This is a genomic window from Myxococcus sp. AB036A, assembly GCF_006547355.1.
Taxonomy (GTDB): domain Bacteria; phylum Myxococcota; class Myxococcia; order Myxococcales; family Myxococcaceae; genus Myxococcus; species Myxococcus virescens.
The window spans coordinates 1-40738 of record NZ_VHLC01000083.1; the positions used below are offsets into that span (position 1 = coordinate 1).

Below are 40738 nucleotides of genomic sequence, written 5' to 3' on the forward strand. Positions count from 1 at the left end.
CTCCGCTCCACCAAGGCCACGTGGAGCGGCGCCCGCGCGCTCCTCAGGAGGTGCACGGCCAGCAGCGTGCCGCTGGCGCCTCCCCCCACGATGGCCACATCCCACCACCCCAGTGCTCGCACGCACCCATCGTAGGTCCTGACCTGCTCGCTGGCATCCTCTGGTGGCAGCCGGGTGTCCAAGCGCCGGGACCGGATGCCCGGCCCTCCTCCCTGGGCACGGGCTTGTTCCGTGCTCACACTCCGTCGCACACGCGGGGGAAACACCATGCGCGAGCCCATCATCGACCAGCGTGAGCACGGCGCGGTGGCCCAGGCGCTGCTCGGCTGGCCATTGCCGGAACGGACAGAAGACATCGTCTCCATGGCATGGCTGGTGGAGCGGCTGCGCTCCAGCAGGGTCGACTGGGGACTGCTGGACAAACTGGTGCGCTTCGAGCCCTCGGGCTACACGCGGCAGACGATTGCCCGGACGGCAGCGTGTGAGCTGCTGCTCGTCTCCTGGCTCCCCGGGCAGGCGTCCCGCGTCCATGACCATGGCGGCTCCGGGGGCGCCTCCTGGTTGGTGCGGGGCAGGCTGCGAGAGACGCGCTTCGCGTGGGCGGGGGACCGGCTGGTGCCCGAGGTCATCGCGGGCGCGAGCGAGGGCGACCTCCTGGTGGAGTTCCCGGACACCATCCACCGCATCGACAATGCGTCCCGCCACGGGGCGGTGTCCCTGCACCTCTACGCGCCGCCGATGCAGGGGATGACGCCGTACGACGCGAGCCTGGCGCCGGAGTCGCTCAGGCCACCGCGTCCGCTTGCTGCGGAGCGCGAGGCGCCTGGGCGAAGGCGCCGGCCACGGGCAACGTGACGCGGAAGATGCTGCCCCGCTCCGGGGCGCTCTCCACCGTCAGGGTGCCGCCCAGCGACGTCACGATGCCATGGCACACCGCCAGCCCCAGGCCCGTGCCCACGCCCAGGGGCTTGGTGGTGAAGAACGGGTCGAAGATGCGCTCGCGATGCTCCGGGGAGATGCCGCAGCCAGTGTCGCGTACCTCCACCGCCACCCGTCCGGCCTTCGACTCGCAGGCGACGATGTGGACCTCGTTCTTCTCCACCTCGCCGGGGACGATGGACTGCGCCGCGTTGAGCAGCAGGTTGAGGAACACCTGACCCAGCCGCGCGCCGTTGCCCTGGACCGGCGGCAGGCCCTCACACTCCACCACCAGTCGCGCGCGGTGCCGCAGCTCGTGCATGGCCATCTTCGCCGCCGTGCGCACCACCGAGCCCAGGTCCGACGGACCCGTGCCCACATCCTCCGCGCGTGACAGCGTCTGCAGGTCCCGGACGATGAGGCGGATGCGCTCCGCGCCGTCGCGCGTCTCCGCCAGCGCCTCCAGCACCTCCTGCCGGTCCCGCTCGGACAGGTGCTCCTTCTGCTGCAGCTCCTGGTGGATGTATTCCAGGTTGCTGAGGATGAAGGCCAGCGGGTTGTTGATTTCGTGTCCCACGCCCGCGGCGATGCGGCCCAGCGCAATCAGCCGATCCGCGAACAGCAGCTGCGCCTGGGTGGCGCGCAGCTGCTCCAGGCTGCGGGACAGCTTGACGTTGGCCGCCTCCAGCGCCGCGGTCCGTTCGCGGACCGTCTCCTCCAGCAGCGCCGCCTCCCGTGTGGAGGACCGCGGCGCGCGAAGCCGCACGCCATTCACGGTGGGGCCCTGGAGCGTGTCGAAGGCGCGCCGCAGTGTTCCGCGCCGCTGTGCCACCGCCGACATCAGCATCACCCTCGCTCGCAGCGTCATCACGTCCGGCTCCAGCGGTGTGGTGTCTGTTCGTGGAAAATCCCCGAGTCGCGACAGACCCGCGTAGTCAACACTGTCATGGCGGTCAGGGGCAAGGGACGGAAGGATGGTGACAGCGTGCGCCGCAGGACGGAGGCAGTGTGTTCCATCCGAGCACCCGCTGCATCAGTAGGGGCACGTGCCGCAGTCCGCCTGGCAGCTTCCCGCCACGACGCCGTCACCGCAACGTTCCGTGAGCTGACAGACGCCGTCTCCACAGCGGTGGATGTCGCGTGGCTGCAGACGCGTCGTGAGCGGCTGGAAGGTCCGTCCGTTATACGTGCAGGTTTCGTAATAGGGCGGCTCGCCGGAGGGGGGCGGGTTCTTCCTGTCCGCGTCCTGGTCGACGGGGAGGGCCGCCGTGGCGGCGCGTTGGCAGAGCGACTCGCAGGTGCCCGCGTGGATGATGGGCAGGCAGTCCGCGTGGGTGGGGCTCGAGGGCAGGCCGCAGGCGCGCACGGTGCTTTCGTCCTCGCGCAGGTAGCCGCGGTCCGTGGCGGCGAAGACGCCGGTGCCGTCGAAGAGGTTGCCGAAGAAGCACGCCTCCCGCTCGCTGAACGTCGACAGCTCCTGCTCCGTGTACGGCAGGGCACCGCCCCGCGCGTTGCGGCCCAGCACGGAGATGGCGACGGGAAGCCCGAACTTGTTCACATGGGCCGCCAGGCAGGCTGAGACGATTTCTTCTTCCTGGGCAGTCGCCGGTGCGCCCGTGGCCCAGTTGAGCGCGAGGCCCAGGCCTCCTTCCCAGGTGTACCTCACCCCCGTCACCGGGTTGGTGTACTTGTGCTGCTGATTCTCCTTCGCCGCGCACCGGATGATGTAACGCATGAGTTCATTGGCGCGTGCGGGGTCCTGGTTGAACCAGTTGGAGAATCCAATCGTGGAGAGCCCATTGGTTGATAAGCCATTGGTGGACAGTCCGTTGGTCGAAAGACCATTGGTTGACAAGCCATTGGTCGACAATCCGTTGCCTGATTCGGCCGACCCGTGGGCTTCGCACAGCGTCCACGTATCACCCGCAAGCTCCGCTGGACCACATGCCCCGCCTCCGAATCCCAGCGCCAGCCCCAGCAGCCCTCCGGCGATACGCGGCCGGCGCAGGTATTTCAGGCCGTGATTGATTCGGAATCCAGACAGAAACGCTGGCATGAGACGCATGGCTTTCCCCCGTTTCGGGGAGCGAGCAATTCCTGCTCCCCGGATGCCATCAGTTCCAGCTCCCACGAACTGAAACACTGTCGCTGATGGGTGAAGCCAGTGTGACGGTGTTCAAGCCGTGAGAAAATATGGCCCGGCGGGAATATTCGGGTGGGGGTCTGCCCGGAGACACCTGGTCTGTGTCATGGGCGACGACGTCACGCTCACCTGCTCGCAAGCTGATAACAGATACGTGTTTTCCGTCAGCTAGTCGCTCTCGTCGAACTCCAGTGCGAGCGACGCCGCTGGTGTGAGCGCGAAGCCATCCGCGGTGCGCAGGCGCCAGGTGCCCACGTCGGTGACGGGGCCTCCCACGACTTCCGACTCCGAGGAGTCCCCGCGCGTCTCCGCCTGGCCCAGGTGGACACAGAGGTGGACGCGGGCGTTCACCGGGTCCGCCAGCTTCTGCGCCATGTCCTGGAGCACCCGCAGCGTGCGCTCCGCCTCGCGCAGGTACTCGGTGCGCTCGGCGCTGGGGGCGCCGTGGTCCAGCGGGTGCACGGCCAGCAGGGAGGTGCCGGACTGGAGCGCTAGCAGGAAGCCGCCGCCGCGCAGGCCCTGCTCGAGCCCATCCAGCACGTCCGCGAGCACCGCGTACACGGCGTCGTCATCCTGGGCGGAGGCGGCGAGGACGACCTCGGCGTGGACGGCCAGCGCCAGCCGCGTGCGGCGCGTGGGCTGGACGGGCTCCTCGGCCGCTTCGCTGAGCGCGGCAAGGAAGGCCGTCACGCTGCCGAAGCGGCGGCTGCCGTCCTTCTCCAGGCAGCGCAGCACCACCGCGTCCACCGCCGGGGACACCGCGGCGATGGCGCTGGGCCGGGGCGCGGGCGCCTCCAGGTGCAGCCGCTCCAGCTCCATCCGGTCCTCGCACTGGAAGGGATAGCGGCCGGTGATGAGCTGATGCAGCAGCACGCCCAGCGCGTAGATGTCCGTGTGCGGGCCAATGGGGCCGCCGCGGAACTGTTCGGGCGCCATGGCGTGCGCGGTGCCCAGCCGCTGGCCGGCGATGGTGAGCCCTTCCTGCGAAGGCTCGGCGTGCAGCAGCTTGGCGATGCCGAAGTCCAGCAGCTTCACCCGGGGGCGCTCACCTTCCTCCACGACGAGGATGTTGCTGGCCTTCAAGTCGCGGTGGACGACGCCCGCACGGTGCGCGGCCTCCAGCGCGCCGCAGACGGGCTCCAGGTACGCGAGCGCGCGCGTCGACGACAGCCGCCCGCGCTCCTGCACCACCTGGCTGAGCGTGCGGCCGGTGAGCAGCTCCATGACGTAGTAGGGGCTGCCGTCCGGCATCAGCCCGAAGTCGTATACGTCCACGATGTTGGGGTGGCGAATCTGGTTCACCACGCGCGCCTCGCGCACGAAGCGCTTGAGCATCTCCCCCTGGTCCGCAAGGTGCGGGTGGAGGACCTTCACCGCGGCCCGCCGGCCCAGGATGCGGTGCTCCGCCTCGTACACGCTGCCGTGCCCGCCCGAGGCGAGCAGCGCCTTGAGGACGTACTCCCCGGCCAGCGTGCCCGGGCCTCGCTGCGCACGGGAAGGTTCGCTCTGGGCCCGCTCGGATGCATGCAGGTCCGCTCGGGCCTGGATGCGAAAGGTGCTCTCGGAGTCCGCCGCCATGGGGTGCCTCATCCTTACACCTTTCCCCCAGGAGTCTGCTCTGACGCCGGATTGAATTCCCGCCGCGCCGCGGCATCGGCGTGTGGGCGTTGGCCACCCATCGGGGAGGACGTGGGCGCGTCCCGCGGGGTGTTCGCTGGCGGAAGGTCTGCTGCCCTGGAGTCGGGGGGGATTGGACGGAGGGGCCCTGGCACTGATGGGATTCAGGGGGCGTGACACTTCGCACGGAGAGAGAGCGCGGGGATGGCGGGAGAGCAGGGGCTTCGGGCGAGCGTCGGGGGGCTGCGACATGACGACGTTGGATGAACTCACGACGTGCGCGGGCCTTGCCTTGGCGCCACCGTCCTCCACGGGAGCCTGCCTCATCCTCATCAGCACCACCACGCCGGCAGCCATCGGCAAGGCCTACCGCCTGGACCAGGGCGAGCACATCATCGGCCGCGGTTCCGACGTCACCGTGCGCATCGACGACCACGGGGTGTCGCGCAAGCACGCGCGCGTCGTTCGTGCGGGCGACGGTGCCTGCCACGTCACCGACCTGGACTCCACCAACGGGACGCTGCTCAACGGCGTGCCCGTCAGCACCGCCGAGTTGATGGAGGGGGACCGGCTGCAGATCGGCACCGTCACCGTGTTCCGCTTCTCCAAGCGCGAGGTCCTGGAGCAGCGGGAGGAACAGCTTCGCCAGGCGCTGACCGCCGCGCGTGTGGGTATCTGGGACTGGAACGCGCAGAGCGGCCGGGTGACGTGGAGCGAGCAGGTGGACCGGCTGCTGGGGCTTCCCGTGGGGAAGCTGTCCGGCCGCGCCATGGAGCTGTCGGAGGTGGTGCACCCAGCGGACCTGCCGCGCGTGAGCGAGGTGCTGGGCGCCGCGCTGGAGAAGAAGACGCAGGTGGACGTGGAGTACCGCATCGAGCCGCAGGGGAGCGGCTGGCGGTGGATTTCCTGCAAGGGTGACGTGCTGTGTGATGCCTCGGGCGCGCCGGCGCGGGTGACGGGCACGGTGATGGACATCACCGCGCGCAAGCTGGCCGAGCAGGAGCTGCACCGCCAGTCGCTCATCTTCGAGAGCATCTACGACGGCGTGGTGATTACCGACCTGGGTGGCGGCATCATCGACTGGAACTCCAGTGCCGAGCGCATGTTCGGGCGGCAGAAGTCGGAAGCGCTGGGCCAGACGCTCTTCAGCGTGCTGCACCCGGATGAGCCCGACCGGCTCACCGGCCTGATTCTCACCGCGCTGGACAAGCAGGGGCGCTGGTCCGGAGAGCTGGAGTTCAAGCGCCACGACGGCACCACCTGCTGGTGCGAGTCCGTCGTCGTACCGCTGCGCGACAGCGAGGGGCGCGCCATCGCCAACATCATGGTCCACCGCGACACGACGGAGCGGAAGCAGCTCCAGGCGCACCTGGTGGTGGCGGATCGGCTGGCGTCGGTGGGCACGCTGGGCGCGGGCGTGGCGCACGAAATCAACAACCCGCTGGCCTACATGCTCGTCAACCTGCACCTCATCCGCGAAGGGCTGGAGCGGCTGGAGAGTCAGGCACCCGCGGCGCCCGTGGCGTCGTTGCAGCAGTTGGTGCGTGAGACAGCGGAAGGCGCGGAGCGCATCGCCACCATCGTCCGCGACCTGAAGGTCTTCGCGCGCGGTGAGCAGGAGACGCGGCTGATGCCGGTGGACGTGCGCCGGGCGGTGGAGCTGGCGTGCAAGATGGCGGACAACGTCATCCGCCACCGGGCGCGGCTGGTGACGGAGTTCGAGCCGGTGGCGCCGGTGGAGGCCAGTGAGTCGCGGCTGTGCCAGGTGTTCCTCAACCTGCTGCTCAACGCGGCGCAGGCGATTCCGGAGGAGGGCACGCCGGGCGTGGAGCACGAGATTCGCGTGGTCATCCGCGCCGGAGAGAAGGACCGGGTGGTGGTGGAGGTCCGCGACACGGGCATGGGCATGGGGCAGGAGGTGCTGGGCCGCATCTTCGACCCGTTCTTCACCACCAAGCCGGTGGGCGTGGGCACGGGGCTGGGGCTGTCCATCTGCCACGGCATCATCGAATCCATGGGCGGCGCCATCCAGGCGGAGAGCGAGCCGGGCCGGGGCAGCACCTTCCGCGTGGTGCTGTGCGCCGCCACGCGCGAGCTGGAGGTGTTGCCGCGCCTGTCCGCCACCATGCAGGCCAACGCGCGTGCGCGCATCCTGGTGGTGGATGACGAGCCCAACGTGACGCTGGCGCTCCAGCGCTCGCTGGCCGCGGACCACGAGGTGTCCACCGCGAACAGCGCCCAGGCCGCGCTGCGGCTGGTGAGCGACGGCGGCCGTTTCGACCTCATCCTCTGTGATGTGATGATGCCCGGGATGACGGGCATGGACCTGTACCACGAGCTGGGCCGCTGCGCCCCGGAGCAGGCTGGACGCATGGTGTTCATGACGGGCGGCGCCTTCACGCCGCGCACGGTGTCGTTCCTGCGTGACGTGCCCAACGCCAAGATTGCCAAGCCGCTGGACCTGATGCAGTTGCGCGAGCTCGTGGGCCGCTCCGCCGAGGCGGGGCGATGAGCCACCCGGTGAGTGGCCTCTCTGGAAAGGACCCTTCGGAGGTCGCGCCCGCGCCCTCCCTGTCCCTGGTGACGGAGCGCCCCGCGGCGCTGGAGTTGACGACGCGCGCGCTGGGCATGGGCCTGCTCATTGGTGGGCTGCTGGCCATCACCAATGTGTACATGGGGCTGAAGACGGGCTGGTGGGAGAGCGGCTCCGTCACCGCCGCGGTGCTGGGCTTCAGCGCCCTGGCCTCGGTGTCCCGCAGGCGCGGCGTGCCCTATACGCCGTTGGAGAACAACCTCACGCAGACGGCGGCGGCGGCCGTGGGTGCCATGCCGGCGGCGGCGGGCCTCTTGGGCGCGTTGCCAGCGCTGACGCTGCTGGGCACCTCCGTCCCGGGCTGGGGTGTGGCGGTGTGGAGCGTGGCGCTGGGGGTGTTGGGCGTGCTCGCCGCGCACCTGTTGCGGCGTCGGCTGGTGGCCCAGGAGGCCCTGCCGTTTCCCACCGGCATCGCCACCGCGGAGCTGATTACCGCGATGCACGCGTCCACGGGCGACACGGTCCGCGCGGGCCGTGGACGGCTGCTGGCGGGCGCGGGCGTGGCGGCGGTGGCGGTCACCGCCGCGCGGGATGCGTTCAAATGGCTGCCTGGGATGACGGCGCTGCCCGGCACGCTGGCGGGCCTTCCCGCCGCGTCGCTGACGTGGGGCGTGGGGTGGAGCCCCATGCTGCTGGCCATTGGCATGATGACGGGGCCGCGCCTGGGCCTGAGCATGCTGGCGGGCGCGGTGGTGGCGTGGGGCGTGCTGGCGCCGGGGCTCGCGGGCGCGGGTGTGCTGGCGGACACGCGCTACGAGACGCTCTCCGCCTGGCTCACGTGGCCGGGCGTGGGGCTGATGGTGGGCTCGGCCCTGGCGGCGCTGTTGGCGCAGGCGCGCGACTTCCTGAGCGCGGCGCGTGACGTGAGCAGCTTGGGGCGGGGCGCGGCGGTGCCGTCCTGGGCGCTGGGCGCGGGCCTGGCGGCGTGCGTGCTGGCGGTGGTGGTGGGCTCGGCGCTGTTCGGCCTCAGCGTGCCGTACATGCTGCTGGCGCTGGTGCTGGTGCTGCCCCTGTGCGCGGTGTGCGCGCGCGGCGCCGGCCAGGTGGACGTGTCCCCCGTGACGCAGATGGGGCAGGTGACGCAGGTCATCTTCGGCGCGCTGCTGCCGGGGGCCATGGCGCCCAACGTCGCCGCGGGCGCCGTGGTGTCAGGCGCGGCCGCGCAGACGGGCGTCAGCATGTGGTCGCTCAAGGCGGGGCACCTGCTGGGGGCCTCCGCGCGCCACCAGCTCGCCGCGCAGCTCGTGGGCGTGCTGGCGGGCTCGGTGGTGGGCGTGCCGGTGTACCTGCTGCTGTCCAGGACGCACGGCCTGGGCTCGGAGGCACTGCCCGCGCCCTTCGCCCACCAGTTCCGCGCGGTGGCGGAGGTGGCGGTGCGAGGGCTGGACGGGCTGCCGCCTCACGCGGCGCTGGCGGCCTGCGTGGCCGTGGGCGTGGGCGCGCTGCTCACTTTTGTGTCCCGTGGCCGGGCGGCGCGTTGGCTGCCGCTGCCGGTGGCGTTGGGCATCGGCTTCATCCTGCCGGCCTACTACGCGGTGACGCTGTGCCTGGGCGCGCTGGGACTGGCGGCGGCGCGTTGGCGCTGGCCCCAGGCGGCGGACCGGGACACGTCCACGCTGGCGGCGGGCGCCATCGCGGGCGAGTCGCTGGCGGGCGTGCTCATCGCCGCGCTGATGGCCTTCGGCCTCACGTAGCCGACGAAGACTCGAGCACTTTCTCCAGGGAGCGGCGGATGCGGCCCTCCATGAGGTTGGGCACGTGTCGTGCGCGCTCCAGGGCCTCGCGCAGCACGCGCGCGGCCTCTTCCCGGTCGCCCCGGCGCAGCGCCGCCAGCCCCATCATCTCCAGGACCTCCAGCGGCTCCTGCTCCACGGACACCTGCGCGGAGCGCTCGCGCAGGGACCACCACGCCTCGGGGGCGGCGTCGCGGGTGGCCAGCTCCACCATGGAGAAGAGGACCTCCTCGGACGGGCTCAGCTCCACGCCCGGCGGGCCTTCCGCCATCACGTGCCGTACCTGGGCCAGCACCTCGCGGGCACGGGTGTGCCGGCCCATCCAGGCCAGGGCTCGCGCCTGGAGCAGCAGGGCCCACGGGCGTGACGCCACCTCCGGGTGCCGTCGCTCCAACGCAATGGCGCGAGCGATGTGGGGCGCCGCGGCGTCGGCGTCGCCGGCCTGGTAGTGCAGCTCACCGAGGTTGTGCTCGGCGAAGTACTCCCAGCCCACCATGCCCAGCTCGCGGCCCAGGTGCATGAAGCGCTCCTGGTCCTTCAGCGCCCGCGTCAGCTCCTTGCGCGCCACCCACAAGTTGCGCCGGTTGTTGATGGCGCTGCCCAGGTGGAAGTGGTCACCGCGCTCGGTGCAGGCGGTGATGACCTCGGTGAGCACGTGCTCCGTCTCGTCGATGTCGCCCAGGTTGGGAAGGATGACGGCCAGCAGCAGCTGCGCCACCACCTGCGTCTCATAGCCCGCGTCGCCCAGGCGGCGCGCGCGCTCGGCGGCGGCCTCCAGGGGCATGCGCGCCTCCTGCCACTCACCCTTGCGGAACTGGGCGCGTCCCAGCGCCAGCAGCAGCCGCGCCTGCACGTAGGGTGAGGCCACGGTGGCCGCCAGTTGCTGGGCCTCCAACGCGCGGGCCTCGCTGCGCGTGTAGTCGTTCACCCAGTCCAGCGCCATGGCCTCGTCCAGCAGCAGCTCCACTTCCGTGCGCGTGTGGCCCAGCCGGCGGGCACGCTCGCGGGCCGCGGCGAAGTCCGCCAGCGAGTCGTCATACCGGCCTATGCGGATGCGCATCAGGCCCCGGCCGCGCAGCGCGGTGAGGCAGCGCAGCTCGTCGGTGGGCTCCAGCAGCTCCAGCGCCCGCGTGTACATGGCCTCGGCGTCGAGGAACGCGTGGCGGCCCCGGGCGGACTCGGCCAGGTCGATGGAGAGCGCGGCGGCCTCGTCGCGGCGCCCGGCGGCGGCCGCGTGCAGGGCCAGGCGAGGCAGGCGCTGGCGCTCACCGGCGCCGGCCGCGCTGAGGAAGTAGCGGTAGGCGGCGTGGTGGACGTGCTCGCGCTCGGCGGCGGGCAGGGTGGAGGCCACCGCCTCGCGCAGCAGCTCGTTGCGGAAGCTCAACCCATCGTTGCGGTGGGACACCAGCAGGCCGGAGTCCAGGAGCCGCTTGGTGGCGTGGCCCGCGTCCAGGGGGAAGCCGCCCGCGGCGCCTTCGCGCTCCAGCTCGCGCACCACGCCTTCGGCGGTGGCCGCGGTGAAGTCCGTGCCCAGCATCGCGCACAGGCGCGCGTGTGCGGCCAGTGATGGCGGCAGCGCGCCCAGCTCGCGGTCCGCCAGCCACTCCACCAGCCGCAGCTCGGGCACCTTCTCCAGCCCGTCTGTGACGAGGTACCAGCTCCCTCCCGGCGCGCGCTGGCGCACCAGGCCCTGGCGCTTGAGGCCGCGCACCAGCTCCACCAGGTAGAGGGGGACGTACTGCGCGCGCTCGACGATGCGCTCCACCGCTTGCGCCGGCACGTTCTCCACTGGCTTGAGCAGCAGGCGGCACAGCGACTGCGCCTGGTCGGCCGCCAGCACCGGCAGGGACAACGTGGCCTGCTTCGCGGCGCGAGTGCCCCAGGTGGGACGGCTCTTCTCGAAGCCCGGGCGCGCCAGCACGCACACCCACAACGGGACACTGGCCTCGGCGAGGCAGGCGTACTCCAGCGCGTCCAGCGCCGTCTCCTCCGCGAAGTGCGCGTCGTCCAGGACGAGGCACAGCGGACGCTCGCGGGCATTGGCGGCCAGCAGCTCACCGGCGGCGCGCATGGCCAGCGAGCGAAGCGCACCGGGCGCGGCGGCCCAGCTCTGGAGCTCCGGACCACCGGGCGTGTACCAACCCAGCGTGGCGGCCACGCCGGGCCACAGCTCGGTGCCCAGCGTGGGGCCCAGGCGCTGGAGGATGGCGGCGCGTGTCTGCTGCTCGGTGTCCGTGTCGTCGCGCTCGAAGGCGTTGAGGGCGCACCGCAGCAGCGTGCGCAGGGTGCCGTCGGGGTCGCCCTGCACCGGCTCCCGGGAGCGCGAGCTGTACACCCGCGCGTGGGGCAGCAGCAGTTGCAGACGGCGGGCGAGGGTTGCGGCCAGGTGGCTCTTGCCCAGGCCGCGCTCGCTCAAGACGGTGACGATGGTGGGCGTGGCGCCGCCCACCGCGGAGCGTGCGCTCTCCAGCAGCTCGGCCAGCTCCGCCTCGCGGCCCACCAGCACCTCGCTGCCGAGCTGGAGGACGGTGATGTCCGGACGAGGCGCGGCGCCCGGCGGCGCGGGGCGCAACAGGCCCCGCAGCTCCGGCACCTCCATGCAGGGCACCTCGGGCACGGCCTCGGCGGCGGCGGGAGACAGCAGGAGGCCATGGGCCTCGGGCCCGCTGGGATAGCGGTCCTCGCGGGACAGGATGGCGCCCAGGTAGCGCGGCGCGCCGGTGGGGCGGCGCTGCACGGTGACGGCGGACACGTCCACGAGGCCGTTGGCCGACAGGCCCCGCTCCGCCAATCCTTCCGCGGCGCGCATGGCGCGGCGCACCGGGTTCTCTCCCGCGTCCGGGTCGAAGACGGCGGCGATGCGCTGGGCGTCGGAGAAGGCGAGGTGGCCGCCATAGGAGGCCAGGGCCTTCTGGAGCGACACGGGGTTGGCGCGCGAGGTGAGGAACAGGATGGCGACGGAGCGGCGCACCTGCGCGGGGCGCGGCTCGCCCGGCGCCGCGGGCCGAGGCGTCGCGGGCTCGGTGGCGCGGTGGGCGTGCTCGAAGGCCTCGCGCAGCGCGCTGCCCAGCGCGGCGGCGTTCTCCGGACGGCGGGCGGGCTCCTTCGCCAGACAGCGCAGCACCACCTCCTCCACCGCGGGCGGCACGGGCGCGAAGTCGGACGGGGGCGGCGGGCGCAGCGACAGGTGGGCCTGGAGCACGTCCGGAGTGGGACCGAAGAAGGGCGGCCGTCCGGTGAGCATCTCGTAGAGGAGGACGCCCAGCGCGTACACGTCCGTGCGCGTGGAGATGTCCGCGTTGCCCGCACATTGCTCGGGAGCCATGTACTCCGCGGTGCCGGCGAAGCCAGACGCGTCACTGGGCGTGGAGGCATCGCTGGGCTGCGAGGCGCTCTCCGTGGTGGCGCCCCGCACCAGGCCGAAGTCGAAGACGCGCACGCGGCCCGTCGCTTCGTCGACGAAGAGGTGCTCCGGCTTGAGGTCGCAATGGGCGAGCCCGTGTGCGTGGACCTGGGCCACCGTGTCCACCACGGCTAGCGCGCGAGGCGCCAGCTCGTCGGGGGGCAGCGGTCCCGCGGCGCGAGCCAGCCGGTCCGCCAGGGTGGGAAGCGGCACGTACTCCATGGCCAGGAAGCGCGCGCCACCCGTCAGGGCGCCCGCCTCGTAGAGCGCGGGCACCGTGGGCGGCCCGAGCACGCGCAGGGCCTCTGACTCACGGGCGAGCTGGGCGCGGCCCAACCAGTTGCTCCCACGGGCCACCTTGATGGCCACGCGCAGACCGTCCGCTTCGCGCTGGGCGCCCAGCAGCACGCCGAAGCCTCCTCGCGCGAAGACGCCGTCCACCTGGTAGCCCGGAACAGCGGGCACAGGGGACGGCGAGGGCGTGTCTCCCTGAGGAGGCGGTCCTGGCGGGCACGGCGCATGAGAGCCTTCCCAGCGCCGTCCGCATGTCTGGCATCGCGGCACGGAGGGGACTCTACGTCAGGTGTCCTCCGGTTTCAGAACCCCCGGGGTCGTCTACGTACCATCCCGGGGGTCCACAGTTTCCCACCACCGTGTTCAGCGCTCCGGGACTTCCACCGCGCGCAGCAGCGTGGACTCCGAACCCGGCATGCGCACGCGCAGGAGCAGCGCGGCGCCGGGCTTCGCGGCCGTCAGTGCCTGGGCGGCGTCCGACGCGCTGGCGATTTTGTGGTCGCCCACCTGGACCAGCACCATGCCCGGCACCAGTCCCCCGCGCTCGGCGGGGCTGCCCGGCTCCACGGCGACCACCTGCGCGCCGCCGTCCCGCGTGTCCGAAAGCTGCACGCCCAGCCGCCTCGGCGCGGAGGCGGACGCGTTGCGCGGAAGCACCTCTTGCTCGCCATTCTGCGCGGGCCGCGTGCCCAGGGTGACGTCCAGCGACTGCGCCTTGCCACCGCGCAGCAGGTCCACCTTCACGCGGCTGTCGGGCTGGAGCAGGGCCACGGCGCGCGTCAGCCCGCCCGCGGAGTCCACCGGCTTGCCGTTGACGGAGGTGATGACGTCCTCCTCGCGCAGACCGGCGCGCTCGCCCGGGCTGCCGCGGTTGACGCCCGCCACCACCGCGCCCTTCATCGCTTCCAGGCCCAGCGCCCGCGCCAGGTCCGGCGTGAGGTCCTGTACGGCCAGGCCCAGCCAGCCGCGACGCACCACGCCCGTCTCCTTGAGCTGCGGCAACAGCGCCTGGATGAGCTTGCTGGGCACCGCGAAGCCGATGCCCGTGGCGCCGCCGACGATGGCGGTGTTCATGCCCACCACCTCACCCTGCATGTTGAAGAGCGGCCCGCCAGAGTTGCCGGGGTTGATGGCGGCGTCCGTCTGGAGGAATTCGTCATAGGGGCCCGCCTGGATGTCGCGGGCCCGCGCGGAGAGGATGCCCGCGCTCACGCTGGACGCCAGGCCGAAGGGATTGCCAATGGCCATGACGGCGTCGCCCACGCGCAGCGCGTCCGAGTCCCCCAGCGGCACCGCCGGCAGGTTGCCCGGCGCCCCCTTCAGCTTCAGCAGGGCCACGTCGGTGAGCGGATCGCGGCCCATCACCTCCGCGTCGAAGGCACGCCCGTCATCCAGCTTCACGCGCACCTGGTCGGCGTCCTCCACCACGTGGTTGTTGGTGAGGACGATGCCGGAGGCGTCGATGATGAAGCCGGAGCCCGCGCCCTGTCGTGCCGGGCCGTTGCCTTCGCCGCCGAACCCGGGCGGCAGGCCGAAGCGCTCCGCGATGCCGGGTGGCAGGCGCTGCATGGCGGCTGACCTGCGGGGCCGCGCGCGCACCTCCACGTTGACCACCGCGCCCTTCACCGCGTCCACCAGCGGCGCCAGCGAGGTGATGCCGCCCTGGCTTCCGGCCACGGCCGGATTGAAGAGCGCCTTCTGGATGGGCGGCGCCGCCTGCGACGGAACAGCGGCGGCGACGTGGGCGGTGGGAGCGGGCGACGCCGCGGACGCGGAGCCAATGGCTTGGCCACAGGCGCCAAGCGTGGCGGCGGGAAGAAGGACCAGCGCACTGAGGAAGCGGCGGGAGGGGAGCGAGCAGGCCATCGTTCGTTCTCCAATCGAGAGGGAAAATGCCGGTCCAGGCGAGGGGCCTGCGCGAGAAAGGTCCCACCTTGGAGGGGTGGAAGGTGATGCCCTGCGGCCGACTGTCCCCCGACGTCAGCAGCGGTCATCGCCATGGGGTTTCTTGCGTGAGCCCCGCGCCCGAACCGATGTTGGGATGCATTGCAGTTGGCGGGCCAACGCTCCTCGCCCTCGGAATGCCTCGGAGCCACGGTCCGTGCGTGCCCCAGGTGCCCCATCATCCCGGGGCAAACTGCCCCGGCTTGGGGCATTTCTCCCCGGGGCAACGTGCCCCGCCCCCGTTTCTGGGGCGCCAGCGGGCCATACAGCGGGTGTGGAACCTGTCAGGAGCGTCCCGCCCCCAGGCCGGCGCGCTGTCCGGGTGTGCCGCGCCGGTCCCAGAAGCGGAGCGCCTCCTTATATGGGCGACAGGGATGGGGCTCCTGGCGGCCCAGGCATGGGGGGCGAGCGGGCCCTCGCGGGTCGGCTGGCGGGCGGGCAGGGGCCAACGCTCCGGGGCCACGGCGTGGCACGGCGGATGCTCATGCGTTGGGCGCCCGGCGCCGCCCCGTCCCGAAGCGAGGGAGGGGCCCAGGTGCCGGGCGTGCCCACCACACCACAAGGAGCAGCCATTGATGGGGCCAGACGAATTCACGGCGGTCAGCGACGAGGTGCGGGAGTGGCCGCTGTCGACGCGTGAGTGGGTGTCGCGCCGCAGCGCTCCGCGAATCCTCCTGGGGGAGGATCAACCCGAGATGCGCAGCCTGTTGCGGCGGGCGCTGTCCCGGCGCGGGTATGACGTCGTGGAGGCACCGGACGGCCCGGGGCTGGTCAAGGCGCTGGTGGACGGACTGCTCGCGCAGCAGACGCAGGTCCCCGACCTCATCGTCACCGACGTGCGCATGCCCGGCTTCTCGGGCATCGAGGTGCTGGCCCGCCTGCGCCGCGAGGGCTGGACGACGCCCGTCATCCTCATCACCGCCTTCGGCGATGCGCAGCTCCACCAGGAAGCGGAGCTGCTCGGCGCGGCGCGCGTGCTCAACAAGCCCTTCGCCATGGAGGATTTGTGCGAGGCGGTGGAGATGCTGGTACCGCCGCCGCGCTGAGGCTTCACGGCGCGCGTGCCCTGACTGTTCGCCCAGTGTCGCGGGCCCGGCGAGAAATCCGATGGACGCGGTGGGGCGGGTGCTTGCACCCTGACGGGCCTGGGTCCAGGCTCGCGCGGGGCGGTGGGCGTCGCACGAACCGCTTCACTCGAGGCGTCTCATGCGGATTCCATCCTCGCTGCTGTCCTTGCTCGCGCTGGGCGCGGCGTGCCATTGCAGCCCCACGAACCGGCCGGTGCCGGATGCGGGAGGCAGCGTGCAGGAACCCGTGCGGCGCGTGGCGCACATCATCCGTGAGTATCCCCACGCGACGAATGCCTTCACCCAGGGACTGGTGTTCCACCAGGGGCACCTCTTCGAGAGCACCGGGCACCAGGGGACGCTGCGGCAGTTGTCGCTGGAGAGCGCGCAGCCGGTGTGGATGGAGCGCCTGGGGAACATCTTCGCGGAGGGCCTGGCCAGCGATGGTGAGCGCCTGTACCAGCTCACCTGGACCGAAGGCGTGCTCTTCACCTGGAGCGGCATGCCGCCACAGCGCGAGCGGACCACGCGCTACTCGGGGGAGGGCTGGGGCCTCTGCTACTGGAACGGGAAGCTGGTGCGCAGCGATGGCGGCACCATGCTCACCTTCCACGAGCCCGACGGCTTCGCCCTGGTGGGCGCGGTGCAGGTGAAGCTGCGCGGCCAGCCCGTGGAGCTCATCAACGAGCTGGAGTGCGCCAACGGCGTCATCTACGCCAACATCTGGCACAGCTCGGACGTGCTGGAAATCGACCCCGCCACGGGCACGGTGGTGGGCGTCATCGACGCGTCGGCGCTGACGCGCGCGGTGGCGGGGCAGGTGACCAACCCGGAGGCGGTGCTCAACGGCATCGCCGTGGAGCCGGGCTCGGGCCGCATCTTCATGACAGGCAAGCTGTGGCCCCGCCTCTTCGAGGTGCGTCTGGACGTGGTGGACTGACGTCAGGCCTTGCGCGTGTCGTCGTCGCGCTCCAGCTTGCGGTACAGCGTCTTGCGGTCCACCCCGAGGATGCGCGCCGCCAGCGTGCGGCTTCCGCCCACCGCCTCCAGAACGCGGTGGATGTAGCGCCGCTCCAGTTGCTCCAGCGTCACCAGCTCCGAGGCGTCCTGCGTCTCCGGCACCACGCGCGGCTGGCTGTAGTTGCGGACGCGCTCGGGCAGGTCGTCCACGGTGATTTCCTCGAAGGAGGTGAGCGCCACCGCGCGCTCCAGGCAGTTCTGCAGCTCGCGCACGTTGCCCGGCCAGCCGTAGGCGAGCAGCCGCTGGGCCGCCGCGGGGGACAGGCCCAGCACCCGCTTCCCGGTGCGCGAGGCGAACTGCTCGATGAAGCGCTGGGACAGGGCCAGCACGTCGTTGCCGCGCGCGCGCAGCGGCGGCAGCTCCACGCCGATGACGTTGAGCCGGTAGTAGAGGTCCTCGCGGAAGCGGTCCTCCTCCACGGCCAGCTCCAGGTCGCGGTTGGTGGCGGCGACGATGCGCGCGTCGAAGGGCAGCTCCGTGTCGCCGCCCACCGGGCGCACCGTGCGCTCCTGCAGGGCGCGCAGCAGCTTGGGCTGGAGGGTGAGGGGCAACTCGCCCACCTCGTCCAGGAAGAGGGTGCCGCCATTGGCCTGGACGAACAGGCCGGTGCGGGCGGCCTTGGCGTCGGTGAAGGCGCCCTTGGCGTGGCCGAACAGCTCGCTCTCCAACAGGGCCTCCGGCATGGCCGCGCAGTTGATGGCGACGAAGGGCCCGTCCTTGCGGCGCCCGCGCGTGTGGACGGCCCGGGCCGCCACCTCCTTGCCGGTGCCGCTCTCGCCGGTAATCAGCACCGTGGAGTCCAGGTCCGCCACGCGGTCGATGAGCGCGTAGGCCTGCTTCATGGCGGGGCTCTCACCCACCACGGTGCCGCTGTCCTCGCGCCGGCCCAGCTCCTGGCGCAGCCTGCGCACCTCTTCACGCAGGGCGCGGTGCTGCACGGCGCGCTCCAGCACCAGCACCAGCGCGTCCACGTCGATGGGCTTGGTGACGAAGTCGTACGCGCCGGCGCGGATGGCGGCCACCGCCGTCTCCAGGCTGCCGAAGGCCGTCACCACCACCACGGGGATGTCCGGGCGGTTGAGGGCGATGCGCTCGCACAGCGCCAGCCCGTCCATGCCGGGCATGCGCAGGTCGGTGAGCACCACGTCGAAGTCCTCGGCGGCCAGCCGCACCAGGGCCTCGTCCGCTGACGGGAGCGCCACGGGCGTGAAGCCCCGGCGCGTGAGCCCCTTCTCCAACATCGCGCGCATCTCGCGCTCGTCCTCGACGACTAGGACGCGGCCTGGCATGTGTCTTCACCCCTTGGCAGGTAGATGGAGAAGCAGCTACCGCGTCCGGGCTCGCTGCGCACGGCAATCCAGCCGCCATGCTCCAGCATGAGCCCATAGGAGACAGACAGGCCCAGTCCGGTGCCCTCTCCCACGTCCTTGGTGGTGAAGAAGGGCTCGAAGAGGTGGGACAGCACGTCCTCGGGAATTCCCTGGCCCTCGTCCTCCACGTCCAGGCGCACGAAGTCCGCCTCGGGTCCGCCCACGTCCGGGGGCGGGGTGCTCCGGGTGTGGGCCGCGCGCACGCGCACCGTGCCCGGCTGCTTCATGGCCTGCACGCCGTTCATCACCAGGTTGGTGAGCACCTGCTGCACCTGGCCCGCGTCCACTTCCACCGTGAGTCCCGCGGGGATGGCCGTCTCCAGCGTGACGCTGTTTCGCGCCGCCATGGAGCGCAGCAGCGACAGGGTGCGTTCGACCAGGCCCTGCACGTCTTCTGGCGCGCGGTGCGGCTTCCTCCGCCGCGCGAAGTCGAGGAGCTGACGGATGATGGCCGTCATGTGCTGGGCCTGCTGCGAGATGATTTGCGCGCACTCGCCCACTTCCTCGCCCTCCGCCTCGCCGGAGGAGATCATCTTCGCCCGGCCCATGACGACGTTGAGCGGGGTGCCCAGCTCATGCGCCACGCCGGAGGCCAGCTTGCCCACGGTGGTGAGCCGGTCCGCGTGACGCAGGTGGTCCACGGCGGACAGGCGCGCGGCCGTCTCCGTGGCGAGGCGCGAGCGCGTCTCCTCCAGTTGCTCGCCCATGCGGTTCATGGCGCCGGCCAGGGTGGTGAGCTCGTCGCCGCGGCGCTGCGGGAGCGGCACGCGGGCGGTGAGGTCGCCCTCGCCGATGCGGTGGGCCAGGGACACGAGCTGGTCCACCGGCTCGCCCACCAGCCGGCGGCCCATGGCCATGGCGGCCACGATGAAGCCGATGGCCATGGCGGCGGTGGCGGCGAAGGTGCCCATGACCACGGTGTTGACGTACTTCTGCTGTTCGCCCAGCGACTCGGTGATTTCGATGGCGCCCAGCCGGTTGCCGATGAGCACCGGCGTGTACGAATGAAGCAGGCCGGGGTCCACGGCGGGGTCCACCATGGAGCCGTCCTTGCCCTGGAGCAGGGTCGAGAGCAGGCGCGGCGGGAAGCCGGTGAGGGCCGGGGTGCCGGGGCCGCCATCGAGCCACACCCAGCGCAGGTGGACCTGCTCCTGGAAGCGGTTGGCCTGGTGGAGCAGGGTGAGCGCCTCGCGCTCCCCGGCGAGCTGCCACGCCTTGCCGATGGAGCCAGCGAGCGTGTGGCCGAGCAACCGGTGGTCATGCTGCATGTCCAGGGCGGAGCGCTCGAGCTCGCGGCGGACCTGGACGTACTGCAAGCCCGCCATGACGGCGATGGCGAGCAGGACGAGGGCGAGGGTGAACTTGCGGGCGAGTCTCACGGGCGGTTCGAAAGAGGCTGCTCCGGTCCGTGCGCCTCGAGGGGGAGGGAGCGCACGGACCGGAGGTGGGTTCTCACAACGTACCGCGAGTGCTGCAACAAGGAAGGCGGCGTTTGCCGCACGAGCCCTCGCCGGCTGTCGGGACGGGCGGGACGTACTTCCTTGGGCCCACGCAAAGCATCCGCTGTGCCAACGGAGGCGGGGCGGTGCCTCACTCGGGGACGCGGGTGCCGTGTCCCACCCTGGGCGGGGCAGATTGCCCCGGAGAGGGGCAGGATGCCCCGGTGGTGCCCCTTTCTAGAAACCCACTATCTCGAAGTCGGAGGGAGCATCGACGTGGAAGGCGAAGTCCACGGTGCGCTTCTCGCCCGGGGCCAGCGGCACCTTCCATGTCGCGATGCCGTCGCTGGATTGGAGCGTGTAGCCAGCGGTCGTCTCGGGCTCCAACTCCACCTTCACGTCCTCCAGCTCGGACACCGGGAAGTGGTCGGAGAGTTCTACTTCCTCTGGCTGTGCGCGGAGGTTGTTCAGCGTGAACTGGTAGGCGTACCGGAAGCGCTGCGTGTCCTTGAACAGGCCCTTGTGCTCCTGGGCTTCCTCCACCACGCGGCGGTCCACGCGCAGGCCTTCGTTGACACCGAAGGTCAGCTCAAAGGGGGCGCCTTGGGCCACGTGCTCCAGTGACTGGCGCCCGATGAAGCCCGTCTCCCGATAGAGGTCCACGTCGCCCGGCAGCAGCGGGAAGGGGGCGGCGTTGGTCAAACGGGCCACCTGGAAGACGACGGGGTGCATCTTGGGAATGGCGCGCCAGGTGAATGCTGCCTTGAGACGGGTCCGCCCCACCTGGACCCGTACGGCACTGCCATCGCTGGGGATGCTTACAGGAGCCTGTGCCACGAGTTTCACGGACAGGCCCTGCGGCACGGCTTTGAGTCCCTTCGAGGCCGTGACCGTCGCGGTGCCGCCAGCGTGGGCGCGCTGTGACTTCTCGTCGCGGCGCACGAGCACCTGACGCAACTTCGGCCGTTCTTCCGCCAAGACATACAAGGGTTGGATTTCCGGAAGGGTGGCGTCCCGCTGCGGCTCCGCGGTGGAGAGCACCAGCTTCGCGTCTCGCCAGTCCTCTCCGGTGGATTGGCGCACCGTGGCCAGTGCCGTCAGCTCCACGGCCCGGGTGTTGTGGTTCGCGCGGGCTTCATAAGCGGGCGTCCAACTGGCGTTGCCCACCAGGTACGTCAACTCCACGCGGACCCGGGTGCCTTCGGGACAGGACAGGCGCACCTCGACATGGCGCTCCTTTTGTTCAGAGGAGGTTCGGAGACTCTCCAGCATGGCGTCCACCTCGGCGAGTTGCTGCTTCATCACGCGCTGTTTGGCCCGGGCGTCGAGGTCCTCGGTCATTGCGCGCTGCCTCACGGCCATGGCCGAATCGAAGGCCGCCGCCCATCCTCGCGTGTCCGGCTTCGCGTTCGTCACCGCATGGGTGACGCGGTCTACTGCGACGTCCGTATAGCCACTGGCGAGCGCCCGGAGGTCCGCCGCGCGCGCCGCCGCGTCGCTCAGGACGGCCTGCTCACGCAGCAGTGTGTCCCGGCGCGCCTCCAGCCGGGTTCGTTCTTCACGATGCGCTTTTTCTTGCGTGTGCTCTTCGCTGATGAGCCCTTCCACCATGGCGCCGTCGGCGCGAGCTCGAAAGCTGTCTGCCACGGCGGAAGAAGGGACGGCTTCGAATCGGATACGGCTGGGGCCTGTGCACGTCACGGTCTCTTCTCGAGTGACCTGTGCACGGTCTGGATACACCACGACAGTGGACACCTTGGCGGACGCGACGAGCGCCCACAGCGTCAGGGACAGGGCAGGCATGGTTCGGTCCTCGGGCTAGTTCTTCTGGTACAGATGCCAGCCCTTGGGGCGGCTCAGGGTGTATTGGAAGGAGACGGTGGACTTGCCCGACGGTGGCACCACCACGTGCCACTGGAGCTTGCCTGTTGCCTTGTCTGGCTGTGCGGAAGGCTCGGCGCGGACCAGGGCTACGCCCACCTTGCCGTCGGTGTTGAGCGGCAGTTGGTCCACCACACTCACGGCCAGGGGGAAGGGATAGGGATTGGGGACCTCGATGGTGACTTCGTAGGTGCCCACCTCTTCCTTGGAGATGAAGCCCTTCTCAGCCTCGACCAGCCGCACGTTCCGGGCGCTGCGCACCGCTCGATCGATGCCCAGCGGCAAGGTGAAGGACTCGCCGGGAACGAGGGTGGCCAAGGTCGCAGTGCCGGCTGGGTCCGTACCGACGAAGAGCGACGCATGGCCTCCCGGGAGCACGCTCCGGGATGGGCCCTGAAGAGTTGCGACAAGGTACGCGTCCTGCGAGAGCGCGGGGAATACCTTGCGCTCCACCTGCACTGGCCAGGACTCGGAAACCAGGGGGATGCTGCGTTCACCCTTGCGACTGAAGAGCGTCTCACGGTGCTGTGAGGTGAAGGTGAGGCTGTATCCCCCTGCGGCGGCGACCGGTGACCCATCGGCGAACGCGGGGGAACTCCAGCCAAGCGGTGGATTCACTCCCACGGTTCGCAGGTAGCTGCCGTCCTTGTCGCGTCTGAGTGCGATTCGCTTGATGAACTCTTGATCGACGTTGACGCCCATGCTCGCGGAACCGACGCCGATTGTGGGGGGCGCGCCAACGATCTCGCGGACCTCTGTGATGCCTCCGGGCAGAATCTCCGCGTTGACACGAATCGTGCGGTTCAGCCGGAGTTGGACGTCACTGCGGGCATACGGCTGATAACCTTCCCGCTCGAACCGTAGGGTGTAGAGACCAGGGGGGAGGTTGGGGAGGCGGTACGTACCATGCGCGTCAGTCACGGCCAGGTGTGCTGAATCGCTTGAGGTCGAGGTCGCGGTGACGACCACGTCGGGCAGCGGCTGACGGGCTTGGGCGTCCACGATTGAACCCAAGATGGTGCTTGATCCCGCGGCCACATGTTGCGCGGTGGCTTGGTGATTCGAGGGCACCGGTTGTTCCGCGGAACTCGGCTGTCCGGCGAGCCTCCTCAGTTGAGCACGCAGTGCCACCTCGGCGGAGTCCGTGGCCTGGGGGAGGGCGTTGGGTGTGGATGGAGCGGGCCGGCTGGACTCCTTGTAGGGCTTGGGCGTGGGGATGAACCGCTCCCGGAGGCCCAGCTTCCAGGTTCTCAGCTCGGGCATTTCCGAGGCGTTGGCGGGCAGTGCGGTGCTGAGCGTGAGACGGGCGCCCTCCCAGTCCTCCCCTGTCTCCTGGCTCACGCGGCCGTAAAAGGCCATCTGCATTCGCTGCGTCTCGGGCTGGAACTGCAGCTCATATCGGGGATACCAACGGGCCCCGGTGGTGAGGTACGTCAACGCCACCTTCGTGGTGCGTTTCCCCGTGAGCGTAGCGGTCACTTCGACACCGGGCTCACCAAACGTCTGGCCCAACGCCGTGGCGCGCTCCTTGTGCTGCTGCTGTTCCTTCTGGAGCGTCGCGGATTGCGCCTCCAGCTCTCGCATCCGGGCCTCCATCCGGGCCACGTTGTCCACGAGGAAGGACACCGCGGCGTTCCAGGTGGTGGGCGGAGTCTGGGCGCGCGCGGCTTCGCTGTCGGACCGTGCCGAGGGACGAACCCGCCGGAGCGCTTCAATCTGCGCATGGTGGACGTTTCGTTCAGCCGTGATGCGAGCGAGCGCCGCGTCGATTTCCTCCAGGCGCGCGATGAGCTTTCGGGCTTCGTCGTGAGAGAAGGCCTCCCCCTTCACGGTGCGCACGTCGACGTGGGACACCTCCGCGCCCTCGGCTTCGACGCGGATGGAGTCGGTGTCCACGTTCTGGGGCAGCCGGGGAAACGTCACCCGCCGCGAGCCGGACACCGTGAGGCTGCCGGAGCGAACCACTTGCGCCTGGTCACTGTAGACAGTGACTGACGTGACGGGGGCGTCGAGCGACGCCCCCAGCACGCCCACTGCCATCAACCCGAGTTCGAGGATGAGCATGCGTCCATGCTGGCGACGGACGCATGGACAATCACGTCATGGTTCCCGCACGAAATCCTCACGGAGGAACCGGCGCCGGAGCGTGCGCGTGACCTCCGCGTCCCACCGGGCGGAGAACACCTCCACGAAGGTGCGTCGGAAGCGCAGCGCGCACGCCAGACACAGCAGCGTGGTGGCCAGCCCGATGACGGCGTTCTGCCAGGAGGCGAGGTTCCACTGCCCCTCCCAGAACCACTCCCGCATGCTCGTGGGCCAGTAGTAGTAGATGGGCCAGCCCGGGCCGCTGCCCGCGAGGTCGCAGAGCAGGTGCAGGTGAAAGGTGAACAGGGACAGGGCCGCCACCCGCAGCCGCTGCCGCGCCAGCGCCGCGCAGGCCACCGCCGTGACGATGGCACCCACGTAGCCATGGAAGATGACGTGGTGATAGCGGAAGTAATACGCCTCGCCCGCGAGCAGCGTGAGTCCATCCAGGTCCGGCGCCAGTCCCGCGCAGGTGACGAGGATGCGGTCCCTGCGCTCCTTCAGACCCTGCGCCGCGAGCCAGGCCAGCTCGGCATGGACAATGGGATTCATGCCCGCAGCCTATGCCGCTGCCTGGCCTCATTTCACCTCACCCGACCACGGGTGCGCGCCGGGGCGTGCCGAGCAGCTCCAACGTGCGCATCGCCACGTCCACCAGGGAGGAGGCACACGGGTGGCAGCCTCCACCGCAGCAGCCCGGCCAGTCACCCTCCGGGTCGCGAAGGAGGGGATACACGCAACCCCGCAGCGAGTCCGGCAAGCCGACCTCCTCGCACGCGCGGCGCAGGGCCGTCTGCACAGCGGCGTCCTTCACATCCAGCACGGCCTGTTCATAACGCCCGGGCCAGCAGGCGCCAGCCCACGGTGCGGAGCGCGCCCTTTCTGATTGCCTAAAATCATTAGGAGCCTTACGAGGCCTGTGCCGTGCCTACTCGACCTCCCACTTCCCCGACGCCCGCGGCGATGCCGCGCTACGAGCGGCTCCAGCGCCTGGCGCTGCGCTTCCCCGAGCTCGACGCCAGCGCCATCGAGACGTGCATCACGTTGCTGCGGGCCTCGCACGACTTGTCGGGGGCCTATGAGGCGCACCTGGGCCGTCACGGGCTGTCGATGGGGCGCTTCATGGTGCTGGTCCGACTGCTCACCACCGAGGACGACGACGTGGAGCGCGTGAGTGGGCTCACGCCCGCGGACCTCGCGGAGAGCTCTGGCGTCAGCCGGGCCACGATGACGGGGCTGCTGGACACGTTGGAGAAGGATGCCCTCATCTCCCGCGAGGACCATCCGGAGGACCGCCGCATGTATACGGTGCGCCTCACGCCCAAGGCCCGGCAACTCATCGAGAGCGTGTTGCCGGACCACTACCGGCGGATTGCCGCGCTGATGGCGCCCTTGAGTGAAGACGAGCGCACCACGCTGCGGACGTTGCTGGCCAAGGTCACCTCAGGGCTCCCCCTGCTCAAGGAGCCCTGACTCGCGACCTTGCCGCGCGGGGCCTGCCGTATCACCGACACGCCCCGCGATGCCGAGGCCGCTCAGCGCTTCGCGTGGGCGCGAGCCTGTGCTGGCTTGCGGCGGCGGGCGAACACCGCGGCGAAGGAGAGCAGGCCCACCGCGGCGGTGATGGGCCCGCCCGCCGTTCCGCCGCCGGAGGCATTGCAGCCCCGCGCCCCGTCGGCGCCCAGCGGACTCTCCCTGGAGAGGATGTCCTCGGGGGTGGTGACGCCCCAGCGGGTCTGCGGCTGCGTGTCGGGCGTCCGGACGATGGGCACGTCGGGGCGCTCCTCGGACGGCGCGTCCTCACCTGGCTGTTCCGGCGCGGGAGTGGTGGGCTCCGGTGCGGGGGGCTCGGGGGCCGGCTCCGGCGTCGTCGGCGGCGGCATGACCTCCTCCAGCGTCGAGGCCATGGTGAAACCGTCGTGGTACACGCTGGCCTCGGGACGGATGGCGTCATCGCGGTACAGGCCCAGCTTCAGGTAGTTCATCTCCTTGCCGAACTGCGTCGCGACGTAGGTCTTCGGCACGACGACCTCGTTGTTGTGCCAGAGCTGGACGAAGCCCGTCTTCGCATTGGGCGACCACTTCACCTGCAACACGAAGTCGCTCCAGTCACCGCGCTTGAGCGGGGCCGTCCACAGCACCTTGCCCTTCGCGCCGCCCACGCGCATGTGCATCGCTTCGCCGCGCACGTAGAACTCCAGCGGCGGTGAGCCGCAGCAGCCCTCCTGGTGCCACTGCGCGAAGACCTGCCAGCTGTCATCGAGCGGGTAGTTGGTGGGGAAGAGGGTGCTCCACTTGTAGTACCAGGTGGAGTCCGTCTTCTCCTGGCTGATGTAGAGCAGTTCATTGCGGTTGCCGCTGGCGTTGATGGGGTCATCGCCCTGGCGCACCGTGGCCTTCAGCGCATAGCGGCCCTCGCGGACCACATCCGTCACCACCTGGAGACGGCTGTTGGAGACGCTCTGACTGCGCGTCCACTGCGAGGTATTGCCCGTCTCGAAGTCGCCTTTCCACGCCACGTCCGCGGAGGCGAACGAGGGAATCAGAGACACCAGGGCGGCGAGTCGAAGCAGCTGCGTCAAGCGAGGTCCTTTCGTTCCAGGTTGGCGCAGTGGGACACTCAGGCGGACGTGCTACTTCCCGCTCGTGCCCTCTCGTAGAACCCTCGGGCGGACGTGGCTCCGCCGCCTCACGCGGAGGGCTGCCTGACGGGCGGGCCCCTGGCGTCATGCTGGCTTTTTCCTCCGCGGAGACAGTGATTCCGGAGGGATGCGAGGAGGACCTGCACTCAAGGTTTTCGGCGCAAGCCGTCTCCAGGTCAGGCCGCCTGGTTCACGGCCTGACCACCTGGCGAATCGTGGGCGGGCAGTCGGGGAGGTGGGTTGGAAAAAGCGGGAGAAATGCCGCGGGTGGCGATGAGCCAGGCGTCTGTTTCTGGTTGCCCAGCCTCCTCCAGAAGTCGGTGGGGAACGGTGGATGGTGTACAACGCGGTAGTTGGGCGACTGCTTGGGGGATGGCGCCCGAGGGGGCAGTATGTTGAAGCCGGCGTACGACAAAGTCCTGGTCCTGGCGCTGGCCACGCCCGTCTTGGTGTTGACCGTCCTTCTTGCCCGCACGCCCTCCAAGGGAAGCGGGGCACCTGTCTCCGCGCAGTTCTGGGCGGAGCGCCGCTCCGCGTCACGCATCGAGGCCCGGCTCACGCACCCCGAAGCGGACCGCTACCGGCCACGCATGTCGGCGGGCGGCTGCCCCGTGGCTCCCGAGCCCATCCCGCTGCGAGACCTCGCCCGGCTGGAGGAAGCGGGCGACCTGTCCGGTATCGCCTCCGCGTATGCCCTTCAGGGCGAGTGGAACCAGGCGGCCTCGTTCCTGGAGCGCATGCCCGCCTCTCCGGACCGCGACAGTGATTTGGCGGCGGTGTACCTCGCCCGCGGCTCACATGAGCAGGCCTTGCGGTTGCTGGACGGCGTGCTGAAGGCGCAGCCGAAGCATGCGCAGGCCATGTGGAACCGCGCGCTGGTGCTCCAGGCCATGGGGCTCACGATGAAGGCGGCGGACACCTTCGAACAGGTGGCGCTGATGGGGGAGCCGGGCTGGAGCCGCGAGGCGAAGGCCAACGCTCGCGAGCAACGCGACGCCACGATGGAGCGCGCCCGCCGGTGGAAGGAAGCGCGCGAAGCCACGCTGGCGCTGATGGATGACCCTCAGGCACCTCTTCCGCTGGAGGCGGCCCGCAAGGACCCGGGCATCGTCCGGCAGGCCTTCTATGAAGTGGTCCGCGCGGCGCCGTCGAAGGAGCGCGTCCTGGCCCTGCTGCCCCTGGCGCAGGAGCTGGACCGCGGCCACGGCGGCTCCGCGCTGGCGGACTACGTCAAGCGGGTGAGCGGCCGGAACTTCACGCGCCGCGGCGCGCTGTCGCGTGAGTACGCGTCGCTGGTGCGCGGCAAGCTGAACCGGCCGGACAAGCTGCTGGAGCGGGTGCTGGCGTCGGGAGAGGACGACCTCTTCCTGGGCACGGCCCAGCACACGCGGGCCACGCGCCGCATGTTTTCGCAGGTGGTGGAGCGGGCGAAGCGCCAGAACGACCCCTGGTTCAACCTCTACATCGAGCGTGAGGAGGCCATCCGCGAGACGGCCGAGGGCCAGTGGTGGAAGGCCGAGCAGCGCATCTTCAACGCGCTCCAGCGCTGCCGCGAGGGCGGCCTGTCCGCGCGCTGCGTGGACCTGGAGCTGCGCCTGGGCATCCTCTACGCCGACCTCCAGCGCCTCACCGAGGGCGAGCAGCATGCCCGCGCCGCCTGGGCCTGGGCGCGCCAGCTCCGGGAATGGGACATGGAGTTCACCGCCCTGGAGGCGCTGGCCGCCATCACCCGCTCACGCGGGGACTTCGCCAGCTCGCGTGCCTATGTGGAGGAGTGGTCCGCCCGCGGGCACGTCAACTGCGTCTGGCCCCGGGAGAACCTGGCCCACACGTACTACCTGGACAACCGCATGGACGACGCGCGCCGCGAGGTGGACGCGAACGCCGCCTGCAAGAACGAGCCGCTGAGCCTGCTGTTCGCCGTCAACCTCGCGGAGCTGTCGCGCACCCGGCCGAAGCCTGGGGACGAGGCGTTGCTGCGGCAGGCCCTCACGTGGGCCGACCACAGCAACCCCATGCCCAGCGACGCGGTGTATGCCCGTTACGTGGAGGGCCGCTTCCTGCTGGATTCCGACAGAGCCCGGGGGCTGGCGCTGCTGCGGCAGACCATCACCGAGGCGGAGGCGTTGCCTCGGGGAGATTCACTGGCGCGCGAGGCCTGGGCGCTGAGCTATTCGTCGCTCGTCACGGACGCGGGCAAGGCGGGCGAGTACACCCAGGCGCTGGAGTTGATGGCCGCGCAGCTCGGCACGCCCGTGCCCCAGCGCTGTGCCCTGGCGGCGGCGGTGCATGGCGAGCGCACGGTGCTGGTGGCGCGCGGGACGCAAGGCCAGGTGCTGGGCCACTACGAGACGGACCGGCAGGGGCCATTCATCCGCGCGGACACCTCGCGGCTGGTGCCGGATCGGCTGCGTGAGGTGTTGCGTGGCTGTGAGCGCGTGGACGTGCTCGCCTGGCCGCCCGTCTTCGGCCGCACGGACCTGTTGCCGCCGGAGGTGCCCTGGAGCTTCCGGCTCGGCCGCACGGCCCAGCCGCGCACCACGCCCACGGCCCGGCGGCTCGTCGTCTCCAGCGTGGATGCGCCCGCGCTGCTCCAACTGCCGCGGCTGCCGCAGTGGTTGCCCTCGCAGGAGCCGGAGGCGGTGCCGCTGCAGGTGCTGTCCGGCTCGGACGCCACGCCTGCGCGCGTGCTGGCGGACATGCGGGACGCCACCGAAATCGAAATCCACGCCCACGGCATCATGGACCCGGCGCTCTCGGATGCGTCGCTGGTGGTGCTGTCCCCGGAGACGAGCGGCCGCTACGCGCTCACCGCGGACGTGGTGCGGCAGCAGACGCTCACGGGGGCGCCCATGGTGTTCCTGGCGGCGTGCAGCGCCGGACGCGCGGCGAGCACCACCACCAGCCACGAGCCCTTCAGCCTGCCCGCGGCCTTCATCGACGCGGGCGCGCGGGCGGTGCTGGCCTCCACGGTGGACATCCCGGATGCCGCCGGCCGCTTCTTCGATGGGGTCCGGCGCCGCATTCGCGAAGGGGCCGCGCCGGCGGTGGCGCTGCGGGACGAGCGTCAGCGCTGGCTGGAGCGGGACAGCCGTGCCGGGTGGACCCGGCACGTCATCCTCGTGGAGTCATATTGAGCGCAGGCGGCCGCGTGGTGTGGCCGTCTACTGCGGAGTCCTCAGGTGCGTGTTGCCTCCCGGGAGCTGGAAATGATGGAACGTGACAGTGGCGCTCACGTCCAGTGCGCGCACCCAGTGCCACCACCCCACGGGCAGGAAGAGCAGCTCGCCCGGCTCCACCACGCCCTCCAGGACGGTGGCCTCGCCGTAGAGCGGGAAGCGCGCCGCGTCCGGGCTCGCCGCGTCCACGGAGCTGAAGGTGCCATGGCGCGGGTAGACGAGGTGGCGCTGGAAGGACGGCACCAGCCGCACGTGCTTGCGGCCCATCACCTGGCCCAGCAGCACGTTCATGTTGTCATGGTGGAGCGGGGTGACGGTGCCCGGCGGTCCCAGCAGCAGCGTCGTCATGTCGGGACGCAGCTCCGGGTCGATGATGCCGGCGGGCGCGCGGATGTCCTCGCGCAGCCGGGCCAATCCGTCGCGCTTCCAGTTCTCATTGCGCGGCACCATGTAGAAGTCATTCGTCTCGCCGCCCGTCTCCACCCGCTGGATGTAGTCGCGCAGCTTCACCACCTGGCGGTGTTTGTCGGGCTGCGAGGCATGGTCCGGGTTGGCGTCGCGCCCGGACATGATTTCCACCTCCGCGTCCCCGAAGCGCTCCCGGAAGTCCGCGAGCGACCAGCGGCGCATCGCCGGCCAGTCCTCCATGAAGCCTTGCAGCACCACCGGCCGGTGACCGAAGTAGTAGCGGGTGAAGAACTCCTCCGGGCTCACCCCTCGGCGCTTCTCCAGCGTCACCGCGCCGGACTGGCGGTGCAGCTCCGCGTAGAGGTCCGCCAGCGCCTCCAGCCACTCGTAGCGCCGGCCAATCCGCCGCGCCGCCACCACGTAGGGGTGCGCCTGTGCCGCGGCGATTTCCCGCTGCGCCAGCGAAGCCTCCACGCCCGCATCCACGAGCACCCGCTGCGCGTCCTCCGCGCTCACGCCCAGGGCGAGGTTCTCCGCCAGCCAGGTGTGCCACTCCAATGCCAGGCGCGAATCTTCCCTGCTCATTCAGAACTCCGTGAATTCCATGTCGCGAGTCGCCCCGTCAGATGCGCGGGGTTGGCGCGTGTCATGATAAGAACTGTACGTGTTGCCGTATCATCCATGTCTAGCTTTCAAACCATCCCCATCGCGAGGTGCGAGCGCTCATGACGCCCGTCGAAACCCTTATGGCCGGTAGCTTGGATTCCGAGTCCGGTGAAGCCCATGTCAAGAACACCTACGTCAACTGCGACACGGCCAGCGTCGCCCCGCGCAAGCGGCTCCCGCTGCCGTCGCCGGCGGTTCCTCCCCTGGTCGGGCCGGAGCATCCGAACGCCAGCCAGGTCCGCTGATCTCCAGGCCCGGGCAGGGTTTTTCACCCTCCCGGGCATTTTTCTGTCCGGGTCCTTCTTTTTTTCTTCTCAAGGATTGGACCGCTGCGCGTCTTTGACTGGGTAACGCGCAGGCGCGCATGTGAGTGGGGCTGCATGTCCAACCTCTTCAACCGGGACCGGAGGCGCTTCGAAGCGTTCATCCGTCAGCATCGGCCCAGCCTTCTGGGGCTGGCCCGCCGGTTGTGTGCCCGCTCCAGCCTGGAGCCGGAGGACCTCGTCCAGGAGACCTTCGAGCGGGCGATGCCGGAGTTCGAGCATCTGAAGGACCGGACGGACTCCGCGGCGGCTGCGTGGCTGTGTACGACGATGACGAACCGCTTCCTGGACTACTGCCGCCGCCAGCGGACGGAGTCCCGGGGGATGCCGCACCTGGCGCTGGTCCAGGATTTGGCGGTGTCACCAGAGGAGACCCAGGAGAACTGGGCGCTGGTGAGCACCGACGCCTTCCAGAAGGCCATCGAGCGGCTGAAGCCGCACCTGCGTGATGCCTACCGCCTGCATGCGGAGGGCAAGCGCTACAACGCCATCGCCGAGCATTTCAATGTTCCCGTGGGCACCGTGGGCAGCTGGCTCACCCTGGCCCGTAGGGATTTGAAGGAACTGCTGCTGCCCCAGGTGGCGGTAGCCCGGGAGCAGGGGGCCACGAGCTCATGACGACGCCATGCACCAATCTGCACCTCTTCGTGGACGGAGAGCTGTCCGCTCCCGACGCGGAGGTCTTCCGCCAGCACCTGGGGCGCTGCCCTGAATGCGAGGCGGGGCTGAGGGAGCTGCTTCAGTTGGAGCTGCTGGCCTCCCGCGCCCTGGGTAGTAGCGCCAGCGTCGCCGAGCCGCCGCCCGCGAAGGTGACGCCGCTGCGGCCGTGGATGCAGCGGATGTCCCGCACGGTGGTGCCAGTGGCGTTGGCGGCGGGGTTGGCGGCGGTGGGCGTGTTCCGTCTCCAGACGCAGCCGGAGGCCCCCACCGACGTGTGGCTGGCGGGCGCGGACGTGCGGACCTTGGAGGCGCGGCTCAGCCACCCGATGGCGGACCGCTTCCGGCCCTACGAGCCGATGCGCGGCACGTCCGGCGCCGCGAACCCGCTGCCGCTGCGTCCCCTGGCGGAGCTGGAGGAGCAGCAGGACTTCCGGGGCATCGCCGCCGCCTATGCGCTGCGCGGGGACTGGCAGCAGGCGGAGTCCTTCCTGGCGCGGGCACCGGCCTCGGCGGACCGGGACAATGACCGCGCGGTGGTGGCCCTCAGCGGCCAGCGGTGGGAGGAAGCGCTGAACCTGCTCGGCGGCGCGCTGCGCCAGGAGCCGCGGCATGCGCAGGCGCTGTGGAACCGGGGGCTGGCGCTGCGGGGACTGGGCCTGCTGAAGCAGGCAGAGGCGTCGTTCCGCGACGTCGCGTCGCTGCCGGGCCAGGCGGCGGGCTGGCAGGTGGCCGCGGAGAAGCGTGCGGACGAGATGCGTGCGCTGCGTGACGCGGAGGCCGCGCGGTGGCAGCGCCAGGTGCGGGAGACGTGGACGCAGCTCACCGAGAAGACGGCGGATGCGGCGTACCTGGTGCGGCAACAGCCCGCGGTGACGCGAGCGGCCCTCTATGAAGCGGTGCGTACGGCCACTTCGGCGAACGCGGTGGCCTCCCTGTTGCCGTTCGCCTCGGCGTTGGATGGGCTGGGTGAAGGCACGGTGCTCCAGGACTACGTCCGGGATGTGGCCTCCCGCGACTTCAAGGTGCGTGCGCCGCTGGCGGAGGACTATGCGCGGCTGGTGAAGGGGGCGCTGGTTCCGGGGCTGCTGGAGCGACTGCGCGCCTCCCAGGAGACGGACCTGTACGTCGGCGCGCTGCTCCACACGGGCGAGGCCGTCCGGGATGCGGAGTCGCTCAAGGCCCTGCAGCGCTACGCCCATGGCTCCAGGGACCCGTGGCTCAACCTGCTGGCCGAGCGTGAGCGGGCCCGGAGTGAGGAGGCGTCCGGCCGCGCGGCCAACGCCGAGCACCTGCTGTTGGCCACGCTCCGCACGTGTGGTGCGTACAACACGCTCTTCCCGTGCGCTGAAATCAACTGAGCGCTCGCTTCGGATGACGTCGCGCGGAGGCCGGCCTGTGACAGGGCCGGCCTCCTGCTTTTGTGGGCTTCGTGCAGGCGCGTGTCCGGGACCGGGCGAACGCGGGACTCGTGAAGGACGTCCCTGGCGTGTCGTGGCAGGCTCTGGCGGTTGGTTTCTTCCGCCCAGGAGTTGGCCACCATGCCCCTGTCACCCCCTCGGAACATGAAGGACTACGAGGCCACCCGCCGGGACTTTCGCTGGGAGCGGCCCGAGCACTTCAACTTCGCGGCCGACGTCATCGACCGGCACGCCGCCGAGCGCCCGGAGGCGCTGGCCCTGCTGTGGTCCGACGAAGCCGGGCAGGAGCGGCGCTTCACGTGGCAGGACTTGCGGCGGCGCTCGCTGCACGCGGCCCGCTTCCTGACGCAGCAGGGGCTTCGCCGGGGGGACCGGGTCTTCATCATGATGCCGCGCGTGCCGGAGTGGTGGTTCCTGGTGCTGGGCTGCATTCGCGCGGGCATCGTCTTCATGCCGGGCACGCCCATGCTCACGCCGAAGGACATCCGTTACCGGTTGGAGGTGGCGGAGGCCCAGGCGGTGATTGCGGACGTGAGCTGCCTGGAGCGCTTCGACGGCCTGGTGGGGACGGCGGGCAAGGTCCGCACCTGGGTGTCGGTGGGCGAGGGCGCGCCGTCGCCGTGGGCGCGCTACGTGTCCGGCGTCGCGGAGGCGGACGCGGGCGCGGCCTTCGAGCCCACGCGCGCGGATGCGCCGTTGCTCATCTACTTCACGTCCGGCACCACGGGCATGCCGAAGATGGTGCTGCACACGCAGGCCAGCTACGGGCAGGGGCACGTGATTACCGGCCGCTACTGGCTGGACCTGACACCGGAGGACCGGCACCTGACGCTCAGCGACACCGGCTGGGCCAAGTGCGCGTGGGGCAAGCTCTTCGGCCCGTGGAGCCAGGGCGCGTGCAACGTCGTCTATGACTTCCGTGGCCGCTTCGAGCCCGCGAAGCTGCTGAAGGTGCTGGAGACGCAGAAGGTCACCACCTTCTGCGCGCCGCCCACCGCGTGGCGGGCGCTGGTGCTCCAGGACTTGAAGGACTTCGACCTGTCTTCGCTGCGGCACACGGTGAGCGCGGGCGAGCCGCTCAATCCGGAAGTCATCGACACGTGGAAGGACGCCACCGGGCTGCACATCCATGAGGGCTACGGGCAGACGGAGACGGTGATGATTGTGGGCATGTTCCCCTCCATGGCGCCGCGCGTGGGTTCCATGGGCAAGCCGTCCCCGGGCTTCACGGTGAGCGTCATCGACGACCAGGGCCAGGAGGTGGCGGACGGGCAGGAGGGGGACATCGCGGTGCGGGTGGTGCCCGAGCGGCCCGTGGGGTTGTTCCAGGGCTATCTCGGGGACGACGCGGCCAACGCGGCGTGCCGGCGTGGTGACTGGTACGTGACGGGAGACCGGGCCGTGCGCGACGCGGACGGCTACTTCTGGTTCGTGGGGCGCGCGGATGACGTCATCAAGACGTCGGGCTACCGCGTGGGGCCCTTCGAGGTGGAGTCCGCGTTGCTGGAGCACGACGCGGTGGCGGAGTCGGCCGTCATCGGTGTGCCGGACGAGAAGATTGGCCAGCGGGTGAAGGCCTTCGTGGTGCTGGCGCCGGGGCATACGGCCTCCCCGGCGCTCGCGCAGGCGTTGCAGGAGCACGTGAAGCGGACGACGGCGCCCTACAAGTACCCGCGCGAAATCGAGTTCGTCACCGAGCTGCCCAAGACGGTGAGCGGGAAGATTCGCCGCGCGGAGCTGCGCACCCCGCGGACGTAGCGGGCGCGCCGTTAGGCTTCGAAGAGGACGGGGAAGCCCAGGAGCGCGCTGCCTTCCTGGGTGAACCAGCCCTCCGCCACGGCTGCGTGCTGGGTGAGGGTGTGGATGTCGCGGAAACGGCGCTGGAGTGATGCGCCATCGCGCACGGACGTGGCGCCGCCCGCGTGGTAGCAGGCCGTCACGACCTCGGCGGCTGTCTCCACGGCCCACGTCAGGGTGGAGGACACCTGCGGCGCGAGGGCGAAGGCCTTCACCGGGGACTGCTGGCAGGCGTCCCAGAACACCTCACCCATGCGGCGGAGGGCGTCGTGAGCGGCGCGGGCGCCCGTCTCCGCGCGGCCCAGCCGGTTGCGGAACACAGGGGAGTCCACGAGCGAGGTGCGCGCATACAGCCGGCGCTTGCCCGCGCGGGCCAGGGTGAGCAGGTCGTCCACCGCGCCCTGGGCGATGCCCACCGCCACCGCGCCGATGTGCATGGCGTAGTGCAGCACCGGCACCACGAAGTTGGCGCCCGGCACGGAGGGCTGGCCGGTGAAGATGTCGAAGGTGCGTTGCTGGGGGACGAAGGCGTCGATGGCGATGTCGTGGCTGCCGGTGCCGCGCAAGCCGAGCACGTCCCAGTGCTCGATGATGCGGACCTCGTTGGCGGGGAGCAGCATGGCGCGCGTCTCGGGCATGCCCTCGGCGGGGCCCGCGCGGGGCTTGCCGTCTGCGCCAAGGACGACACAGTTGCCGAACAGCCATTCACTCTGGCGGCAGCCGGTGGCGAAGTTCCAGTGGCCGGTGACGCGGTAGCCGCCGTCCACCTGCACGGCCTTGCCCTGGGCATTGAAGGCGCCGCCCACGGTGGCATTGGGCCCGGCGGCGTAGATGGCATCGAACTCCTCGCGGAGGAGGAGGGCGAAGAGTTGGGGGCTCTCCGTGGCAATCATCATCGTCCAGGCGGTGGAGGCGTCCGCGCGGGCCAGCTCGGAGAGGATGTCCAGCCCGGTGACAAGATTCAGCTCCAGCCCGCCATGGCTGCGAGGGACAAGCATCCGGTAGACGCCGATGTCCTTCAGCGTGGCGATGAGGTCCAAGGGGAGCTGCCGTGCCTGCTCAATCTCCCCACTGCGAGCGGAGAGGGCAGGGGCCAACTCACGTACCGCATGCAGCAGGTCCGCTCCGGCATCCAGCGTCATGGTCGAGGCTCCGGAAAGAGAGCTTCAAAGATGCCTGATGCGCGATGTCTGTGAAAGGTGCAGTGCGCTAATGGTTTCAGGTCCTGCGCGCCAGGGCATTCGATGAGCAGGAATTGCCGTGTCCGCGGCCCGGGCGTCCTGGGGAACGCCCGGGTCAGGCAGGCCCGTGCTACTTTCCCCACTCCGTGTGGACGAAGCCCGCTTCCGGTCTGTCCTTGCGCTGATACGTGTGCGCGCCGAAGGCGTCACGCTGGGCCTGGGTGAGGTTCTGCGGCAGCTCCGCGGTGCGGTAGCTGTCCAGGTACGCCAGGGAGGCGCTGAACACCGGCACGGGGATGCCCACGCGCGTGGCCACGCCCACCACCTGCCGCCACGCGGGGGCCATGCGCTCCAGCACCGGCGCGAAGGCGTCGGACACCATCAGGTTGGGCAGCGTCGGCTGCTGCTGGAAGGCCTCGCGCAGCGGCGTGAGCAGCTTCGCGCGGATGATGCAGCCACCCCGCCAGATGCGCGCCAGCTCCGCCGGGTTGATGTTCCACTGATACTCCTGGGACGCGGCCTGGATGAGCCGCATGCCCTGCGCATACGTCACCACCCGCGCCGCGTAGAGCGCGTCATGCGTCCACGCCGCCAGCTGCGCCCGCTCCTCCTTGCTGAGCTGCCCCACCGGGCCGTTCAGCTTCGGCGCGGCGGCCACGCGTTCGTCCTTCATGGAGGACAGGATGCGCGCGTCCAGTGACGCGGCGATGGAGGGAATCGGGACGCCCAAATCCAGCGCCACCTGCACCGTCCACTTGCCGGTGCCCTTCTGGCCCGCCTTGTCCAACACCAGGTCCACCAGCGGCTTGCCCGTCTCCGGGTCCTTCTGGCGCAGCACCTTGATGGTGGTCTCCAGCAGGAACGAGCCGGCGATGCCATGGTCCCACTGGGACAGCAGGTCCGCCAACGCGTCCGCGTCCAGCCCGAGCCCGCGGCGCAGCACGTCGTACGTCTCCGCGAGCAACTGCATGTCCGCGTACTCGATGCCGTTGTGCACCATCTTCACGAAGTGCCCGGCACCGTCCGCCCCCACGTAGGTGACACACGGCCCCATGTCCGTCGTCGCGGCGATGGCTTCGAACACCGGACGCACCAGCTCGTACGCCGCGGGAGCGCCGCCCGGCATGATGGAGGGGCCGTTGCGCGCGCCCTCCTCGCCGCCGGACACGCCGACGCCCAGGAAGTGGATGCCCTGGGCCTTGCACTGCTCCTCGCGGCGGCGCGTGTCCAGGAACCACGAGTTACCGGCATCCATGATGACGTCGCCCTCCGCCATCAGCGGCAGCAGGCGCTCCAGCATGGAGTCCACCGCCGCGCCCGCCGTCACCATCAGCAGCACCTTGCGCGGGCGCTCCAGCCGCTGAACGAAGGCCTCCAGCGACTCGGTGCCCCAGACCTCGGGGTGCCCGTGCTTGCGGTGCATCTCATCGATGCGCTCCGCGTGCCTGTCCCACACGGCCACCCGGAAGCCGTGGTCCGCGATGTTGAGGGCGAGGCTCGCCCCCATGACGCCCATTCCCGCCACGCCGAACTGCGCGCCCGCTGCCTCACTCATCGTTGGTTCCTCCTGGAAGGTTCGCGACTGGGATCCCTCACCGCCCGGCGGCGGCGGGGTCCAGCATCCACTCCGAATTCGTCACCCGGGCGGCGGGGAGGCTCAGGTCTCCCGCCAGCGCCCGGCGCACCGTGTCCTGCTTGCCCGCCCCCGATACGAGGGTCAGCACGTGCCGCGCGGACCGCAATACCGGCAGCGTCAACGTCATCCGCCAGGGCGGCGGCTTGGGCCCCACCACCGCCAGGACGCGCTGCTCGGATTCCTCCAGCGCGGGGTGGCCGGGGAAGAGGCTGGCCGTGTGCCCGTCCTCTCCCATGCCCAGCAACACCACGTCCAGGGCAGCAGGCAGCTTCGCCGCGTAGTCCTTCGCGGCGGCGTCCCGGTCCTCGCGCTCACCCTCCATGCGGAACACCTGCGACGGCGACAGCCGAAGCGGACGCAGCAGCGTGTCCTCCACCCTCCGGTAGTTGCTGTCCGCGTGGTCGGGCGGCACGAAGCGCTCGTCCACGAAGTAGACGTCCACGCGCTCCCAGGGAAGCACCTGCGCCGCCAGCGCCCGGTACGCGGGCCCCGGCGTGCTGCCGCCCGACAGGGCCAGGCTGACGCGACGCTGGGTGGCGAGCGTGTCCTGGAGCGCGCGCGCCATCCACGCCGCGGCTTCCCGGGGCAGGGACTCGGTGGGCACGACGTGCGTGCGCGCGGCGCTCATAGGCCCGTCCACCGGCGGCCATCCCGGGCCAGCAGCGCGGCCGCGGCATCCGGGCCCGCGCTGCCACCGGGGTAGCTGTGCGCCGGGCCGCCCTCGCCGGACTCCAGGGCTTGGAGGATGGGCGTCACGAAGGTCCACGCCTGCTCCACGCTGTCCTGCCGCGCGTAGAGGGTGGCGTTGCCGCGCATGCAGTCCAGCAGCAGGCGCTCGTAGGCTTCGGGGACCGGCCGCTGGAAGGTCTCCTGGTAGTTGAAGTCCATGGTGACGCCCGCGATGTTGACATCCTCGCCGGGCACCTTGGATTCGAAGGAGAGCGCGATGCCTTCCTGGGGCTGGATGCGCAGCGTGAGCACGTTGGGCTGCAGCCGCTGACAGGTGGCGCCTTCCCCGGAGAAGAGGCTGATGGGCACCGATTTGAAGTGGATGGACACCTCCGTCACGCGCCGCTTCAGCTTCTTGCCCGCGCGCAGATAGAAGGGCACGCCCGCCCAGCGCCAGTTGTCGATGTTCATCTTCATGGCGACGTAGGTCGGCGTGCGTGAGCCGGCCTTCACGCCCTTCTCCTGGAGGTAGCCCTCGTACTGGCCGGCCACCACCGCGCGGGACACCTCGCGGCCCTCCATCGGGCGCAGCGCGCGGATGACCTTGTTCTTCTCGTCGCGGATGTCCTCGGCGCCGAAGGACACGGGCGGCTCCATGGCGCACAGCGCGAGCACCTGGAGCAGGTGGTTCTGCACCATGTCCCGGATGACGCCCGTCTCGTCGTAGAAGCCGCCGCGCCCCTCCACGCCCAGCGTCTCCGCCGCGGTGATTTCCACGTGGTCGATGTTCTGCCGGTTCCACAGCGGCTCGAAGATGGCGTTGGCGAAGCGGAAGACGAGGATGTTCTGGACGGTCTCCTTGCCCAGGTAGTGGTCGATGCGGAATATCTGCCGCTCGTCCAGCACCGCCGCCAGCTCGCGGTTGAGCGCGCGGGCGCTCTCCAAATCGTGGCCGAAGGGCTTCTCGATGATGAGCCGCTGCCACGGGCGTTGGTCGGTCTGTTCCTGGCGCTTCAGCAGCCCCGACTCCGACAGGCCGTGGAGGATTTGGGGGAAGGTGGAGGCCGGGGTGGCCAGGTAATAGAACTGGTTGCCTCGGGTGCCGAACCGCTGGGCGACCCGGTCGAGCTCCTCGCGCAGGCGCACGAAGGACTTCGGGTCGTCATAGCCGCCGGAGATGAGCTCCAGGCGCGGGGCGAAGTCCTTCCAGACGGCCTCGTCCAGGGGCTGGGTGCGGGCGAACTTCAGCAGGGATGCCTTCACATGCTCGCGGAAGGCCTCGCTGTCTCCTTCGGAGCGGCTGAAGGCGACGACGGCGAAGTTCTCCGGCAGCAGGTGGTCTCGCGCCAACTCGAAGAGGGCCGGGAACAGCTTGCGCTGGGCCAGGTCTCCGGTGGCGCCGAACAGCACCAGCGCGCACGGGTCGGGCCGCCGGGCGCGAACGAGCGGGTCTCCTTCTCGGGGATGGGTCTCGATATGCAGGCCCTGATGCGCGTCCATTCGCTGCCTCCCTCCGGGTTGGGTCCGGCGGGCACCTTACGCCTTCCGAGCAACCACCGGGCAAGGGAGAGTGTGGGCAGTGACGCCGGTCCGACGTTGCGGAGCGCGCCTGCTCCGCGCCCTTCAAGGCAGGCAGAGCAACTGGTACCGCTGGGTGTCGTGCTGCTTCACTTCGCGCAGGTCGACACGGCACGCCTGTTCAATGTCTCCGAAAGGCGACACCCGACCCCACAGGCGGCGCAGGTGGCTCTGCTTCGCCTTGAAGTCGTCGGGGGACACGTAGGCGCGGATGTTCTTGTAGTGACCTTCCAGCACCTCGCAGACGCGGCGAGGGTCGGCTCGCGCATACTCACCCCGTGCGTGGACCTCGATGTAGAGGATGGGCTTGTCCGGACGTTCGAGCGTGGCCCGCATGCCGGCCAGCACGTCCAGCTCGAAGCCCTCCACGTCGACCTTCACGAAGTCCACGTGTGACAGGCCCTGCTTCTGGACGAAGCCGTCCACGGTGACGACCGGGACGGTGATGCCCTCCGCGCCCTCTTCGGGAACGTGTCCGTTGAGGCCCGTGGCGAAGGTGATGACGCCTTCCTGCGAGCCCACCGCCGCCTGGATGGCCTGGCAGTTGCGCAGGTGGTTGTTCTGGAAGTTGGCGTTCAGCTCCGCGTAGTTCTCCGGCTCGGGCTCGAAGCTGAAGAGCTGTCCCAGCGGGCCGATGCGGCTGCGCAGGTACATGGACAGGTAGCCGATGTTGGCTCCCACGTCGAAGGCCACCATGCCCGGCCGCAGATGGGGGGCGATGAGCGGAAGGTCCGACAGGAAGTCGTCGCCCTGCAGGTACAGCAGCATGTGCGTCGTGCTGCGGTGGGCCTTCAATGTCAGGTCATAGCCAAACAGCCTGCGCTGGACCTCGAGCGGCTGCTGACCGTTCAACTCCAGCAGCAACCGCGCCGTGCGCAGCTGGCTGAAGGGGACGAACGTGTGGGCGAGTCGGGCGGCTCGGAGCGCGGGGTCGATGGGATGCATGGGGGCGCTCCCGTCTTTATGGCAGCGGCAGGTCCACGGGCAAGGAGCGGCGAATTGCCCTTGGGGGCTGGTCTCCATGGCGCCCCCCGGGCCGGTCGGCTGGATGGGAGGGGCGCGGCCGTGGGAAT

At 70.4% G+C, this 40738-nt stretch carries 30 protein-coding genes; 11 read left to right on the plus strand and 19 right to left on the minus strand.

Going from position 1 to position 40738, the window contains the following annotated elements; all coding sequences use genetic code 11:
• A partial coding sequence (locus tag FL344_RS27820) for an FAD/NAD(P)-binding protein (RefSeq protein ID WP_368667453.1) occupies positions 1 to 365 on the minus strand: 365 nt, incomplete at its 3' end.
• Between FL344_RS27820 and FL344_RS27825 the strand changes: the two genes are divergently transcribed.
• Positions 268 to 855: a cysteine dioxygenase family protein gene (locus tag FL344_RS27825; protein ID WP_141620661.1), complete on the plus strand. Its 588-nt coding sequence runs from the start codon at positions 268 to 270 to the stop codon at positions 853 to 855. The genes FL344_RS27820 and FL344_RS27825 overlap by 98 nt on opposite strands.
• On the opposite strand, the gene FL344_RS27830 is transcribed toward FL344_RS27825, so the two are convergent.
• The 3 genes from FL344_RS27830 to FL344_RS27840 all read right to left on the minus strand — a co-directional run bounded on the left by FL344_RS27830 (position 785) and on the right by FL344_RS27840 (position 4639).
• Positions 785 to 1786, minus strand: a complete 1002-nt coding sequence (locus FL344_RS27830; RefSeq protein ID WP_141588343.1) for a sensor histidine kinase — start codon at positions 1784 to 1786, stop codon at positions 785 to 787. The two genes, FL344_RS27825 and FL344_RS27830, sit on opposite strands and share 71 nt — an antisense overlap.
• Before the next feature lie 165 nt (positions 1787 to 1951).
• Positions 1952 to 2653, minus strand: a complete 702-nt coding sequence (locus FL344_RS27835) for a hypothetical protein (RefSeq protein WP_228557556.1) — start codon at positions 2651 to 2653, stop codon at positions 1952 to 1954.
• 576 nt (positions 2654 to 3229) lie between these two features.
• Positions 3230 to 4639 (minus strand): serine/threonine-protein kinase, encoded by a 1410-nt coding sequence (locus FL344_RS27840; protein ID WP_141588308.1) that lies wholly within the window; start codon positions 4637 to 4639, stop codon positions 3230 to 3232.
• Between the two features lie 289 nt (positions 4640 to 4928).
• On the opposite strand from FL344_RS27840, the gene FL344_RS27845 reads away from it, so the two are divergent.
• Positions 4929 to 7190, plus strand: coding sequence for a PAS domain S-box protein (locus tag FL344_RS27845; RefSeq protein WP_194858194.1), 2262 nt, complete (start codon positions 4929 to 4931; stop codon positions 7188 to 7190).
• Complete coding sequence (locus tag FL344_RS27850; protein ID WP_141620662.1) at positions 7187 to 8965, plus strand: OPT family oligopeptide transporter; 1779 nt, start codon at positions 7187 to 7189, stop codon at positions 8963 to 8965. The genes FL344_RS27845 and FL344_RS27850 overlap by 4 nt, the downstream gene beginning before the upstream one ends.
• Here FL344_RS27850 and FL344_RS27855 read toward each other — a convergent pair.
• On the minus strand, positions 8958 to 12971 hold the full coding sequence (locus FL344_RS27855; RefSeq protein WP_141620663.1) for a serine/threonine-protein kinase PknK: 4014 nt from the start codon (positions 12969 to 12971) through the stop codon (positions 8958 to 8960). The genes FL344_RS27850 and FL344_RS27855 overlap by 8 nt on opposite strands.
• 93 nt (positions 12972 to 13064) lie before the next feature.
• A complete protein-coding gene (locus FL344_RS27860; RefSeq protein ID WP_141620664.1) occupies positions 13065 to 14567 on the minus strand; it encodes a Do family serine endopeptidase in 1503 nt (500 codons plus the stop codon).
• A 653-nt stretch (positions 14568 to 15220) separates the two neighbouring features.
• On the opposite strand from FL344_RS27860, the gene FL344_RS27865 reads away from it, so the two are divergent.
• Entirely contained in the window at positions 15221 to 15691 is a 471-nt protein-coding gene (locus tag FL344_RS27865; RefSeq protein ID WP_020478154.1) for a response regulator, read from the plus strand.
• A 160-nt stretch (positions 15692 to 15851) separates the two neighbouring features.
• Positions 15852 to 16652, plus strand: coding sequence for a glutaminyl-peptide cyclotransferase (locus FL344_RS27870; RefSeq protein WP_141620665.1), 801 nt, complete (start codon positions 15852 to 15854; stop codon positions 16650 to 16652).
• 2 nt (positions 16653 to 16654) lie between these two features.
• Here FL344_RS27870 and FL344_RS27875 read toward each other — a convergent pair whose 3' ends face one another.
• The 6 genes from FL344_RS27875 to FL344_RS27900 form a co-directional block, all read right to left on the minus strand.
• Positions 16655 to 18022, minus strand: a complete 1368-nt coding sequence (locus FL344_RS27875; protein WP_141588302.1) for a sigma-54 dependent transcriptional regulator — start codon at positions 18020 to 18022, stop codon at positions 16655 to 16657.
• Positions 18004 to 19482, minus strand: coding sequence for a HAMP domain-containing sensor histidine kinase (locus FL344_RS27880; protein ID WP_141620666.1), 1479 nt, complete (start codon positions 19480 to 19482; stop codon positions 18004 to 18006). Before FL344_RS27880 ends, FL344_RS27875 begins: the two co-directional genes overlap by 19 nt.
• Positions 19483 to 19779: 297 nt before the next feature.
• Positions 19780 to 21345, minus strand: a complete 1566-nt coding sequence (locus tag FL344_RS27885; RefSeq protein ID WP_141620667.1) for a mucoidy inhibitor MuiA family protein — start codon at positions 21343 to 21345, stop codon at positions 19780 to 19782.
• Between the two features lie 15 nt (positions 21346 to 21360).
• Positions 21361 to 23487: a mucoidy inhibitor MuiA family protein gene (locus tag FL344_RS27890; protein ID WP_141620668.1), complete on the minus strand. Its 2127-nt coding sequence runs from the start codon at positions 23485 to 23487 to the stop codon at positions 21361 to 21363.
• 36 nt (positions 23488 to 23523) lie between these two features.
• Entirely contained in the window at positions 23524 to 24060 is a 537-nt protein-coding gene (locus FL344_RS27895) for a metal-dependent hydrolase (protein WP_090485344.1), read from the minus strand.
• Between the two features lie 37 nt (positions 24061 to 24097).
• Positions 24098 to 24331, minus strand: coding sequence for a hypothetical protein (locus tag FL344_RS27900; protein WP_090485340.1), 234 nt, complete (start codon positions 24329 to 24331; stop codon positions 24098 to 24100).
• Positions 24332 to 24432: 101 nt separating this feature from the next.
• Between FL344_RS27900 and FL344_RS27905 the strand changes: the two genes are divergently transcribed.
• Positions 24433 to 24981, plus strand: a complete 549-nt coding sequence (locus FL344_RS27905; protein WP_141620669.1) for a MarR family winged helix-turn-helix transcriptional regulator — start codon at positions 24433 to 24435, stop codon at positions 24979 to 24981.
• A gap of 62 nt (positions 24982 to 25043) precedes the next feature.
• Here FL344_RS27905 and FL344_RS27910 read toward each other — a convergent pair whose 3' ends face one another.
• Positions 25044 to 26090: a polysaccharide lyase gene (locus FL344_RS27910; RefSeq protein WP_141620670.1), complete on the minus strand. Its 1047-nt coding sequence runs from the start codon at positions 26088 to 26090 to the stop codon at positions 25044 to 25046.
• A 452-nt stretch (positions 26091 to 26542) separates the two neighbouring features.
• Here FL344_RS27910 and FL344_RS27915 point away from each other — a divergent pair, with 452 nt between their 5' ends.
• A complete protein-coding gene (locus FL344_RS27915; protein WP_141620671.1) occupies positions 26543 to 29287 on the plus strand; it encodes a CHAT domain-containing protein in 2745 nt (914 codons plus the stop codon).
• Positions 29288 to 29314: 27 nt separating this feature from the next.
• Here the strand turns inward: FL344_RS27915 and FL344_RS27920 are convergent, their stop codons facing one another.
• Positions 29315 to 30322 carry a cupin-like domain-containing protein gene (locus FL344_RS27920; protein WP_141588295.1) on the minus strand — a complete coding sequence of 336 codons (1008 nt, stop codon included), beginning with the start codon at positions 30320 to 30322 and terminating at the stop codon, positions 29315 to 29317.
• Between the two features lie 140 nt (positions 30323 to 30462).
• On the opposite strand from FL344_RS27920, the gene FL344_RS27925 reads away from it, so the two are divergent.
• The 4 genes from FL344_RS27925 (at position 30463) to FL344_RS27940 (ending at position 34562) form a co-directional block, all read left to right on the plus strand.
• The gene (locus tag FL344_RS27925; RefSeq protein WP_141588294.1) at positions 30463 to 30648 is read left to right on the plus strand and encodes a hypothetical protein; all 186 of its coding nucleotides are present in this window, start codon (positions 30463 to 30465) and stop codon (positions 30646 to 30648) included.
• 135 nt (positions 30649 to 30783) lie between these two features.
• The gene (locus tag FL344_RS27930) at positions 30784 to 31344 is read left to right on the plus strand and encodes an RNA polymerase sigma factor (protein ID WP_090485326.1); all 561 of its coding nucleotides are present in this window, start codon (positions 30784 to 30786) and stop codon (positions 31342 to 31344) included.
• Positions 31341 to 32744: a zf-HC2 domain-containing protein gene (locus FL344_RS27935; RefSeq protein ID WP_141620672.1), complete on the plus strand. Its 1404-nt coding sequence runs from the start codon at positions 31341 to 31343 to the stop codon at positions 32742 to 32744. The genes FL344_RS27930 and FL344_RS27935 overlap by 4 nt, the downstream gene beginning before the upstream one ends.
• 180 nt (positions 32745 to 32924) lie before the next feature.
• Positions 32925 to 34562 (plus strand): acyl-CoA synthetase, encoded by a 1638-nt coding sequence (locus FL344_RS27940; protein ID WP_194863284.1) that lies wholly within the window; start codon positions 32925 to 32927, stop codon positions 34560 to 34562.
• 11 nt (positions 34563 to 34573) lie between these two features.
• Here FL344_RS27940 and FL344_RS27945 read toward each other — a convergent pair whose 3' ends face one another.
• The 5 genes from FL344_RS27945 to FL344_RS27965 all read right to left on the minus strand — a co-directional run bounded on the left by FL344_RS27945 (position 34574) and on the right by FL344_RS27965 (position 40610).
• The gene (locus FL344_RS27945; protein WP_141588292.1) at positions 34574 to 35743 is read right to left on the minus strand and encodes an acyl-CoA dehydrogenase family protein; all 1170 of its coding nucleotides are present in this window, start codon (positions 35741 to 35743) and stop codon (positions 34574 to 34576) included.
• Positions 35744 to 35912: 169 nt separating this feature from the next.
• Positions 35913 to 37337, minus strand: a complete 1425-nt coding sequence (gene gndA, locus FL344_RS27950) for an NADP-dependent phosphogluconate dehydrogenase (RefSeq protein WP_141620673.1) — start codon at positions 37335 to 37337, stop codon at positions 35913 to 35915.
• A gap of 37 nt (positions 37338 to 37374) precedes the next feature.
• Positions 37375 to 38046, minus strand: coding sequence for a 6-phosphogluconolactonase (gene pgl / locus FL344_RS27955; RefSeq protein WP_141620674.1), 672 nt, complete (start codon positions 38044 to 38046; stop codon positions 37375 to 37377).
• Positions 38043 to 39587: a glucose-6-phosphate dehydrogenase gene (gene zwf / locus FL344_RS27960; RefSeq protein WP_141620675.1), complete on the minus strand. Its 1545-nt coding sequence runs from the start codon at positions 39585 to 39587 to the stop codon at positions 38043 to 38045. The genes pgl and zwf overlap by 4 nt, the downstream gene beginning before the upstream one ends.
• A gap of 123 nt (positions 39588 to 39710) precedes the next feature.
• On the minus strand, positions 39711 to 40610 hold the full coding sequence (locus FL344_RS27965) for an FkbM family methyltransferase (protein WP_141620676.1): 900 nt from the start codon (positions 40608 to 40610) through the stop codon (positions 39711 to 39713).
• Positions 40611 to 40738: the final 128 nt, after the last annotated feature.

Bases quoted from the DNA above. Each gene is read 5' to 3' on its own strand.
- FL344_RS27825 (WP_141620661.1), top strand. From the start codon at position 268: ATGCGCGAGCCCATCATCGACCAGCGTGAGCACGGCGCGGTGGCCCAG.
- FL344_RS27830 (WP_141588343.1), bottom strand. From the start codon at position 1,786: ATGACGCTGCGAGCGAGGGTGATGCTGATGTCGGCGGTGGCACAGCGG.
- FL344_RS27835 (WP_228557556.1), bottom strand. From the start codon at position 2,653: ATGCGTTACATCATCCGGTGCGCGGCGAAGGAGAATCAGCAGCACAAG.
- FL344_RS27840 (WP_141588308.1), bottom strand. From the start codon at position 4,639: ATGGCGGCGGACTCCGAGAGCACCTTTCGCATCCAGGCCCGAGCGGAC.
- FL344_RS27845 (WP_194858194.1), top strand. From the start codon at position 4,929: ATGACGACGTTGGATGAACTCACGACGTGCGCGGGCCTTGCCTTGGCG.
- FL344_RS27850 (WP_141620662.1), top strand. From the start codon at position 7,187: ATGAGCCACCCGGTGAGTGGCCTCTCTGGAAAGGACCCTTCGGAGGTC.
- FL344_RS27860 (WP_141620664.1), bottom strand. From the start codon at position 14,567: ATGGCCTGCTCGCTCCCCTCCCGCCGCTTCCTCAGTGCGCTGGTCCTT.
- FL344_RS27865 (WP_020478154.1), top strand. From the start codon at position 15,221: ATGGGGCCAGACGAATTCACGGCGGTCAGCGACGAGGTGCGGGAGTGG.
- FL344_RS27870 (WP_141620665.1), top strand. From the start codon at position 15,852: ATGCGGATTCCATCCTCGCTGCTGTCCTTGCTCGCGCTGGGCGCGGCG.
- FL344_RS27875 (WP_141588302.1), bottom strand. From the start codon at position 18,022: ATGCCAGGCCGCGTCCTAGTCGTCGAGGACGAGCGCGAGATGCGCGCG.
- FL344_RS27885 (WP_141620667.1), bottom strand. From the start codon at position 21,345: ATGCCTGCCCTGTCCCTGACGCTGTGGGCGCTCGTCGCGTCCGCCAAG.
- FL344_RS27890 (WP_141620668.1), bottom strand. From the start codon at position 23,487: ATGCTCATCCTCGAACTCGGGTTGATGGCAGTGGGCGTGCTGGGGGCG.
- FL344_RS27895 (WP_090485344.1), bottom strand. From the start codon at position 24,060: ATGAATCCCATTGTCCATGCCGAGCTGGCCTGGCTCGCGGCGCAGGGT.
- FL344_RS27915 (WP_141620671.1), top strand. From the start codon at position 26,543: ATGTTGAAGCCGGCGTACGACAAAGTCCTGGTCCTGGCGCTGGCCACG.
- FL344_RS27920 (WP_141588295.1), bottom strand. From the start codon at position 30,322: ATGAGCAGGGAAGATTCGCGCCTGGCATTGGAGTGGCACACCTGGCTG.
- FL344_RS27925 (WP_141588294.1), top strand. From the start codon at position 30,463: ATGACGCCCGTCGAAACCCTTATGGCCGGTAGCTTGGATTCCGAGTCC.
- FL344_RS27930 (WP_090485326.1), top strand. From the start codon at position 30,784: ATGTCCAACCTCTTCAACCGGGACCGGAGGCGCTTCGAAGCGTTCATC.
- FL344_RS27935 (WP_141620672.1), top strand. From the start codon at position 31,341: ATGACGACGCCATGCACCAATCTGCACCTCTTCGTGGACGGAGAGCTG.
- FL344_RS27940 (WP_194863284.1), top strand. From the start codon at position 32,925: ATGCCCCTGTCACCCCCTCGGAACATGAAGGACTACGAGGCCACCCGC.
- FL344_RS27945 (WP_141588292.1), bottom strand. From the start codon at position 35,743: ATGACGCTGGATGCCGGAGCGGACCTGCTGCATGCGGTACGTGAGTTG.
- gndA (WP_141620673.1), bottom strand. From the start codon at position 37,337: ATGAGTGAGGCAGCGGGCGCGCAGTTCGGCGTGGCGGGAATGGGCGTC.
- pgl (WP_141620674.1), bottom strand. From the start codon at position 38,046: ATGAGCGCCGCGCGCACGCACGTCGTGCCCACCGAGTCCCTGCCCCGG.
- zwf (WP_141620675.1), bottom strand. From the start codon at position 39,587: ATGGACGCGCATCAGGGCCTGCATATCGAGACCCATCCCCGAGAAGGA.
- FL344_RS27965 (WP_141620676.1), bottom strand. From the start codon at position 40,610: ATGCATCCCATCGACCCCGCGCTCCGAGCCGCCCGACTCGCCCACACG.